Source organism: Streptomyces sp. NPDC102270 (assembly GCF_044766405.1).
Lineage (GTDB): Bacteria > Actinomycetota > Actinomycetes > Streptomycetales > Streptomycetaceae > Streptomyces.
This window is the reverse complement of record NZ_JBIWLX010000013.1, coordinates 1-57,671: the sequence shown is the minus strand read 5'-3', so window position 1 is coordinate 57,671 and position 57,671 is coordinate 1. Positions and strand designations below refer to the sequence as shown.

The 57,671-nt window shown below is 69.2% G+C and carries 42 protein-coding genes and 4 pseudogenes; 31 read left to right on the top strand and 15 right to left on the bottom strand.

Features of this window, described 5'->3' with window-relative positions; genetic code table 11:
* Positions 1–9 precede the first annotated feature (9 nt).
* Positions 10–213: pseudogene (locus ACIRP7_RS27000) on the top strand (transposase); the annotation flags it as partial.
* Between the two features lie 109 nt (positions 214–322).
* On the opposite strand, the gene ACIRP7_RS26995 reads toward ACIRP7_RS27000, so the two are convergent.
* From ACIRP7_RS26995 to ACIRP7_RS26985, 3 genes are read right to left on the bottom strand one after another with little or no spacing between them, the layout of a single operon-like run.
* Positions 323–1,015: a response regulator gene (locus ACIRP7_RS26995; protein ID WP_403664497.1), complete on the bottom strand. Its 693-nt coding sequence runs from the start codon at positions 1,013–1,015 to the stop codon at positions 323–325.
* 4 nt (positions 1,016–1,019) lie between these two features.
* Positions 1,020–2,249: a sensor histidine kinase gene (locus ACIRP7_RS26990; protein ID WP_403664495.1), complete on the bottom strand. Its 1,230-nt coding sequence runs from the start codon at positions 2,247–2,249 to the stop codon at positions 1,020–1,022.
* Between the two features lie 18 nt (positions 2,250–2,267).
* Positions 2,268–3,167 (bottom strand): lysostaphin resistance A-like protein, encoded by a 900-nt coding sequence (locus ACIRP7_RS26985; RefSeq protein ID WP_403664493.1) that lies wholly within the window; start codon positions 3,165–3,167, stop codon positions 2,268–2,270.
* A 742-nt stretch (positions 3,168–3,909) separates the two neighbouring features.
* Between ACIRP7_RS26985 and ACIRP7_RS26980 the strand changes: the two genes are divergently transcribed.
* From ACIRP7_RS26980 to ACIRP7_RS26955, 6 genes are all read left to right on the top strand, one after another.
* A complete protein-coding gene (locus ACIRP7_RS26980) occupies positions 3,910–4,854 on the top strand; it encodes a helix-turn-helix domain-containing protein (RefSeq protein ID WP_403664491.1) in 945 nt (314 codons plus the stop codon).
* Positions 4,855–4,882: 28 nt separating this feature from the next.
* The gene (locus ACIRP7_RS26975) at positions 4,883–5,320 is read left to right on the top strand and encodes an SgcJ/EcaC family oxidoreductase (RefSeq protein WP_403664489.1); all 438 of its coding nucleotides are present in this window, start codon (positions 4,883–4,885) and stop codon (positions 5,318–5,320) included.
* Positions 5,321–5,616: 296 nt separating this feature from the next.
* A complete protein-coding gene (locus ACIRP7_RS26970) occupies positions 5,617–6,288 on the top strand; it encodes a transposase family protein (protein WP_403664487.1) in 672 nt (223 codons plus the stop codon).
* Positions 6,289–6,517: 229 nt separating this feature from the next.
* Positions 6,518–7,081 (top strand): TetR/AcrR family transcriptional regulator, encoded by a 564-nt coding sequence (locus ACIRP7_RS26965; protein ID WP_403664485.1) that lies wholly within the window; start codon positions 6,518–6,520, stop codon positions 7,079–7,081.
* Between the two features lie 79 nt (positions 7,082–7,160).
* Positions 7,161–8,063, top strand: coding sequence for an SDR family NAD(P)-dependent oxidoreductase (locus ACIRP7_RS26960; RefSeq protein ID WP_403664483.1), 903 nt, complete (start codon positions 7,161–7,163; stop codon positions 8,061–8,063).
* A 135-nt stretch (positions 8,064–8,198) separates the two neighbouring features.
* Positions 8,199–9,395 (top strand): IS630 family transposase, encoded by a 1,197-nt coding sequence (locus ACIRP7_RS26955; protein WP_403664481.1) that lies wholly within the window; start codon positions 8,199–8,201, stop codon positions 9,393–9,395.
* Between the two features lie 37 nt (positions 9,396–9,432).
* Here ACIRP7_RS26955 and ACIRP7_RS26950 read toward each other — a convergent pair whose 3' ends face one another.
* The gene (locus ACIRP7_RS26950; protein ID WP_403664479.1) at positions 9,433–10,164 is read right to left on the bottom strand and encodes an SDR family oxidoreductase; all 732 of its coding nucleotides are present in this window, start codon (positions 10,162–10,164) and stop codon (positions 9,433–9,435) included.
* 70 nt (positions 10,165–10,234) lie between these two features.
* Here ACIRP7_RS26950 and ACIRP7_RS26945 point away from each other — a divergent pair, with 70 nt between their 5' ends.
* On the top strand, positions 10,235–11,095 hold the full coding sequence (locus tag ACIRP7_RS26945; protein ID WP_403664477.1) for a LysR family transcriptional regulator: 861 nt from the start codon (positions 10,235–10,237) through the stop codon (positions 11,093–11,095).
* 321 nt (positions 11,096–11,416) lie between these two features.
* Here ACIRP7_RS26945 and ACIRP7_RS26940 read toward each other — a convergent pair whose 3' ends face one another.
* From ACIRP7_RS26940 to ACIRP7_RS26930, 3 genes and pseudogenes are all read right to left on the bottom strand, one after another.
* Positions 11,417–11,596: a hypothetical protein gene (locus ACIRP7_RS26940; protein WP_403664475.1), complete on the bottom strand. Its 180-nt coding sequence runs from the start codon at positions 11,594–11,596 to the stop codon at positions 11,417–11,419.
* 73 nt (positions 11,597–11,669) lie between these two features.
* Positions 11,670–11,741 (bottom strand): annotated as a pseudogene (locus ACIRP7_RS26935) (hypothetical protein); the annotation flags it as partial.
* 159 nt (positions 11,742–11,900) lie between these two features.
* Entirely contained in the window at positions 11,901–12,803 is a 903-nt protein-coding gene (locus ACIRP7_RS26930) for a LysR family transcriptional regulator (protein ID WP_403664473.1), read from the bottom strand.
* 234 nt (positions 12,804–13,037) lie between these two features.
* On the opposite strand from ACIRP7_RS26930, the gene ACIRP7_RS26925 reads away from it, so the two are divergent.
* The 7 genes and pseudogenes from ACIRP7_RS26925 (at position 13,038) to ACIRP7_RS26895 (ending at position 23,273) form a co-directional block, all read left to right on the top strand.
* The gene (locus ACIRP7_RS26925) at positions 13,038–14,036 is read left to right on the top strand and encodes a DMT family transporter (RefSeq protein WP_403664471.1); all 999 of its coding nucleotides are present in this window, start codon (positions 13,038–13,040) and stop codon (positions 14,034–14,036) included.
* A 124-nt stretch (positions 14,037–14,160) separates the two neighbouring features.
* Positions 14,161–14,391, top strand: coding sequence for a hypothetical protein (locus tag ACIRP7_RS26920; protein ID WP_403664469.1), 231 nt, complete (start codon positions 14,161–14,163; stop codon positions 14,389–14,391).
* 157 nt (positions 14,392–14,548) lie between these two features.
* A pseudogene (locus ACIRP7_RS26915) lies at positions 14,549–15,271 on the top strand (response regulator transcription factor).
* Positions 15,268–16,797, top strand: a complete 1,530-nt coding sequence (locus ACIRP7_RS26910) for a sensor histidine kinase (protein ID WP_403664467.1) — start codon at positions 15,268–15,270, stop codon at positions 16,795–16,797. Before ACIRP7_RS26915 ends, ACIRP7_RS26910 begins: the two are co-directional and overlap by 4 nt.
* Before the next feature lie 234 nt (positions 16,798–17,031).
* Positions 17,032–17,580, top strand: a complete 549-nt coding sequence (locus tag ACIRP7_RS26905) for a DUF1062 domain-containing protein (protein ID WP_403664465.1) — start codon at positions 17,032–17,034, stop codon at positions 17,578–17,580.
* 997 nt (positions 17,581–18,577) lie between these two features.
* Positions 18,578–19,642, top strand: coding sequence for a lytic polysaccharide monooxygenase (locus ACIRP7_RS26900; RefSeq protein WP_403664463.1), 1,065 nt, complete (start codon positions 18,578–18,580; stop codon positions 19,640–19,642).
* Between the two features lie 358 nt (positions 19,643–20,000).
* Positions 20,001–23,273, top strand: coding sequence for a GH92 family glycosyl hydrolase (locus ACIRP7_RS26895; RefSeq protein WP_403664461.1), 3,273 nt, complete (start codon positions 20,001–20,003; stop codon positions 23,271–23,273).
* Here the strand turns inward: ACIRP7_RS26895 and ACIRP7_RS26890 are convergent.
* Positions 23,263–24,258 carry an acetylxylan esterase gene (locus ACIRP7_RS26890; RefSeq protein ID WP_403664459.1) on the bottom strand — a complete coding sequence of 332 codons (996 nt, stop codon included), beginning with the start codon at positions 24,256–24,258 and terminating at the stop codon, positions 23,263–23,265. The two genes, ACIRP7_RS26895 and ACIRP7_RS26890, sit on opposite strands and share 11 nt — an antisense overlap.
* A gap of 203 nt (positions 24,259–24,461) precedes the next feature.
* On the opposite strand from ACIRP7_RS26890, the gene ACIRP7_RS26885 reads away from it, so the two are divergent.
* The 6 genes from ACIRP7_RS26885 (at position 24,462) to ACIRP7_RS26860 (ending at position 32,423) form a co-directional block, all read left to right on the top strand.
* Complete coding sequence (locus ACIRP7_RS26885) at positions 24,462–25,442, top strand: ABC transporter permease (protein WP_403664457.1); 981 nt, start codon at positions 24,462–24,464, stop codon at positions 25,440–25,442.
* Complete coding sequence (locus ACIRP7_RS26880) at positions 25,436–26,308, top strand: carbohydrate ABC transporter permease (protein WP_403664455.1); 873 nt, start codon at positions 25,436–25,438, stop codon at positions 26,306–26,308. The genes ACIRP7_RS26885 and ACIRP7_RS26880 overlap by 7 nt, the downstream gene beginning before the upstream one ends.
* Positions 26,309–26,363: 55 nt before the next feature.
* Entirely contained in the window at positions 26,364–28,001 is a 1,638-nt protein-coding gene (locus ACIRP7_RS26875; RefSeq protein WP_403664964.1) for an extracellular solute-binding protein, read from the top strand.
* Positions 28,001–29,515 (top strand): xylan 1,4-beta-xylosidase, encoded by a 1,515-nt coding sequence (locus ACIRP7_RS26870; RefSeq protein WP_403664962.1) that lies wholly within the window; start codon positions 28,001–28,003, stop codon positions 29,513–29,515. The genes ACIRP7_RS26875 and ACIRP7_RS26870 overlap by 1 nt, the downstream gene beginning before the upstream one ends.
* Before the next feature lie 278 nt (positions 29,516–29,793).
* Positions 29,794–30,417, top strand: a complete 624-nt coding sequence (locus ACIRP7_RS26865; protein ID WP_403664960.1) for a hypothetical protein — start codon at positions 29,794–29,796, stop codon at positions 30,415–30,417.
* Positions 30,414–32,423 carry a beta-galactosidase gene (locus ACIRP7_RS26860; protein ID WP_403664453.1) on the top strand — a complete coding sequence of 670 codons (2,010 nt, stop codon included), beginning with the start codon at positions 30,414–30,416 and terminating at the stop codon, positions 32,421–32,423. Before ACIRP7_RS26865 ends, ACIRP7_RS26860 begins: the two co-directional genes overlap by 4 nt.
* Here the strand turns inward: ACIRP7_RS26860 and ACIRP7_RS26855 are convergent.
* Both ACIRP7_RS26855 and ACIRP7_RS26850 read right to left on the bottom strand, forming a co-directional pair.
* Positions 32,417–34,354: an alpha-glucuronidase gene (locus ACIRP7_RS26855; protein ID WP_403664451.1), complete on the bottom strand. Its 1,938-nt coding sequence runs from the start codon at positions 34,352–34,354 to the stop codon at positions 32,417–32,419. The two genes, ACIRP7_RS26860 and ACIRP7_RS26855, sit on opposite strands and share 7 nt — an antisense overlap.
* 20 nt (positions 34,355–34,374) lie before the next feature.
* Positions 34,375–38,166: a GH92 family glycosyl hydrolase gene (locus tag ACIRP7_RS26850; RefSeq protein WP_403664449.1), complete on the bottom strand. Its 3,792-nt coding sequence runs from the start codon at positions 38,164–38,166 to the stop codon at positions 34,375–34,377.
* A gap of 358 nt (positions 38,167–38,524) precedes the next feature.
* On the opposite strand from ACIRP7_RS26850, the gene ngcE reads away from it, so the two are divergent.
* The 9 genes from ngcE (at position 38,525) to ACIRP7_RS26805 (ending at position 50,623) form a co-directional block, all read left to right on the top strand.
* Positions 38,525–39,970, top strand: a complete 1,446-nt coding sequence (ngcE, locus tag ACIRP7_RS26845; RefSeq protein ID WP_403664447.1) for an N-acetylglucosamine/diacetylchitobiose ABC transporter substrate-binding protein — start codon at positions 38,525–38,527, stop codon at positions 39,968–39,970.
* Between the two features lie 67 nt (positions 39,971–40,037).
* Complete coding sequence (locus ACIRP7_RS26840) at positions 40,038–40,973, top strand: carbohydrate ABC transporter permease (RefSeq protein WP_403664445.1); 936 nt, start codon at positions 40,038–40,040, stop codon at positions 40,971–40,973.
* A gap of 17 nt (positions 40,974–40,990) precedes the next feature.
* Positions 40,991–41,914 carry a carbohydrate ABC transporter permease gene (locus ACIRP7_RS26835; protein WP_403664443.1) on the top strand — a complete coding sequence of 308 codons (924 nt, stop codon included), beginning with the start codon at positions 40,991–40,993 and terminating at the stop codon, positions 41,912–41,914.
* 184 nt (positions 41,915–42,098) lie between these two features.
* The gene (locus tag ACIRP7_RS26830; RefSeq protein ID WP_352382109.1) at positions 42,099–43,298 is read left to right on the top strand and encodes an ROK family transcriptional regulator; all 1,200 of its coding nucleotides are present in this window, start codon (positions 42,099–42,101) and stop codon (positions 43,296–43,298) included.
* A gap of 133 nt (positions 43,299–43,431) precedes the next feature.
* Complete coding sequence (locus ACIRP7_RS26825) at positions 43,432–44,523, top strand: sugar ABC transporter substrate-binding protein (RefSeq protein ID WP_403664958.1); 1,092 nt, start codon at positions 43,432–43,434, stop codon at positions 44,521–44,523.
* Positions 44,524–44,814: 291 nt separating this feature from the next.
* Positions 44,815–45,606, top strand: coding sequence for an ATP-binding cassette domain-containing protein (locus ACIRP7_RS26820; protein WP_403664440.1), 792 nt, complete (start codon positions 44,815–44,817; stop codon positions 45,604–45,606).
* Complete coding sequence (locus tag ACIRP7_RS26815; protein WP_403664438.1) at positions 45,603–46,925, top strand: sugar ABC transporter permease; 1,323 nt, start codon at positions 45,603–45,605, stop codon at positions 46,923–46,925. Before ACIRP7_RS26820 ends, ACIRP7_RS26815 begins: the two co-directional genes overlap by 4 nt.
* Positions 46,926–47,056: 131 nt before the next feature.
* Positions 47,057–48,976: a 1-deoxy-D-xylulose-5-phosphate synthase gene (gene dxs, locus ACIRP7_RS26810; RefSeq protein WP_403664436.1), complete on the top strand. Its 1,920-nt coding sequence runs from the start codon at positions 47,057–47,059 to the stop codon at positions 48,974–48,976.
* A gap of 147 nt (positions 48,977–49,123) precedes the next feature.
* A complete protein-coding gene (locus ACIRP7_RS26805) occupies positions 49,124–50,623 on the top strand; it encodes an amino acid permease (RefSeq protein ID WP_403664434.1) in 1,500 nt (499 codons plus the stop codon).
* 72 nt (positions 50,624–50,695) lie between these two features.
* Here ACIRP7_RS26805 and ACIRP7_RS26800 read toward each other — a convergent pair whose 3' ends face one another.
* Positions 50,696–51,061, bottom strand: coding sequence for an NTP pyrophosphohydrolase (locus ACIRP7_RS26800; RefSeq protein WP_393603681.1), 366 nt, complete (start codon positions 51,059–51,061; stop codon positions 50,696–50,698).
* Positions 51,062–51,131: 70 nt separating this feature from the next.
* Between ACIRP7_RS26800 and ACIRP7_RS26795 the strand changes: the two genes are divergently transcribed.
* Entirely contained in the window at positions 51,132–52,160 is a 1,029-nt protein-coding gene (locus ACIRP7_RS26795; protein WP_403664432.1) for a hypothetical protein, read from the top strand.
* Between the two features lie 318 nt (positions 52,161–52,478).
* Here the strand turns inward: ACIRP7_RS26795 and ACIRP7_RS26790 are convergent, their stop codons facing one another.
* From ACIRP7_RS26790 to ACIRP7_RS26775, 4 genes and pseudogenes are all read right to left on the bottom strand, one after another.
* Complete coding sequence (locus ACIRP7_RS26790) at positions 52,479–54,605, bottom strand: 3-hydroxyacyl-CoA dehydrogenase NAD-binding domain-containing protein (protein ID WP_403664431.1); 2,127 nt, start codon at positions 54,603–54,605, stop codon at positions 52,479–52,481.
* The gene (locus ACIRP7_RS26785; RefSeq protein WP_037720402.1) at positions 54,602–55,828 is read right to left on the bottom strand and encodes an acetyl-CoA C-acyltransferase; all 1,227 of its coding nucleotides are present in this window, start codon (positions 55,826–55,828) and stop codon (positions 54,602–54,604) included. The genes ACIRP7_RS26790 and ACIRP7_RS26785 overlap by 4 nt, the downstream gene beginning before the upstream one ends.
* 118 nt (positions 55,829–55,946) lie before the next feature.
* The gene (locus ACIRP7_RS26780; RefSeq protein WP_403664428.1) at positions 55,947–56,984 is read right to left on the bottom strand and encodes a LacI family DNA-binding transcriptional regulator; all 1,038 of its coding nucleotides are present in this window, start codon (positions 56,982–56,984) and stop codon (positions 55,947–55,949) included.
* Positions 56,981–57,671, bottom strand: a pseudogene (locus tag ACIRP7_RS26775) (hypothetical protein); the annotation flags it as partial. The pseudogene ACIRP7_RS26775 and the gene ACIRP7_RS26780, both read right to left, overlap by 4 nt.

Here is a 57,671-nt window from a genome sequence, read left to right as displayed (position 1 = left end):
ACCGGGCATCTGCCTCTCGACCTGCTGGCCTGGATGCCGATGCTCACCCTGACCGGCAGGGCCAGGCTCTGGGAACCCCGCCGCCTGCGGTTCCGCCTGTTGACCGCGGCCGGACAGCTCGGGAGCACCGGTCGTCGGCGAATCCTCCGCCTGGCCCGGCACTGGCCCTGGACCGGTCACATCACCGCAGCCCTCGACCCGTTCTTGATCATGCTCGCGCAAAGGACCGTTTGTGCGAGGACCACCCAGTGCGGCCACAACAGCCCGACCAGTCGGCGTGCGTCGTACCCACCTCGGTGTCCAGGTCGACGAGCGCGTGGGTTCAGCCGGTGGAGGACACCAGCCCGACCCGGTAGGCGAGGACGACGGCCTGGACTCGGTCGCGCAGGCCGAGTTTGGCCAGGATCCTCGACACGTAGGTCTTGACCGTCTCGGGGGTGATGAAGAGCTCCGCGGCGATCTCCGCGTTCGACAGCCCCTCAGCGATCTGCCGGAGCACCTCCAGCTCGCGCGGGGCCAGTGCTCGTACCACGTCCTCCCTGGCCGGCCGGGAAGTATCGGCCGGGCGCAGGTGTTCGGCGAAGTGGCCGATGAGCTGGCGGGTGACGGCGGGGGCCAGCAGCGCCTCGCCCCTGGCGACCGTCCGAATGCCGCTGACCAGCTCCGCCGGGGGCGCGTCCTTGAGCAGGAAGCCGCTGGCCCCGGCACGCAGCGCGTCGTAGACGTAGGCATCGACGTTGAAGGTGGTGACGACCAGCACCTTCGGCGGTGCCTCGGCGTCGGGACCGGTCAGTTGCCGGGTCGCCTGGATGCCGCCGAGCAGGGGCATCCGGATGTCCATCACCACCACGTCGGGACGCAGGCGCCCTGCGGCCTGGACCGCCTCGTGCCCGTTCTCGGCCTCTCCGACGACCTCCATGTCGGGCTGGGCGGAGAAGATGGTGACGTAGCCGGTGCGCACCAGTGCCTGGTCGTCGCAGACGAGCACACGGATCGGTGGTGGCGCATCGCTCACGGGGTCACTCCGATGCGGGCTTGGACGGAATGGTGGCGTGGACCTCAAACCCGCCTTCGGGCCGGGGTCCGGCCTCCAGTTCACCATCGACCATCCGTGCCCGTGCACGCAGCCCCGCCAGTCCACGCCCGCCCGCAGGGTCCGGCTTCCGCACGGCAGGTGCGGCCGCCGGGGAGGCGGTGGGCCCGTCGGTGGTCACTTTGATCTCGATGCGCTCCTCGCCGTGCCGGACCAGGACCCGTGTCCTCTGCCCGGCGGCGTACTTCATCGCATTGGTGAGCGCCTCTTGCACCACCCGGTACGCGGCCAGCTCCACGTCCACGGACTGTGCTCGCCGCTCGCCCTGCTCGCTGAACTCGACCGGCTGCCCCGACCTGCGGGCCTGTTCGACCAGGTCCCCGAGCCGTCCCAAGGTGGGTGCCCGGTCCGCGCGCGCCGGGTCCGCGGACGCTGACTCGCCGGTCGCCTCCAGCACGCCGAGCAGGTATCGCAGCTCTGTCAGCGCCCGACGGCCGGTGTCGCTGACGGCCGAGAGTCCCTCGCCGGCTTTGTCCGGTGCGGAGGTGAGCAGGAACTGTGCCGCGTCCGCCTGGACCACCATGGCCGTCACATGATGGGTGACCACGTCGTGCAGCTCGCTGGCGATTCGTGCCCGCTCTGCGGCCGTGGCCACTTCGGCGGTCAGTCGCCGCCGCTGCGCCTCTTCCGCCCGCCGTGTGCGCACGGTGCTCCCCACCAGCCAGAACGCGGCCAGAGTCAGATAGAACGCGAGATAGTCCGCGATGCCCTGCGGTGAGCCGAGGCGGTGCAGGACGAGGGCCAGCACGGCATAGCCCGCACTCACCACGCCCGCCAGACCATGGCGGAAGCGGACCTGGTGGGCCCCGGCCGAGTACAGGGCCAGATACAGTCCCAGACTCCCGAACGTCGTCGCGAAGCCCAGCGCCTGGTACGCGGCGAACGCGCCCGCGACGACAGCCAGACAGCCCGCGGGCCACCGCCGGCGGGCCGCCAGCGGCAGGGTCTGGGCCAGGATCAGCCCGACGCTCAGCGCGCTCGCCGGCCGCTCGGGCAGATCCCCGATCTGCCCTCCGATGTTGGACAGGGTCGGCACGAAGGCCAACAGGGCCGGCACCAGGGCGAGGACACCGTCCTTGAGGAAGGCGTCCCGCTCCTTCCACCAGTCGAGCGGCGCCCGGAGCAGCGCACGGCTCCAGGGCGCCTGAGGGGACATCACCACCGTTTCCTCCGGTCAGCCGGCCTGAGTGTGTCGTGCGGATCGACGGGGCAGCAGACGGCCGCCGCGGCGGGCGAGGACGAACATTCGGACGGCGAGCAGCACACCGATGACGACGGGCACCAGCGCCGCCTCCAGGCCGAAGCCACCGCCGGTCAGCACGGCGGAGCCATGCACGCCGACGGTGAACAGGCCCTCGGAGGCGTGCCCGGAGACCGGGATGCCGAGCAGCTGCTCGGTGGTGTTCCAGGCGAAGTGCAGACCCGCGACGAACCAGATGTTACGCCGCCACAGGAACGCGGCGCCGAGCATCACGCCCGCCTCCAAAGCGATCGCCAGCGCACTCCACGCAGTGGCTCCCGGAGCGCTCAGATGGGCCATGCCGAAGAACAGCCCGGTGATCACGATGGCGGCCCGGCTGCCCCACAACTGCTCCAGAGCCTGCAGCGCGAGACCGCGGAACAACAACTCCTCGGTGACCGCGGCGCCGATCTGCACCATGACCGCGGACCAGACGACCGCCATGAAGCCGTGGCCCGCCCAGGAGAACGAGTAGCCCCCGAACGCCGTGATCAGCAAGGCGGACACCAGAACGAAGCCCAGGCCGATCGCGCCGCCCAGCAATGCCTCCCGGCCGGCTCCCCGCCGGGCGATCTCCGGCGTCGAGCGTCGCGCGACACGGCGCATGACCAGCCAGTACACGGCCACCGCGGCCACCGCGCCCAGCACCGGAACCGGACCAGGACCCGTGGCGGTCAGGCCCGAGACCAGGCCGACGCCGACCAGGCCCGTCAGCATCCAGCCGAGCGGAGAGCGGACGATCCGGCCGAGACGACCGCCGCGAGCGTCGTGGCCGTCGGGGCCCCTGTCCGGGCCGGGGCCTCCGGCGTGCCGTGCGGTGGACGTTGTACTCATCGCGGCCTCCCCTGTAGCGGTCGCACAGGCTGCGACCTGACAACCACGCTAGGAATCCGGCGCCGTCCGCGAGTCACCCGCACATGGACAGCTCCTGTAGCTCTCGCGGGGGATGCGCACCGAAAAAGGATCAGGCATCCGAACTCGGCCTCCTTGAGGATGTCGATCAGATCGATGGTGCCTCAGCGGCGCTCGATCTCCGCCTTCGGCGCGACGAGGCTCGAAGGCTCCTCCTGCCTGCCCAGCGGCGAGACCTTGATCCACGGTTCGCCGTGCTTCTTGACGATGTCCACCCCGCCCGTGGTGCCCAACTCCAGCGCCGCTTCTGGAGGGCCTCGACGAACCTCTCCGGGTCCTGCGGCTGGCGGACCGCGTCGTAGCGCACATCGCGGTTGCCTCGAAGTCCGGCGGCAGATCATCCTCGGGGTTCCGCCACCGGTTCGCGCCCAGCACCCCCATCTCCCGCCCCGCAGTGCCACGAGCACACACGGCCCAGCGAAGCCCAGTTCGACGCGGCGATGCCGGCCCAGGACCGGAACCGGCCACACGGCAGCTGGAGCAAGCGGCGCACACCGCGGAAAGCGTAGGCCCCAGCAGTGTGACTGAGCACTTCGCGCGGCGAGTTGAGCGTTGATGGGTGCCGGTAGGGTCAGTCCATGGTCGCTGAGCAGGAACCGGGCTGGGCTTTCACTGACGTCGGCAACGACGGCGTCCGGTACTGCGTTGCGCACGCTGACGTTGTATGACCGGCGCCGACGCCTTTCTGGAGACTCTCGCGACAAGCGGCCTGCCGCCTCTGCGCGGCCGTCGGCACGTCGGCGACGACTTCCGCGCCGACGTCGTCACCCGCGACCTGGGGCCCCTGCGGCTGGTCGAGCTGGTCACCCCGGAGGGCGAGTGCTTCCGGGACGCGCGGTCCGTCCGCGCCGCCGACAGTGAACTGTGGCAGATCGAGCTGGTGACGCGAGGACGGGTGCGCGCAGAGCAGGGCGGCAGCACCGCTGTGCTCGGTCCCACCGACCTGGTCCTGGTCGACCCGGTGCGACCGGTCCGGTTCACCAGCACCGCGACCAGGCACGTGACCATGCTGGTGCCGCGGCAGTCGCTGCGGCTCGGACCGGACGAGGCGGACCGGCTGACCGGAGTGCGTATTCGCGGTGACCGCGGCCCCGGGGCTCTGGTGTCCTCGCTCGCACGGGACATGACGCGATCCCTGGACGGCTTCCGCGCCGACGAGGCGGACAGGTCGGCGGCCGCGGTGATCGAGCTGATCGCGGTTGCGCTCTCGGCTCAGCTGGGCGATTCACGTCCGGTCGCCGACGAGGTGTTGCGCAACCGGATCGTCGGCTTCATCGAGGCGAGGCTGTCCGACAGGGATCTCGCCCCGGCGAAGGTGGCCGCGGCGCACCACATGTCCGTGCGCCGCCTGCACAAGCTCTTCGAAGACCAGCCTCTGACGGTGTCGGCCCTGATTCGCCGACGGCGCCTGGAGCGGTGCCGCGCGGACCTGGCCAGAACCGACCGCACCGTCGCGGCCGTCGCCGCAAGCTGGGGGTTCGCCGATCCGGCGCACTTCAGCCGGCTGTTCAAGGCCACCTACGGGTACAACGCGGCGACGCTCATGTCCAACAGCCGTGCACAGATGGTCAATGTGCCCGCCGCCCGGCCGGCCCAGAATGGCAGCTGAGAACCGGGGAAAGCAGAAAGGCGATCACATGGAACAGTCCGTCGAAGCAATGAGTGCCATCCCGGCCCGGATGAACGAGGGCTGGAACAGCGGTAACGCCACCGCGTTCGTCGCCGATTTCGCGGATGACGCCGAGCTCGTGGACTTCGAGGGAACCATTCACAAGGGACGCCAAGCGGTCATCGCGTTCAATCAGCCGCTCTTCGACACCGTGCTGAAGGGTTCCCGGCTGGTGCGGAGCGAGGTGCCGTTCGCCCGGATCATCCGCCCGGGCTGGGGCGTGGTGCACCACCGCGTCGGCATGGTGATGCCGGGCGAGGAGGAGCCGCTGTCGAGCCGCTACTTCATGCAGATGCTCACGGTCGTGTGGCAGAACGACCGCTGGGAGGTCGCGACGCTGCAGAACGCGCGCTTGATCTCGTTGGAGACCGCGATGGCCCTGGACGCCCAAGCTGCAACTGAGTGAGGCACGATGCCCGGGCGGACGTGCGTGAGATCGACCGGGTCGGCGAAGGGACTCCCGGCGTCACCCGGTCAATCACGGTCGGCGGCGCCGTGCTGCAGGGAGCCCGTCGTGGAATCTCTCTCACCATGTGAGCGGGTGTTCAAAACCAAAGAACACGCCGAGGACGCCTGCCCGCTTGTCTACCAGTGCCGCCTGCCGCTGTCCACGCACACCGTCAACCACCTCGCCGACCTGCTACGCCGACACCTGAAGACGATCCGGTCCCGGTGCGGATCCTCCCGCCGGGGAGGATCGCGGTGATCGTCCTGGCCATACTGCGCCACGACCAGCGCCTGGCCGGCATGGCAGGCGGCAACAGCGTCTCCGAGTCCACGGTCCGCCGCTGGCGCGACGAACTCATCAAACTGCTCGCCGCCCAAGCGCCGTGCCTGGACCGCGCCCTGAAGAAGATCTCCAGGCAGGGCGGAGAAGTAGTCCTGATCGACGGCACCCTCATCCCCACCCAGCGCCGCACCGGAAAGGCTGACCGCCGCAACTACTCCGGCAAACACCGACGTCACGGCCTGCACTTCCTCGCCCTGACCGACGAGAAGGGCCGCCTGATCTGGATATCCGCCGCCCGGCCCGGCCGCACCCACGACAACACGGCCGCCCGCCACGACCACATCCTGGCCCACCTGCGCGCCGCCGGCCTCGGAGCCTTCGCCGACCTCGGCTTCCGCGGCCTGGACAACGACATCCTCGACCCCGTCATCGTCACCGGCTACGCGGCCAGCCGCACCCACAAGCTGACCCCCGGACAGAAGGAAGCCAACCGCGTCCTCGCCGTCGGACGCGCACCGGTCGAACACGGCTTCGCCCACCTCAAGAACTGGCGAATCCTCACCGAACTCCGCACCGACCCCGCCCGCGCCACCCGGCTCCTGCGAGCCCTGCTCGTCCTGACGAACCTCGAAGTCAACCGCTGACGGATGATCTTCACCGTGGACTTCCGCGCACCACCGGCATGAGCACCCCGAGCATCGGTCACACCAGCCCTTTGACCTGCTATTTCAAGTTTGCGGAGGCTCCGTGAGGCCCATGGCGGCCAACCGCTCCACTCGCGCGAGTGGCTGCACGGATGCCCACTGCGGTGCATGCCGGGGGAAGCAACTCCCCTCATTTGACTGACTGGCCACTCTCCTACATGCTGTACTCATGCCCAGGCCGAGGAGCGACGACAAACGCGCGGCGATCGTGGCTGCCGCCACACTGATCATCGCTGCTCAGGGGCTGGGGGCGACAACGGCGGCGATCGCGAAGGAGGCCGGCGTCTCGAACGGGTCGCTGTTCACCTACTTCGACACAAAAGCGGATCTCCTAAACCAGCTTTACCTGGAGCTGAAGGGGGAGATGGGGGCAGCCGCACTCGGCGGCCTGCCCGCAGCCGATGCGCGCACCCAGATGCTGCACATGTGGTCACGATGGATGGACTGGGCGACAGCCAATCCCCAGAAGCGCCGCACACTGGCGCAGCTCCAGGTCTCCGACGAGATAACGGCGTCCACCCATGAGTCCGCAAGCCGAACCATGTCAGGCATCGGGGGGATTCTGGAGCGCAGCCGGGCGAACGGCCCGATGCGCGACGCCCCGGCGACTTTGGTCTTCATGCTGTGCAATGCCCTGGCCGAGGCCACTATCGACTACATCATCGGTGACCCGGATCGCGCCGACGAGCATAAGCAGTCCGGTTTCGACGCGCTCTGGCGCATGATCGGCTGACCCGCCCCGCCTTTGGTCCACACCCTCATTTTAACGCATACCCATTAATGAGTGACTAGTCAGATGGCCAAGGAGCGTCATGCCCGACAAGGCTTACGTCATTACCGGCCCGACCTCCGGCTTCGGCCGCCGCACCGCCCTCGAACTGGCCAAGCACGGCACCGTCGTGCTGGTCGGGCGCGACGCCGCCAAGCTCAACGACGTACGCGAATGCATTGAAGGCAGAGGCGGAGAGGCCGTGACTGTCGTCTGCGACCTCTCGGACCTGACGAGCGTGCGACGCGCCGCCGCTCAGATCATCGAGCTCGACCTCCCGATCACTGGCGTGCTCAACAACGCCGGCATCTTCCCCAACCGTCCCGGCACGAACGTCCTCGGCTGGGACATCGCCTACGCGACCAACCACATCGGACCTTTCGTGTTCACGGAGACGCTCATGCCCCACCTCGGAGACGGCACCCAGGTGGTGTTCATCGTCTCCGCTGTGGAGGATCCGGAGCGCAAGCCCGCCACCATGTCCGGTTTCCGCGGCGCCCGGTACATCTCCGCCGAGGCGAGCACCCGAGGCAAGTGGAAGCCCGGCGGCTCGAAACTGCCCGGCGGAGACGCCTACGCCACATCCAAGCAGTGCAACCTGGCAACGGTGCTCGCCTTCGCCCGCGAAACACCCCGGCTGCGGTTCAACGCCATCGAGCCCGGCTTCGCCCCCGGCACGAATCTCGGCCGTGACGCTAACCTGTTCCTGCGTCTGCTGTCGAAGTACGTGCTCTCGCCTCTGGCCCCGCTCATCAAGTACTGGACCAACCCCGGCACCGCTGCTCGCCTGATCACCCGGATACTCACCGACGAGTCGGATGCCACCGGCGTCTACTACGACGAGAAAGGACGTCCAATGCGGGGTTCCACACAGGTGCGCGATCCTGCCTTCAACGCGCGGGTAGTCGCCGAGACCCGTGCGCTACTGGGGACAGTTCCCGCCTGAGGAATCCTTTCCGGATGCTCTGCGGGCGAGGGTCACGCAGTGTGCCAGTGGCTTGGCTCGGACCCTTGGTCGGGTAATTGATCTTCCGTTCGTCGCGCGGCAGGCTGCTTCCACGTTGTGATGGTGGAGGTGGTCGTGGGACGTCGTCCGGGGGTGTTCGTCCGGCCGGTGAGCATGGAGGAAGGGCGTCGGCTGCAGCGGATCAGCCGGACCGCGAAGGATGCGGTACGGCTGCGGCGAGCGATCGTGGTGATGATGTCCGCGCAGGGGCAGTCGGTTCCGGACATCACCTCGTTGATGCAGGTCAGCGCCGACTATGTGCGAGACGTCATCCACGCCTTCAACGAGCAGGGGTTCGAGGCGCTGGACCCAAAATGGAGCGGGGGTCGCCCCAGGATGATCAGCAGCCAGGTGCGTGAGCACATCTGCCTGATCGCCCGGACGTCCCCCGCCGACTGGAAGATCTCCGCGTTCTCCACCTGGAGCCTGACCAAGCTCGCCGAACACCTGGTCAAGCAGAACGTGGTCCCCGCCGTCAGCCGCGAGACACTGCGACGGATACTGCGCGAGGGCAGGGTCTCCTGGCAGACCAGCACGACCTGGAAGTCCTCGAACGACCCAGACTTCATCGCCAAGATGCACCGGATCCTGGCGCTCTACGACTCCCCGCCGACCGACGGCCAGGTGGTCTGTGTGGACGAGTTCGGGCCGCTCAACCTCATGCCCCGCAAAGGCAAGGCATGGCGCCCGCACCGCTCACCACGTGGTCTGCGGGCCACCTACAACCGCTACGACGGCGTGATGCACATACTTGCCGTCCTCGACCTGGCCACCGGCAGGATGTACTACCGCATCCGGCCCCGCAAACTGTGGTGCGAGTTCCTGTCCCTACTCAAGTCCCTGCGCATTCGCCGGCCCGGCGAGAAGCTCTACGTCGTCCTGGACAGCTTCTCCCCTCACAAGCACCCGAACGTCCGCGCGTGGGCCGCGGCGAACGACATCGAGCTGGTCTTCCTGCCGACCTACGGATCGTGGCTGAACTGGATCGAGTCCGAGTTCGCCGCCCTGCGCTACTCCGCCCTCAACGGCACCGACCAAACAGAACGCCGCCATCGGCGCCTACGTGCGCTGGCGAAATGCCCGCACCGAACCGGAGACCAGCTTTGCCCCCGACTCACCCATCCGTACCTGGACCGAGTACCCGGCCGAGGCTGCCTGACGGTCCGCTACCCTTCCGTCGGCTGTTGCCGGGGCGGTCCGGCGGGTAACCCGGGCACTGCGGCCCGTCGGGCGCCGGCGCGGTCTCCGGCTCGCCCATCCCGTCCGGGCTGACCCCACCACCCCGTCCCTCGGTTCCCTGACAGGCAGCTCACCAGGGAACCGGGCCGTGCTCGTCGAAGAAGCCGCCGGTCGGCCCGTCATCGGGCAGCGTGGCGAGCCGGACGACCACGGCCGCGCCGTCGGCCGCGGTGCGGGTGAGGCCGGGGAACGCGGTGGTGAGGTCGGTCGCACACGGCCCCGGATCGGCGGCGTTGACCAGGATGTTGCGGCTGCGCAGTTCCTTGGCGTACTGCACGGTCAGCGAGTTGAGTGCGGTCTTGGACGGGACGTACGCGGCCAACGGGGGCCGGGTTGTGAAGTAGTCCTCGGGATCGGTCATCCGGGCGATGGAGCCCAGTCCACTGCTGACATTGACGATCCGGGCGGCGGGGGAGCGGGCGAGCAGCGGCAGCATCGTGGTGGTCACGCTGATCACGCCGAACACGTTGGTCTCGAACACCTCGCGTACAGCGGGCAGTTCGACACTGCCAGGGCTCTGGGCGGCGAGGTCGCCAGAGATGCCGGCGTTGTTGACCAGGATGTCCAGCCGGCCAAAGCGCTCCTCGATCCAGCGGGCGGCGGATAGGACGCTGGCGCCGTCGGTGACGTCCAGGGTGACCGGGTACACCCGCGGGCCCAGGTCGGCTGCGGCTGCCGCACCGCGGTGCGGGTCGCGCGAGGCCAGCAGGACGTTCGTGCCGAGCGAGGCGAGCCGGGCTGCGACCTCGCGCCCGATGCCCTTGTTGGCACCGGTGACCAGGGCAGTCGTGGTTTCTGTCATGCGTTCAGCCCACCACGGGGGCGGCCGGGAGTTCCAACACCGATCAGGTACGCAGCGATACCGTGCGGGTATGGAAAGACTGGAGGTCCGCGAGCTCGTCTACTTCACCGCTGTCGCCGAAGAACTGCACTTCGGTCGGGCGGCCGCCCGGCTAGGGATGACCCAACCGCCGCTCTCCCGCGCCATTCAGCAGCTCGAACGACGGCTGGGCGTAGCCCTGTTGGAACGTGGCAGTCGCCGGGTCGCACTGACCGAGGCGGGGGCCGTCCTGCTCCGTGAGAGCCGTACGGTGCTCGACGCCGCGTCGGCCGCGGCGCGCCGCACCCGGCGGGCCGGCCGCGCCGACCCGCGTCTGGTCCTGGTCATCAAGCCGGGCGGCGACGGTGGCCTGCTGCCCGCGATCCTCGACGCCTATCAGGCTGAGCCGGGTGCGCTGCCGGTCGAGCTGGTGTGCAGCTTCGGCGAGCGTGAGATCCTCCTGCGGGAGGGCCGTGCCGACGCCGCCCTGCTTCACCGCCCCCACCCCGACCTCACCGGCCTGGACACCCAGGACCTCCTGACCGAGACTCAACTTCTCGTGATACCGAGTTCGCATCGCCTCGCGGGCCGTACCCGGGTCTGCCTGAACGACCTCGCCGGGGAGCCCCTGCCGCGCTGGCCGGGCGCATCTGAGGGTGGCTCACACGGACCCGAGGTCCACGACCTTGGGCAGCTTCTCCACCTCATCGCCTTGCGCCGCATGGTCGCCGTCCTCCCCTCCTCCATCCGCGACCAGCTCCGCGACGACCTGGTCGCTGTCCCAGTCGATGATGCCGAGCCCACCACGCTCGTCCTCGCCTGGCCCGAGCACGCCACCTCCCCAGCCCTGGCCGCCTTCGTCCGCGCGGCCGCCGCCGTGGCGGGCAAGGCGACGGGTGACGTTTCCCCATGATCTTGGACACTCGATGGTTATGCGGTGACGGCGTGTTGATGAGCAGGACCCGTACCGTCGGCTTCCCCGCCGACCTCCTTGCCGCACGGGACGGCGCCTGTACCGGGGTCCCCTCGGCGGCGTACGTGCGTACCGACTGTTCCCGCCGCCGCACCCCACCCGGTGCGACACGGCCCCGCCGACCGCGAACCCCTCGCCCTCCAGGTCGGTGACATGGGATATCTACCACCCGTGAATCGGCCGTACGGGGCTGCGACCGCGAGCCCGGCGACGTACTGCGCACGCATCGCGATGTGGCCTGGCCCGCGGCTCGGCGGGCGTTCAACGGGTCAGGGTCAGGCAGACGTTGTGGCCGCCGAAGCCGAAGGCGTTCGCGAGGGCGGCGGTGACCGGGCCGCGGCGGGGCCGTCCGGTCACGATGTCCAGGTCGATCCGCGGATCCCGGTTGTCGAGGTTGATGGTCGGCGGGACGGCCTGCTCGCGCAGGGCGAGGACGGCCACCAGGGCGCCGAGGGGCCCCGGCGGCGCCGAAGAGGCGCCCGGTCATCGCCTTCGTCGCGGTGACGGCCGGGTGATTGCCGATGGCTTCGGTGATCGCCCGGGCTTCGGTGAGGTCCCCGTGGGGTGTGGCGGTGGCGCGGGCCATGACCAGGTCGATGTCCCCCAGCGGCGAGCCCGGCGTCGGCGAGGGCCAGGCGTATGCCACGGGTCTGGCCCTCGGGGTGTCCCGCGGTCATGTGGTAGGCGTCGGAGGTGACGCCGGCCCCGGCGAGCCGGGCGTGCCGGATTTACCAGTTCGCCCGCGTCACGTCGGTGGACGCTCCTCCGCGAGCCGGGTGAGGACGGCGAGGGCCGTGGCGATCACGGGGTGCGACTCAGTGCCCGCGCGGACCAGTGCTTCTATGGTGCGCCCGGGGTCTGCCAGCGGCAGGACCGCAGTGCCGGCGGGTGGATTGTCACAGAGGAGGCCGGGGAGAATGGTCGCGGCCAGTCCGGTCGCGACGAGGGACATTCCCGAGCGGAGATCGTCGCAGTTGTGCTCGATGCGCGCAGTGAACCCGGCATTGCGGCAGGTATGCAGCAGAATTTCGCGGCAGCTGCTGGGCTCGGGCGCGGAGATCCACGCGTGGTCGCGCAGGATGCCAAGTCCCTCGCGGCCGACAGCCTCCCGCATCTGTTCGGGAACGGCGAGTACGAGGGGGTCGTGAAAGAGCTCGACGGCTGTGGTTCCGCTGGGCTGTCTGGTGCCGAGCAGGTGGTAGCGGTACGACACCGTCAGGTCCAGGCTGCGCTGCTTGAGCATAAGGACGGCGTCCTCCGGCTCGGCTTGAATGATCTTGGGCCGCAGCCCGGGGTGGAATGCCGACAGCTCCGCGACGAGGGGGACGGCGACGGAGGTCAGGGCGCTGGGAGGGCAGCCGATGCGCAACTCACCGCTGAGGTCGTCATCCAGGGCGCGTACGGCGCCTTCGGCCCGTTCCAGTGCGGCGAGCACATGCTCGCACTCCGCGGCGAGGGCGGTGCCGGCGGCCGTGAGCTGCACGCCTCTGCCCTCCCGGTACACCAGTGTGGCGTCGGCCTCAGCTTCCAGCGTCCGGAGCTGTTGTGAGATCGCCGACGGCGTGACTCCGTGAAGACCGGCGACGACGGCGACTTTTCCGTGTTCGGCCAGGTCACGCAGGATGACCAATCGCTTCACATCAATCATGAGTACATCTTAATTACATGTGTAGAAGATGTAGCTGGACTTCACTCCTTCGTCTCGTTCATCCTCGCCCCATGAACGCCATGAAGATCGCAGCGACCGACCCCGGGCATGGGGTGCACGGCACCGCACTCGACACCGGGACTCACGTCGCCGTCCCCGCCACCCGCAGCAACCGTCCACTCGGCCGGCGTCCGCGACTGGCCGTCGCGGCAGCCGCGAGAAGGGTTTGATCTCATGCGTGCCGTGCACGTCAAGATGACCGTGGCGACGGTGCTGCTCGGCTCCTATCTCGTCGCGGGCAAACTGATCCTGCGCGAGGTGCCGGTCTTCACTGCCACCTTTGTCAGGCTGGTCAGCGCTTGTCTCGTCCTGGCCGTCTACGTGGCGGTGAAGTCTCCGGACCGGGTGCGCCCGGGACGCCGGGACAGCACGGTGCTCTTCATGCAGGCCGTTCTGGGTGTCTTCCTTTTCAGTCTGTTCGCCATGTACGGGGTGAAGTTCACCGGGGGCATCGAAGCCGGCGTCATTCTGGGCATGGTGCCGATCTCCGTCAGCGTGGTCGCCCTGGTGTTTCTCGGGGAAAGTTTCTCCTCACGCAGGGCAGGAGGTATTGCCCTCGCGGTGCTGGGCGCCTTGAGCATCAATGTGATGAGCGCCCGGGCCTCAGGCGGTCCGGCAGGTTCCCATCTCGCGCTCGGCGCCCTGCTGCTGGTGTGCGCGGTCCTGTGCGAAGCCGTCTTTATGACCTTCGGCAAACTCCTGACCAGGCCTGTTCCCCCGGCCACACTGTCTCTCATCCTGTCAGTCGCCGGCGCTCTCATGTTCGCCGTACCGACCGCCCTCGAGTTCGACCGGGCCATGGTCACCAACATCTCCTGGCAGACGTGGGCATTGATGGTCTACACCGGGGTGGCTGTCAACGGAGTGGCTGCCGTTCTCATGTACGACAGCATGGACACGGTCGACACCACGGTCGCGGCCGCCTTCACAGCACTCACGCCGGTAAGCGGCGTAGTCCTGTCCGTGGTGTTCCTCGGCGAGAGCCTCCATCCCTATCACTTGGCAGGGATGGCCCTCGTGTTCATCGGTGTCTTCGTCGTCGCCAAGCAACCGGATGGCGAGGGCCGCGGAGAACAGAGCGGGCCTGGCGTCGAAGGGACAGCCACGAAAAGTCGGCCGCGGGAGGCGACCGACCTCCAGGAGGCAAGTCGGGAACGTCGCTTTCGTCGCTGACGCACGCGGAACATGGGAGTGACGTCGTGCTCCGGCAGCGGTCCGGCGTCGAGGTCGGGTAGCCGCCCGGTCGGCTCGGTGAGGCAACCCAGAACCGAGCGCTGTGAGGCGCCGGGGGCCCGGTATGGCGGACCGCTCCTTCGTACGTCTGACGCTCGAGGTCGACGGAAAGGCCCAGAGCGGTTCTTGGCGCAGCCGCTTCGTGCCGTTGGCCCCTGGCACACATCAGGTCAACGTCTACTTCCGGTACCCGTTCAAGACCCGCTGTTGCGCTGCCGGCGTCACCGTCCAGGTCACCGACGGTCAGAAAGTCACGCTGTCTCAGTACGTGCTCCGCAGCCTGATCCGCAAGTAAGTCCTTCCCGACTCCATTTCGGAGTTCCTTCGGGCTTCTGAGGGCCGCACTCCCGGTGACGGGGTGCGGCCCTTCGCCGTACCCCGTCACCGCAGGTCATCACCCACCCTCAGGTGGAACACAGGATTCCCTCAGCGGGCCGGGACACGATCGGTACATGACCAGCACCTCCGGGCCCCGAACGGGCCGTGTCCGCGTGCTCATCGTCGACGACGAGCCCGCACTCAACGAAGTGCTGTCCGTCGCCGTCACCGAGGCGGGCTGGCGCCCCTACCCGGCCCTGGACGGTCGCAGCCGCGCTGAGGAACGCACGCGACTGCGCACCGCACGCCGTCGTCCTCGACGGGATGCTGCCCGACCTGGACGGCCTCCAGGTGCTGCGCCGGCTGCGCTTCGAGAACCCGAAACTGCCCGTCCTCATGCTCACCGCCCGCGACGCCCTGGAACACCGGCTCGACGGGCTGGAGACCGGTGCCGACGACTACGTCACCAAGCCCTTCTCCCTGGAGGAGGTCGTACTGCGGCTGCGCGCACTGCTGCGCCGGGCCGGGTCCGGGCACGGACGCACCGACGACGGCGTCCATGTGCTCGGCGACCTGGTCCTGACCGAGGACACCCGCGAAGTGCGCCGCGCGGGCGAGCCGTCCGGCTCACCGCGAAGGAGTTCGACCTGCTCGGTCTGCTGCTCGGCCACCCGCGCCAGGTCCTCAGCAAGGCGCAGATCCTCGACCACGTCTGGAGCAGTTCCTTCGGCGGCGGCAATCTCGTCGAGGTCTGCATCTCCAACCTGCGCCGGAAGATCGACAGGGGACGGGCACCGATGATCCACACCGTGCGCGGGTTCGGGTACTCCATCAGGGCCGCGGAGGACGGGAGATGAGCCGGCCGCCGAGCGCGAGGACGCGCACCCGTTCCATCCGTACCCGCCTGCTCGTCCTCGTCAGCGCCACGCTGGTCGTCGTGTGTGTCGCGATGGGCCTGATCACCACGCTCTTCCAGCGCGACTATCTGATGGGCAACCTGGACGACCGGGTCCGCGACACCGCCGAACGGGCCCTGGGAGGAGCCTCGTTGCACCAGGACCTCCAGGACGATCTGACGTTCCTGGGGGAGAGCGGGCAGCCCGCCGGAATGCTCGCCGCCCGGCTGGACGAGGACGGCGCCGTCGTCTCCGCGGCCGTCGTCGTCCAGGGCGGCCCGACCCGCGGCCTCGGTACCGGCCGGCGCACCGCTCTGGCCGGCATCCGGGCGGACGGGGCGATGCACACCCGGACCGTGCCCGGCCTCGGCACCTACCGGGTCACCGTCCTCGTGGACGGAGGTGTCCGGGTCCTCGCCGGCCTGCCCATGGACGACGTCCAGGACATGATCAGTGGACTCGTGGTGATCGAGGCGGGCGTCGCCGTGGCCGGGCTCGCCGTCGCCGGCTGCGTCTGCGCGGTGGTCATACGGCGGCAACTGCGCCCCCTCGGCCGGGTCGCCGCCACCGCCGCCGAGGTCTCCCGCGCCCCGCTCGGACACGGCGAGGTCACCGGCCTGCCCCGGGTACCCGAGCGCGACACCGACCCCGACAGCGAGGCCGGCCAGGTCGGCGCCGCGCTCAACCATCTCCTCGACCACGTGGAGTCCTCCCTCGCCGAGCGGCAGCGCGGCGAGGAGCGGATGCGGCGCAGCCAGGAACACATGCGGCGCTTCCTGGCCGACGCCAGCCACGAACTGCGCACACCGCTCGCCGCGATCGCCGGATACGCCGAGCTGATGAACCGTGGCACCGACCGCATCGAACCGGTGCTGGCCTGGCGCCGGGTCTCGGCGGAGTCGGCACGGATGACGGGCCTGGTGGAGGACCTGCTCCTGCTGGCCCGCCTCGACGAGGGCCGCCCCCTCCAGTCCGCCGAGGTGGATCTGGCGGGACTGGTCGCGGAGGCGGTGTGGGACGCGCGCGCGGCGGGGAGCGGCCACGACTGGCAGCTCGAACTGAGCCTGGACACCCCGGCGTTGGTGACCGGAGACGCGGCCCGCCTGCATCAGGTGGTGGCCAACCTCCTGGCCAACGCGAGGATGCACACACCGGCCGGCACGAGGGTGACGGCAGCGGTGGAGTCCGCGGACGGACGCTGCGTGATCCGCGTCCGCGACAACGGCCCCGGCATTCCCCCGGCCCTCCTGCCCACGGTCTTCGAACGCTTCACCCGAGCAGACACCTCCCGCTCCCGAGCCGACGCCAACTCCGGTGGTTCCGGCCTGGGTCTGGCCATCGCGGCGGCGATCTCGGCGGCCCACGGAGGCCACATCCAGGTGAACAGTGTCCCGGGACGCACCGAGTTCACGATCGAGCTACCGGCGGCCATGGAGACGGCGGTGGAGGAGGAGCGGGCGGTCTCGGGCAACGGGGCGTCGGTGTAATTGCGTGGGCTGATCGTCTCTCAGGCGCTCAGCCCCTCACCCCCGTCGCATGGTCGAAAACCAGTGGAGCCGCGCCGCTGACCGCCATTACCGTGCTGCCGAACAGGGTTCCCCAGGCAAGGACGTGCCGTTGTACACCGTGTGAGACCCCCCGAGCGCTGATCGGTCGCGCGTCGCACCTGTGCGCCGCGCTGCTTTTTGCTGCGGACTTCTCACTGAAACCGGTGTACTCCTGTGCTCACCGACTGGGTGGTCATACCCACCCGCCTCCCGCTCGTCCTCCACCGTTGCCACGCGTGCGCGTCGGATCGCTTCCGGGCGAACGGCAAGTTTCGCGTCAACGCGAACCACAAGCTCATCGACGCCTGGCTCCTCGTGCTCTGCACCGTCTGCGGGGACACGGCGAAGCTCACGGTCCTGGAGCGGAGCCATGTGCGTTCCGTACGACCTGAACTGCTGGACCGGCTGCACGCCAACGACCCCGGTCTGGCAGCCGAGTTGCTCCAGGGCCCGGTCCTGCGACGCCGTAACCGCATCGCCCTGGACTGGGACGGCGCCTGGCGCCTCGACACCGGCGGAACGGGTCATCTCAGTCGCGAGGTGATCGACGTATCGGTCCGTTTCGCGGCCCGGATCCCCGTCCGCCCGGTGCGACTGATCGCCGAAGGCTGCGGCCTTTCCCGGGCCGCGGTCGAGAAACTCATCACGGAGGGCAAGCTGGTCTCCGCGGTCCGGCTGAACGCCAGACTCTCCAGCGCCTTCACCTTCACGCTCAAACGCTGAGCCCCGGGACGGGCACCTGGGGCCCGGCGCGGCCAGACCCCAGGTGCCCGTGAGGCGGGCAGGCGACCCCGGGCGCCGTGGACGCCGAGACCCCGTGATACCGAGCGGGACATCCGAGACTGCGCCCCCAAGGAGCCGTCCGCACGGCGGCCGCCGGCCATCACCCCCGATCGCATCGCCACGGGCCATTGGTCGGCGAGCAACGTGCGGCCCACCCTCGACGACCCCTTCGCCGGCTCCCCGGCCAAGGAGCGCGAGTCGACCCCTCGGCCGTCCGACGGCACCCGGCCCCCCGACCTCCCGCAGCACCGCGCTACCGCCGACCCCGGCGAACTCCGCAACCGCCTGCCCCACCAGAACGCGGCGGGTACTTACGGGGGGTGGGACCGAGCGGGTCCACCGACCCTTCTGGACCGGTACTTACAGGGGAGCCGAGACGGGGCGAGCCGACCGACTGGCCCGGGCTGGTCCTCACAGAGGAAGACGAGACGGCCGGGCCCACCGACCGGCCCTCACACAGTGAATCCGGACCGGGCGTACCCGCCGACCGGCGCCACGACGAACGACCGCAACGCCCCACGCCGCCTACGACAGCCACCCGACGCCCACCCCCGCCACAGCCCCTCCGCGACGAGTCGGCCACACTCCTGCCCGCCCCACCCCGCCGGGCACCCCGACTGACGCTCACCCGGTCTTCTCGCGAGCCGGAGCCGGAGCCGGGGGAAGCGCTCGGAGACATGCGCGGTGTCTCCCACATCGTGTCCCACGCCTCCGAACTCCAGAGCGACCCACACGCGACCGCACGTGTACACAAGGCGAAGACACCGCCAGCTGTTTACAGTCGCCCCGGTTCGCGCTACCTTCCGCAACACGTGGGGTGGGAGCGCTCCCATTCGGACGGACCGGAACCCGCCCGCCGGTCGCCCCCATCCCACGGCAGTCACAGGCAACCCCACACCCCACACGGCCCGTACCCCAAGGAACGGACTGGACTGTCATGATCCTGACAAAGTTATCGAGGGTGACACGCCCCAGAGCCCTCTTCCTGGTCCTCGTCTCCCTGCTCGCCACCATCCCCGCCCTCGGCCTCGTCCTCACGGCCGGCGGCAAGGCCGAGGCCCACGGCACCCCGATGAAGCCCGCCAGCCGCACCTTCCTGTGCTGGCAGGACGCGCTGACCGACACCGGTGAGATCAAGCCGGTCAACCCGGCCTGCCGGAACGCTCAGGCGGTCAGCGGCACCACACCGTTCTACAACTGGTTCTCCGTGCTCCGCTCGGACGGCGCCGGCCGCACCCGCGGCTTCGTGCCCGACGGCCAGCTGTGCAGCGGTGGCAACACCAACTTCACCGGTTTCAACGCCGCCCGCGACGACTGGCCGCTCACCCATCTCACCGCGGGCAAGACGGTCGACTTCTCCTACAACGCCTGGGCGGCGCACCCGGGTTGGTTCTACGTCTACGTCACCAAGGACGGCTTCGACCCCAAGAAGACCCTCACCTGGGACGACATGGAGGCCCAGCCGTTCCTCAGTGTCGACCATCCGCCGCTCAACGGCAGCCCGGGCACGGTCGAGGCCAACTACTCCTGGACGGGGCAGCTTCCGGCGAACAAGTCCGGCCGCCACATCATCTACATGGTCTGGCAGCGCTCGGACAGCGCGGAGACCTTCTACTCCTGCTCCGACGTCGTCTTCGACGGCGGCAACGGCGAGGTCACCGGCATCCACGAGCCCGGCAACCCGTCCGAGCCGGTGCCCGGTACCTGCACCGCCACCCGTAAGACCACGGGCAGTTGGAACGGCGGCTACCAGTCCGAGGTGACCGTCACGAACTCCGGCGACGTGCCGATGCTGGGCTGGATGGTCGACTGGACCCTGCCGGCCGGACAGAAGGTCGACAGTCTCTGGAACGGCAACGCCACCTACACCGGCCAGGACGTGATGGTGCACAACGCCAACTGGAACGGCTCGCTCAGTCCGGGACAGAGTGCGACGTTCGGATACGTCGTCACCGGATCCGGAGGCGACACCGCCACGACACTTCCCTGCCGGGTCGGCTGAGCCGCCGTCAGACACGCTCGGACCTTCATGCTCAGGGCGGACCCGGTGGGGCTGTGCGCCACCGGGTCCGCGAGCCGTGTCGGCACAAGGGGGGTGATGGCCGACACGGATGGTGCATGGCTTGTGACGACGCGACGCGCGACAACGTTGTCGAGTGGTCTACACCTGACTCTACCGCGCCAACGGACAACGATGTCAAATGAGTTGGGGAAATGGCTGGCCCGGCCGACCGGGCGACACCCTCGCGCGTCCCTTCCGCCGTACGCACCCTTCCGTGATACGCGTGGCGCACGTTACTGTCCCTGCGGCTTGTGCGACCTGTGGTGCGCGACCCGTCCGAAGGAGGAGGGGCCGCGTCATGCGTTTCCGTCCTACGTCCCTGCTGCTGGCGGCCGTTCTCGCGGCCACCGGCGCCACCCCCGCCCTCGCGGTGTCATCCACCTCGCCCCCCGGTCTCGTCGGCGACCCGACCGCCTACGTGGACCCGCTCATCGGCACGAAGAACGGCGGCAACGTCTTCCCCGGCGCCGTCACCCCGTTCGGCATGTTCTCCTTCAGCCCGGAGAACACCCGCGGCGACGCCACCCGCACTGCGGCTCCCGGCGGTTACCAGTACGACGCCACCCGCATCCGCGGCTTCAGCCTCACCCACATGTCCGGCACGGGCTGCGCGGGCGGCAGCGGCGACATCCCGCTCCTCCCCTTCGCCGGTGAGGTCACCTCGTCACCGGCGAGCGACACCAAGGACGCGGTGTACGCGGCCGACTTCAGCCACGCCGACGAGACCGCCGAACCCGGCCACTACAAGGTGGGCCTGGCCTCCGGCGTCACCGCCGACCTCGCGGCCACCGCCCGCACCGGCTCGGCCCGCTTCACCTACCCGGCCGACAAGCCTGCCTCGCTGCTGTTCCGTACCGCCAACTCCGAGGTGGGCTCGACCGGTTCGACGATCGAGATCGACCCGGCGACCCGGACGGTCTCCGGCTCGGTCACCTCCGGCAACTTCTGCGGCTACCTCGATCCCGAGGGACAACGCGCCTACTACACCCTGCACTTCACGGCCCACTTCGACCGCCCCTTCGCGGTCACCGGCACCTGGCAGGACGACAGGCTCGCCCCCGGGTCCCTCAATGCCTCCGGCGGAACAGGTGGGTTCTCCCAGGGCGGCCGGCCCGTCGCGGGCAAGGGGGCGGGCGGATACGTCCAGTTCGCACCCGGCACCGAACAGGTCGGCGTCAAGATCGGGATCTCGTACGTCAGCCGGGCGGGCGCCGAGGCCAACCTGGCCGCGGAGAACCCACCCAGGCGCTCCTTCGACGCGGTGCGCGACGCGGCCGGCCGCGCCTGGCGTGACCGGCTGCGGGCGATCCGTGTCGGCGGCGGCACCGACGACGAACGCACCACCTTCTACACCGCGCTCTACCACGCCCTCCTCCACCCCAACGTCATCAGCGACGCGGACGGCCGGTACCGGGGCAGCGACGACAAGGTGCACACCGTGGCGCGCGGCCACCGGGCCCAGTACGGCACCTTCTCCGGCTGGGACGTCTACCGCGGCCAGGTGCAGCTGCTGACCCTCCTCGACGCGCGCACCGGCTCGGACGTGGCGCAGTCGCTGTACGAACTGGCCCGGCAGAACGGCGGTGTCTGGGACCGCTGGTTGCACGGCGCGAGCGGCACCCACGTCATGAACGGCGACCCCTCACCCATCGCCCTGGCGGGCATCCACGCCTTCGGCGGCACCGACTTCGACCTGCGCGGCGCCCTGGACTCCCTCGTGAAGGCGGCCACGGTCCCCACCGCACAGGACCTGTCGTCGGCGGGGAAGCCGGTGCTGTCCGTCGGCCAGCGCCCCTCCCTCGACAAGTACCTGAAGCTGCACTACATGCCGTCCGTGTCCAACGCCTGGGGCGGTGCGGCCGAGACCGTGGAGATGTCCGGCGCCGACTTCGCGCTCTCCCGACTGGCGCGCGCGGTAGGGGAGAAGGACACGGCTGCCGCCTTCGCCGACAGATCCCAGTGGTGGCAGAACACCTTCAACATCGCCGCCGACCCGAGCGGCGGTTACCTCGCCAACCGCAAGGCGGACGGCAGCTGGGTCACCGGCTTCACCCCGGCCACCGGCAACGGTTTCGTCGAGGGGACCGCGGCCCAGTACACCTGGATGGTCCAGCACGACCCGGCGGGCCTGTTCGCCGCGATGGGCGGCCGCGACAAGGCTCTCGCCCGCCTGGACACCTTCTTCCACGACGACAAGGGCGACTGGGCCTTCACCGGCAACGGCGGCGAGAAGTCCGAGCTGGACAACGAGCCGTCGATCAACGTCCCGTACCTGTACGCCTACGCGGGCGCCCCCTACAAGACACAGGAGACCGTCCGCGCCGCCATGCGGCAGCTCTGGTCGACCCGGCCGGGCGGCATCCCCGGCAACGACGACCTCGGCGCGATGTCCGCCTGGTACGTCTTCTCCGCCCTCGGCATGTACCCCCAGGTGCCGTCCCGCTCCGAACTGGTCCTCGCCTCACCCCTGTTCCCGCGCATCGAGATCGACCGCCCCTTCGGCAACGACATCTCCGTCCGCGCACAGGGAGCGTCCGCCGACGCACCGTACGTCCACGCCCTGAAGGTCAACGGCCGTACCAGCCAGGCACCTTGGCTGCCGGCCTCTTTCGTGCGCGACGGCGGCCGGCTGGACTACACCCTGTCCACCGAGCCCGCCCCGGCCTGGGGAGCGGACGCGGCCCCGCCGTCCTTCCGCGAGGGTGAGCAGCCGTACCAGATCGGCGTCGGCCCGACCACGGCCACGATCGCGCCGGGCGGCAGCACGAAGGTCGGTGTCCGCGCCCTGTCCCTGAGCGGCGACGGCACGGGACCCGAGGTCCGCTTCCGCGTCGAGACACCGCGAGGCATCACGGCAACCCCCGCCGAGGGCACGGTGGCCGACGGCTCCCAGGAGATCACCCTGAGCACCACCGAGGGCGCCGCACAGGGCTTCTACGACGTCACGATCGCCGTCACCTCGGACGGCACCGCATACGAACAGCCCGTGTCCCTCACGGTGGCCGCGCCCGGCACCCTCCTCGCCGCGTACGACAACACCGGGAGTTCGGACGACACGGGCGACCACGACGAGGCCGACTACGACGGCGGCGGCTGGAGCTACTCCCGCCAGGCGCTGGAGACGGCCGGACTCACCCCGGGCGAGCGGGGCACGATCAACGGCCTGACCTTCACCTGGCCGAACTCGCCGAGCGGCCGACCCGACAACGCGACCGCATCGGGTCAGACCATCCGACTGGGCGACGCAGCAAGCGAGTTGTCCTTCCTGGGCAGCGCGGTCAACGGCAACCAGGAGAGCCGGGCCACCGTCACCTACACCGACGGCAGCACCGGCACGGCCGAACTCGCCTTCACCGACTGGACCGTCGGGGGAGGCGGCGGCACCGTCCAGTACGGCAACGAGGTCGTCGCCCGCGCCGCGTATCGCAACGTGGCGGGCGCGGACCGGGACCCGGTGGCGACGTACGTCTTCGCCACGAAGCCGTTCACGGCACCGGAGGGCAAGAAGATCGCGAGCGTGACACTGCCGCAGAACACGGACCTGCACGTCTTCACCCTGGCTACCGACTGAACTCCAACACCTCTCGCAGCCAGTCGAGTTGGTGCCGCACCTGCACCGCCTCGCCCCCCTCGTGGCCGTTGTACGGGTAGGCGTGGATCTCCTTTCGGGGGTCCACGCCGGTCAGTTCGCCGTAGCGGTTGAAGGCCGCGTACGCCCCGCTCGGCGGGCACACCGTGTCGCGCAGGCCGGTTCCGAAGTGGGCCGGGGCGGCAGCGCGCCGCGCGAAGGAGACGCCCTCCACGTACGAGAGCGTGCGGTACGCGGCCTCCTCCACGCCCCGGTGCACCGAGAGGTACGCGCCGATCTCGCCGTACGGACTGGCGTCGGTGAGGTCCAGGGCACGCCGGATCCCGCACAGGAAAGGCGCGGTGACCAGGACCGCCGCCAGATCCGGCACCAGCCCCGCGACCGCCAGCGCCAGTCCGCCGCCCTGGCTGTTGCCGACGGCCGCGACGCGGGACGCGTCCGCACCCGGAAGTGCGCGCACAGCGGCCACCGCACGCACCGCGTCCGTGATCAGCCGCCGGTAATGGTAGGCGCGCGGATCGAGCAGCCCCCGCACCGCGGGACCCGGGCCGCCCGGTGCCGAGGCGTGCGGGTCGGGGGTCGCGCCGCCGTTGCCGTACTGGTCGCCCTGGCCGCGGTTGTCCATCAGGAGATGCGCGTACCCGGCGTTCACCCAGGTCAGCCGCTCGTGGGGGAGGCCGCGGCCACGCCCGTAGCCGGCGTACTCGACAACCGTGGGCAGTGGCTCGCGCACCCCGGTGGGTCTGCTGTACCAGGCGCGTACCGGATCGCCGGCGAAGCCGCGGAAGGTCACGTCCCAGGTCTGGGTCAGCCGCAGCCCGCTCTCCGCCGGGTGCACCGACACCAACACGTCCGGCTGCGCCGCCTTCTTCAGGGTGTCACGCCAGAACTCGTCGAAATCCGGAGGTTCCTGGACATCGGGACGGTAGTGCTCCAGCTCCCTGACGGGCAGGTCGAACGCAGGCACAGAGCACCTCGCATGAGTCGGTCCATGTAGTGAAACTTGCGGAGAGGGCCGGGATGTCGCCCTCCTGTCCTACCCCACTCCTGTCCCAGGTATCTCCTGCCCGCCCCATTGACAGCGCTTTCTCCGGCACTCTAAGTTGCCGCGAAGTTACCGGTAAGCGCTCGAAAGTTTCGGTTCCGAGCCTCCGTCTGAGAGGACCGAGCATGAGCACATCCGTCAAGTCGGCCTCTCCACCGTCCAGCGTCGAGGACCCACCCGTGGCCGCCGCCCGCCCCGCGCCGCGCAGGAGTTGGCGCCGGACCCTGCGCCGCGACTGGCAGCTCTACTCGCTGGCCGTCCTGCCGCTGCTGTTCTTCCTGGTCTTCCGCTATCTGCCGATGATCGGCAACGTGATCGCGTTCCGGCGCTTCGAGCCCGGTGGCTCGATGTTCGGCGAGGACTGGGTGGGTCTGCGCTATGTGCGCATGTTCCTCGGCGACCCGACCTTCTGGCAGGTGTTCCGCAACACCCTGTGGCTCGGCGGGCTCACACTCGTGTTCTGCTTCCCGATCCCGATCGTCCTCGCCCTTCTGCTCAACGAGGTGCGCCGGCGGTCCTTGAAGCGGTTCGTGCAGTCGGTGTCGTACCTCCCGCACTTCCTGTCGATCGTGATCGTCGCCGGCCTCACGATGCAGATGCTCGCCACCGACGGTCCGGTCAACCACGCCCTGGCCTGGTTCGGCCACGACGAGATCCGCTTCATCCAGGAACCCGACTGGTTCCGCACGATCTACGTCGGCTCGGAGGTCTGGCAGACCGCAGGCTGGGGCACGATCCTCTACCTCGCCGCGCTCACCACCATCGACGAGGACCTGTACGAGGCCGCGCGCATCGACGGCGCCAACCGCTGGAAGCAGATCTGGCACGTCACCCTGCCTGGCATCCGCCCCACCATGATCACGCTGCTGATCCTCAACATCGGCACGTTCATGGCGGTCGGCTTCGAGAAGGTCCTGCTGCTCTACAACCCGCTGACGTACCCGACCGCCGACGTGATCTCGACGTACGTCTACCGGGCGGGAGTCGAGTCCAACAGCTTCAGTTACGCCGCCGCCATCGGCCTGTTCGAGGCGGTCATCGGCCTGGTCCTGATCACGACCGCCAACACGCTCTCGCGCCGCGCAGTGGGGACCAGCCTGTGGTGAAGCCGAGCCGTTCCTACCGGGTCTTCCAGGGCGTCAACGGAGTGATCCTCACCCTCGTGGTGCTCGTCACCCTGTACCCCTTCGTCAACATCGTCGCGAGGTCCTTCAGCGGGGAACGGCAGATCCGGGCCGGTGAAGTGACGCTGTGGCCCAAGGGATTCAACCTCACCACGTACCGGATCGTCTTCCAGGACTCGATGTTCTGGCGGAACTACGGCAACACCGTGTTCTACACGCTCGTGTCCACCGCCGTCGCCATGGTCCTGACCACCTGTTACGCCTACGTCCTGTCGAAGAAGCACCTCAGGGGGCGCGGACTGCTCGTCGGTATCGCCGTGTTCACGATGTTCTTCACCGGCGGTCTGATCCCGAACTACCTCCTGGTCACCCACCTCGGGCTGAAGAACAGCGTCTGGGCCATCGCGCTGCCCAACGCGATCAGCGTCTTCAACCTGCTGGTGATGAAGGCCTTCTTCGAGAGCCTGCCGACCGATCTGGAGGAGGCCGCGCAGATCGACGGCCTGAGCACCTACGGCATCCTCCTCAGGATCGTGCTGCCGCTGTCCAAGGCGGTCGTCGCGACCATGGTGCTCTTCTACACGGTGTCCTTCTGGAACTCCTGGTTCAGCGCGTTCCTCTACATGGACCACTCCGACCTGATGCCGGTCACCGTCTATCTGCGCAACCTCGTCGCCGGTGCCACCGGGGGCGGCAACGCGGGCGCCGGCACGGCGGAGCTCAGCCAGGTCGGCGCCAGCATCCAGGCGGTCACGATCGTGCTCACCGCGCTGCCGATCATCTGCGTGTACCCGTTCGTCCAGCGTTTCTTCGTCTCGGGCGTGATGCTCGGCGCGGTCAAGGGCTGACAGCCCGTCATTTCACTTACGGAACAAGGGAGTATCCGTGGAGAACACCGGACAGATGTCACGGCGTCAGATTCTGGCCGCCGCGGGATTCATCGGCCTCGCCACCCTCACCGGCTGCGGCAGCGGCGACGACGGAGGCGACTCCAAGGACCTGTCCAAGAAGCAGAACGGCGCGATGAAGGAGTATCAGGCGGGCCAGCAGTTCAAGGCCACCAAGGCGCTGTCCTTCTCCCTGCTGCACAACGACAACCCGGTCTACCCCCTCAAGAACACCTGGCTGTTCTGGAAGGAGGTCACCCAGCGCACCGGCGTCACCATCAAGCCCCTCGACGTCCCCCTGGCCGACTACGAGAAGAAGCGCAGCGTCCTCATCGGCGCGGGCGACGCGCCCTTCCTGATCCCGAAGACGTATCACCCCTCCGAGGTGGCCTTCGTCTCGTCGGGCGCCATCCTCCCGGTCAGCGACTACACGTACCTGATGCCCAACTTCCGGGACAAGGTGAAGAAGTGGCACCTGGAGCCGGAACTCGACTCCATCCGCCAGTCCGACGGCAAGTACTACCTGCTGCCCGGGCTGCACGAGAGGCCCAAGGCCGGCTACTCGCTGTCCTTCCGCACGGACATCCTCGACCGGCACGGACTGTCCCTGCCCACGACGTGGGACGAGGTGTACGACGTCCTCAAGGCGCTCAAGACGGAGTACCCGGACACATACCCGTGGACGGACCGCTGGAGCACCAACACCCCCTTCCCCTGCGGCGCGCTGTTCGGCTATCTCGGCCAGGCGTACGGCGTCCGGGCGGGCTGGGCGTACGACAACATCAGCTTCGACGCCAAGAAGCAGCAGTTCGTCTTCACGGCGACCCAGGACGGCTATCGGCAGATGATCGAGTACCTGAGAAAGATCGTCGCCGAGAAGCTGCTGGACCCCGAGAGCTTCACCCAGCAGGACGACCAGGCCGTGCAGAAGCTGCTGGCCGAGAAGTCCTATGTGATCAGCGCCAACCCGCAGGAGCTGGTCCAGAACTACCGCTACAACCTGAACAAGCAGGTCAAGGGCTCGAAGATCGAGATGGTCCCGGTTCCGCTCGGTCCGGCAGGACCGGTCCTGCTCAGCGGCATCCGGCTGGAGAACGGCGTCATGATCTCCAGCAAGGCCCTCAAGAGCGCCGACTTCGTCGCGATGATGCAGTTCGTGGACTGGCTCTGGTACTCCGACGAGGGCCAGAAGTTCTGCAAGTGGGGAGTGAAGGGCGTCACTTACACCGAGTCCGGCGGCACGTACACGCTGAAGCCCGGCATCTCGCTGATGGGCTCCGCTCCCGACGCCCCGAAGGACCTCCAGAAGGACTACGGCTTCTTCAACGGCGTGTTCACCTACGGCGGCAGCTGGGAGCTGGTGTCCTCCAACTTCAGCCCGGACGAGAAGAAGTTCCAGGACGTCATGTCCCGGCGCAAGGAACTGCCCGTCGACCCGGCCCACCCCCTGCAGTCCTTCGAGCAGGAGCAGGCGACCCTCTGGGACACCCCGCTCAAGGACCACGCCATCCAGAACACCCTCCAGTTCGTGCTCGGCAAGCGCCCGCTGTCCGAATGGGACGCGTTCATCGCCGAGTTGAAGGCGAAGAACATGCAGCAACTCGTCGACCTGCACAACACGGCGTACGAGCGTTTCCAGAAGGAGAACGGGTGATCTTCCGCGTCCCCACCGAGCCGTCCGGACCCTTCTCCGACGCCTGGCGCCACTGCGTGGGCACCGGGCGGATCGAACTCGCCCTGCGCCGCGACTACCAGGACTCCCTGAAGCTGCTCCAGCGCGAGATCGGCTTCCGGTACATCCGGGGCCACGGGCTGCTGAGCGACGGCATGGGCGTGTACCGGCCGTACGAGTGGCCCGAGGGCGTCCGGCGCGTCCGGCACTCCTTCACGTACGTCGACCAGGTCGTCGACGCCTACCTGGAGCTCGGCATCCGGCCCTTCCTCGAACTCGGCTTCATGCCGGCGGAGTTGGCGTCGGGTGAGCAGACCGTCTTCTGGTGGCACGGGAACGTCACCCCGCCCCGGTCCGAGAAGGAGTGGGCCGACCTGGTCCGGGCGACGCTCAGGCATCTCATCGACCGCTACGGCCTCGCCGAGGTGCGCACCTGGCCCGTCGAGGTGTGGAACGAGCCCAACCTGCCCGACTTCTGGGAAGGCGCGGACGAGAAGGCGTACCACCGTCTGTACGAGGTGACGGCGGGCGCGGTGAAGGACGTGGACCCGGATCTCCAGGTCGGCGGCCCCGCGATCTCCCCGGCCGCGGACGAGTGGCTGGACCGCTTCGCCGAGTTCGCCGCACAGCGCGATGTCCCGGTGGACTTCGTGTCGAAGCACGCCTACACCTCGGGCCCCGCCCAGCACGTCCCCTTCGGCACCCACCAGACCCTGGCACCGGCCCAGGACCTCCTGGACCAGTTCGCCACGCCCCGCGAACGGCTGAAGGACACCCGGCTCGCTGGACGCCCGGTCCACATCACGGAATTCAACTCCTCCTACCGCCCCGACAACCCGGTCCACGACACCGCCTTCCACGCGGCGTACCTGGCCCCGGTCCTCGCGCGCGGCGGCGATCACGTCGACTCCTTCTCGTACTGGACCTTCAGCGACATGTTCGAGGAGAACGGCCCGCCGACCGCGCTCTTCCACGGCGGCTTCGGTCTGCTCACCCACCGACAGGTGAGGAAACCGACCTACCACCTCTACGCCTTCATGGCCCGCATGGGCCCCGACCTGCTCACCCGTGGCGTCGACCACCTGGTCACCCGGCACCTCGACGGCCGGGTGACCGTCCTCGCCTGGGCGCCGGTCGACGCGAGCGGTGAGACGCCGGGGCCGTCCCGGCACCGGCTGCGCCTGTCCGTGCCGGTGCCGGGTGCGCGGGAGGCGTTCGTACGGCGGTCGGTGGTCGACGAGGAGCACGGCAACGCCCGCACGGCCTGGCAGCGGATGGGCAGCCCGCGTTCGCCCCACCCGCACCAGCTCGACGTACTCCACGAGGCCGCCGAGCCCGGCCGGCAGCACCTGCGACTGCCGGTCGAGGACGACCGGACCGAACTGGACCTGACGCTGGCCCGCCACGAGATCACGCTCGTGGAGGTGAGCCCGGTCGTGGAGGAGGCACCGGAGTGGTGGGACGAACGCCGACTGCTGGGGACGGGGCCGCAGTGAGCCGGGTGAGCCGTGTACGGGCGGCAGCCGGTCGCACCCGGGCGAGGGCACACGCCACCCCGGCCTACGCCACCCCGCCCTGTGTCACCCCGCCATACGCCACCCCGGCCGCCGCCCGACCCGGCGTCCCACCCACGGTGCGCGACGATCTCCCCGGCACTGCCCCACGCCGGCCACCCGCCGGGCGACGACCGCCGGAGAACCACGAGCTCCCCGCCCCCCACCCCACCGCCGCCCCCGCCTTCGGCACCGGCTCCCTCTCCCGCGCCGCGGCCCTCATCCACACCCTCGTCACCGTCGAGGCCCTGCTGCTCGTCGCAGCTTCCCCGGGCCTGGCGGGTCTGCTCCTGCTGGGTCCCGCCCCCGCCAACCTCCCGCTCGCCGCCGTATGCCTGCTGCCCCTCGGCCCGGCCGCGGCCGCCGCCCTGTACGCCCTCCACCACCGCGACCGCGACCTCACCGACCTCCACCCGGCCCGGTCCTACTGGCGCGGCTGGCGGCTCAACGCCGTCCCCGCCCTGCAGCTGTGGACCCCTCTGCTGGCCTGGCTCACCGTCATCGCCTTCACACTCACCCACTTCACCGCCACCGGCCTGCCCGGCTGGTGGGCCGTACTGCTCGCGGCGATCGGCGTCGGTTCCCTTCTCTGGGGTGCGCACGCGCTCGTCCTCACCGCCCTGTTCGCCTTCCGGGCGAGGGACACCGCACGCCTCGCCGGTTACTTCCTTTTCCGGCACGGGCGCGCCACCCTCGGTGCCGCCTCGCTGCTCGTCCTGTCGGCCGCCGGGACCGCCGTACTGACCGAGGCACTGCCCGCCCTGCTGGCGGCCCCGCTGCTGCTGTCCCTGCTGCACAGCAGCCGACCGGTGATCGCCGAGACCCAGGAGGACTTCACCGCATGAGCCCGTCGAGCTCCAAGGTCCCCTACGGCGGTGACTACAACCCCGAGCAGTGGCCGCAGGATGTCTGGGACGCCGACCACCGTCTGTTCACCCGGGCGGGAATCGACACCCTCACCGTCGGCGTCTTCTCCTGGTCCCTCACCCAACCCGCCGAGGACACCTACGACTTCACCGTCCTCGACCGCATCCTGGACCGGGCGGCGGCCGAGGGCCGACAGGTCTGTCTGGCCACCGGCACGGCCGCCCTGCCGCCTTGGCTCGCGCACCGGTATCCCGAGGTCAACCGCACCGACTTCGAGGGCCGCCGGCACCGCTACGGCCAGCGCCACAACTTCTGCCCCAGCTCACCGGCGTACCGCCGACTCGCCACGGCCATGGCGGAACGACTCGCCGAACGGTACGCGGACCACGCGGCGTTGCTCGCCTGGCACATCAACAACGAGTACGGCGGCGTCTGTTACTGCGACCTGTGCGCCGACGCCTTCCGGGACTGGCTGCGGAACAGATACGTCACCCTCGACGCCCTCAACGACGCCTGGTGGACGACCTTCTGGTCGCACCGCTACACCTCCTTCGAGGAGATCGAACCGCCGAGCGCCCTCACCGAGCACTGGCGGGGCCCCGACCACACCGCCTTCCAGGGCATCACGCTCGACTACTTCCGCTTCACCACCGACGCGCTGCTCGGCTGTTTCCTCGCCGAGAAGGAGGTGATCCGCACCCATGATCCGGTCACCCCCGTCACGACCAACTTCATGGGCATGTTTCGCCCCCTCGACTACCACCGCTGGGCACCCCACCTCGACTTCGTGTCCTGGGACAGCTACCCGCCCCTGGACGCCCCGCCGACCTGGGCCGCCCTGGCCCACGACCTGATGCGCGGCCTCAAGGGCGGCGCTCCCTTCTGGCTGATGGAGCAGACCCCGTCCACCACCGCCTGCCGTGACGTCAACCCCCTGCGCAGGCCGGGGGAGTTGCGCCTGGCCACCTACCAGGCGATCGCCCACGGCGCCGACGCGGCCCTCTACTTCCAGCTGCGCGCCTCCCGGGGAGCCTGCGAGAAGTACCACGGAGCGGTCATCGGCCACGCGGGCCGCGACGACACCCGGGTCTTCCGGGAAGTGGCCGCACTGGGCGAGGAGTTGGAGCTGCTCGGCAACGCGTCCCTCGGAGCCCGCACTCCCGCCCGCACCGCCCTGCTCTTCGACTGGGACAGCTGGTGGGCCCTGGAGATCTCCGACGGCCCCTCGCGCCTGGTCCGGTACCAGGAGGTGGTGCACGCCTACTACCGGGCCGCCCGCGAGGCGGGCGCGGACGTGGACGTCGTCCCGCACACCACCGACCTCACCCCGTACGACGTGGTCCTCGCCCCCGCCCTGCACATGGTCAAGGGCGACCTCGCCGCCCGCCTCGAAGCGGTGGCGGAACGCGGCGGCACGGTCCTCGCCACTTTCCTCTCCGGCCGGGTCGACGACCACGACCGCGCCTTCCTCACCGATGTGCCCGGTCCCCTCGCACCCCTGATGGGCATCCGGATCGACGAGTGGGACTCCCGTCCGCCGGAGTTCGTCCAGCCCGTCCCCGAACTGGGCTCGGAGGGACGGCTCGTCTTCGAGATCGTGCGGCCGCGGGGCGCCGAGACGGTCGCCACGTACGGCGCGGACTTCTATGCCGGCACCCCCGCGGTGACCCGCAACCACTACGGCCAGGGCGAGGGCTGGTACGTCGCCACCGCCCTCGATCAGCCGGGTGTGAACCAGGTGGTCCGCCGTGTCCTGGCCCGCCACGACCTGATCGGCCCCTACGCCAGTCACGAGGGACTGGAGGTTGCGGCCAGGACGGCCCCTGACGGAAGCCGCCTGCTGTTCCTTCTCAACCACGCTGAGGAGCCAGTCGAGTTGACGGCCCACGCCACCGCGACCGACCTGCTCACGGGAAAGCGGACGGAGGCGGGCGCCCCGCTCACTCTCGACCCGCGGGGCGTCGCCGTCCTGCGTCTTCAGTAGATGCGCCGCCCCTGCTCGTCCGGCACCCCCGACTTCCGGAAGAAGTAACTGTTGACCTGATCGCGCCATTCGCGGGCACTGCGGAGCTGTTCCTCGAACCGCTCCGTCACCCGCGCGTGGCGCGCCGGGTCCACGAGACCCGCCAGCGAGGCCCACACCTCCCGGGCCGCCTCCACCTCCGCCACGCCCTCGAAATGCGTGTCATAGATGTGCTGGATCACCGTATTGCCGCTGTGCAGCATGTGGTCGTACGACACGTGGTGGAAGAACAGCAACAGCTCGTCCGGGCAGGTCTCCGCGGACTCGTACACCTCGGCCCAGGGCTTCGCGTACTGCCCCGCGTACCCGGTCCCGCTCGCCACGCTCCGGTCGACACCGAGGCCGTCGCGGTCGGCGAAGTGGTAGGTGCCCCACGGGCTGTACTCGTACCCGTCGACGCTCGGCCCGTAGTGGTGCCCCGGCTGGACCATGAAGCCGACTCCGAGGGGCGCGGTGTACTTCTCGTACGTCCGCCATGATCCGGTCAATACTACGCGCACCCCCGCCGCCGGCCCGGCTCCGAAGGTGAGCCCGATCCATTCGTCGAGGACGCGATGCGGATCGGCTCCCGGCTCCCAGGCCAGCCGCCCGAACGTGTACAGGTTCGCCTGGGCCAGCGGATGCCCGGTCCAGAACGGGTCGTCCCCGACGTTGGACACGGCGACGAGTCCACCGCGCGCCAGCTCACCGACCGTGGAATCCCCGTTGATCCCGAAGCGCAGTACCTCGCTCCACATCGGCCCCAGCCAGCACGCGTGCCGCTGCTGCCCGGTGTACTCCTGCGTCGCCTGGAGCTCCACCGCGAGCCGCGTGCCGGGCATCGCCCCGATCAGGGGTGAGACCGGCTCCCGGACCTGGAAGTCCACCGGCCCGTGCTTGACCTGGAGGACGGCGTTGTCGGCGAACTCCCCGTCCAGCGGCACGAAATGGTCGTACGCGGCCCGCGCCCGGTCGGTCGAGCGGTCCCGCCAGTCCTGGCGGTGGTCGTAGACGAAGGCCCGCCAGTGGACCGTGCCGCCGTGCGGTTCCAGAGCGGCGGCCAGCATGTTGGCGCCGTCGGCGTGGGTGCGCCCGTACGCGAACGGGCCCGGCTGTCCCTCGGAGTCGGCCTTGACCACGAACCCGCCGAAGTCGGGGACCGCCGCGTACACCCGCGCGGCCGCCTCGGCCCACCACGCCGACACGTCCGGGTCGAGCGGATCGGCCGTCGGCAAACCGCCCAGCACCATCGGCGCGGCAAAGGTCACCGAGAGGTGGACGCCTATCCCGTACGGCCGCAACGCGTCCGCGATGTCGGCCACTTCACCGATCCGGTCGGTCAGCAGCCGTGCCTCGGTCGCGTGCACGTTGACGTTGTTGACGGCCAGGGCGTTGATCCCGCAGGACGCGAGCAGCCTTCCGTACCGCCGTACCCGCTCCCACTGCCCGCGCGCCCGCCCGTTCTCCCAGAACAGCGACCCGCCCGCGTATCCGCGCTCCACCTGGCCCATGACCGGGTGCACGGCCACGTTGTCCCAGTGGTCGAGCATCCGCAGCGCCAACTGCGGCCGGTGCTCCTCATGGTGGAGCTGCCCCTGGAACGCCGCCTCTCCGAGCCGCACGACGTGGAAGAACCCGTACAGCAACCCGCGCGCGCCGGACGCCGTGACGGTCGTACAGCCGTCACGGCGTCCGTACCCGAACCCCTCGGAGCCGTCGTCACCGTCCAGCTCCAACACCAGGTCGCCGGAACCGGGTGCACGCGAGACACTCCCGCCGAACCGCTCGCAGGCCGCAGTCACCTCCCCATGGACCGTGTCCACCAGCGGACCCGAACCACGGACCAGGGTCCGCCGGGTGCCGATCGGCCGGAACGCCCCGTCCGGCAGCCAGGCCGGATCGACACCCTGCATGAGACCCCCAACGCTCTTGCTCAGGCAAGCAGTTCGACTTCCGAGACCACCGCCTCGCCGTCGAGCACGAGACGGTACTTCCCGTACGTACCCGCGGACCTCACGGAGAACGCCCGTGTCTGCCGGTCCCATGTGAAGGCCTCACCGGAGCGCCGGTCGAGGGTCTTCCACGTGGTCCCGTCGTCCGAGCCCTGGAGCGTCCAGCCGCCCGGCGCCTTCGCATGGTCCCGGGACGATGTCACCGTGTACTGCCGGGCCTTGACCGATCCGGACACCGGCAGATCCACCGAGGTCACGGTCGCGTCCGTCGCGGAGGTGTTGTCGAACAGCGCCCCGTCACCGGCGAGCACGTCCGCACGCGGCGTCGGCACCTCGTCGTCGTGGGTGATGGACACCGGGGCCGCGTTCTTGCCCGTGCCCCACTTGGACGGCCGTGGACCCATGTCGAAGTCCAGGACGGCCCCCTTGGACAGGAGCGAGTGGGGGAGCGAAGTCGACGTCCAGGACTTCCCGTTGACCTTCAGGCCCTGCACGTACACGTTCCGCGCACTGTTCTTCGGCGCCCTGACCACCAGGTCCCGGCCGTTGTCCAGATGGACCGTGGCCTTGGTGAACAGCGGTGAGCCGACGGCGTATTCGCCGCTGCCCATCACCAGCGGGTAGAAGCCCAGCGCCGAGAAGAGGAACCAGGCCGACTGCTCGCCGTTGTCCTCGTCGCCGTGGTAGCCCTGCCCGATCTCGCTGCCGACGTACAGCCGCGACAGCACCTCACGGACGTTCCTCTGTGTCTTCCACGGCTGACCGGCCGCGTCGTACATGTAGGTGACGTGGTGGGCGACCTGGTTGGAGTGGCCGTACATGCCCATCCGGACGTCCCGCGCCTCCGTCATCTCGTGGATGACCCCGCCGTAGGAGCCGACGAACTCCGGCGAGGCCGTCTCGGGCGTCGCGAAGTACTCGTCCAGCTTCTCGGCGAGCCCGGAGCGGCCGCCGTACAGATTGGCGAGGCCCCGGCTGTCCTGCGGGGCGGTGAAGGCGTAACCCCAGCCATTGGTCTCGGTGTAGTCGTAGCCCCACACGTGCGGGTCGTAACTGGACGACGGAACACGCCAGTTACCGTCGACGTCCCGGCCCTGGAAGAACCCCGCCTTGGAGTCGAAGAGGTTCACATAGTCCCGGGCCCGGTTGAGGAAGTACTCCGACTCCTCCTTGTAGCGCTTCTCGCCGGTCTTCGCGAACAGCGCCTGTCCCATCCGCGCGATGCCGTAGTCGTTGAGGTAGCCCTCCAGCGCCCAGGACAGGCCCTCGTGGGTGTCGGTGCTGGTGTAGCCGAGGAAGGGCGAGGTCTCCATGCCCTTGCGGCCCACACCGGAGGACGGGGGCGCGACCGTGGCGTTCTTCAGGGCCGCGTCGTACGCCGACTTGGCGTCGAAGTCGACACCCTTGACGTACGCGTCCGCGAAGGCGACGTCCGAGGAGGTACCGGTCATCAGGTCCGCGTAACCGGGCGAGGACCAGCGCGAGGTCCACCCGCCGTCCTTGTACTGCTGGACGAACCCGTCGACCATCTCGCCCGCCTGAGAGGGCGTCAGCAGCGAGTACGCCGGCCAGGTGGTCCGATAGGTGTCCCAGAAGCCGTTGTTGACGTACACCTTGCCGTCGACGATCTTCGCTCCGGTGTGCGTCGGGGTGTCGGGGGAGGGCATCGGGGAGAACGGCGAGGCGTACTGGTACGTCGAACCGACCTTCTCGAAGCCGGAGTTGGGGTACAGGTACAGCCGGTACAGGCTGGAGTACAGCGTGGTGAGCTGGTCCTGTGTGGCGCCCTCCACCTCGACCTTGCCGAGCAGCCGGTCCCAGGCCCGCCGGGCACTTCCCTTCACGTCGTCGAAGGACGTGCCGTCCGGGATCTCCTGCCGCAGGTTGTCCCTGGCCTGGTCGAGGCTGATGAGGGAGGTGGCGACGCGCAGGGTGACGGTCCGGTCGGCGCCGGCGTCGAACCGCAGATAGCCCTTGACCCCGCTCGACGAGCCCTCCTGCACCGCCCGGTCGAACTCGCCGTACACGAACAGCCGGGTCGCTCCCGTCGACAGCCCGGACTTCACGTCCGAGTAGCCCGTGAAGGTCCCGCGCGCCTTGTCGAGCGTCAGCCCCGCCTGGTCCGTCACATTGTCGAAGAGCACGCTCGCGTCGTCGCCCGGGTAGCTGAAGCGCAGGACCGCCGCGTGGTCGGTGGGCGTCATCTCCGCCTTCAGCCCGTTCTCGAACCGCACGCCGTAGTAGTACGGCCGCGCTGTCTCGTTCTCGTGCCGGAAGGCCAGCTCCCGCGCCTCCCTGCCGGTGTCCGGGGTCCCGGCGGCGGCCGACGGCATCACCTGGAAGGTCTGCCGGTCGCCCATCCACGGGCTCGGCTCGTGGCTCGCGCTGAACGCCTGGATCGTCGGCAGGTTGTCGGCGTTGTTGGCGCGCGCGTAGTCGTACAGCCAGCTCAGCGAGGACGCGTTGGTCACCGGCGTCCAGAAGTTGAAGCCGTGCGGCACGGCCGTCGCCGGGAAGTCGTTGCCGCGCGAGAAGCCACCGCTGGAGTGGGTGCCGCGGGTGGTGAGCGCGTAGTCGGACGGATGCGCCTTGGGCTGCTCGGGCGCGGCCCGCTCCAGCGTCACGTCGTCCAGCCAGCCCCGGAACTTCGCCGGCCCGCTCGGGGAGTCGTACGCGACGAGGATCCGGTCGACGGTCTTCCCGGCCGCGACCGACCCGATCCGCGCGCCCACGTGGTTCCACTGGTTGACGTAGAGCGCCTTCGAGGCGCCCTGTCCCTGCGGCGACAGCGTGAATCCGTGCTGGTCACGCGCCCCGAGGTCGCTCAGGAAGGTGCCGTCGGTGAAGGCCAGGTCCAGGGAGACGTTCGTCGCGTCGTAGTCCCGGTCGCCGTCCGCCATCGCCGGGAAGATCCGGTAGGACAGCCGGGTGAGCGCGTCGACCTTCACGTCCACGTCGAAGACCTTGTTGTACGAGTACGCCCGCCCGTCCGCGGTGTGCCGTCCGGCGTAGCGCAGGGCTCTCTTTCCGGTGAATCCGGCGCCCGCCTTCGCGGTGGGCGATCCGCTCGGACCGCGGTCGACCAGCGACAGCATGTCCGGCGGCACCGGCCCCTCGCCGCCGCCCGTGGACAACTGCACATCGGCCAGCTGAAGGATGCCGGAGGCGCCGTTGTTCTTCGTGATCTCGAGCCGGAAGTGCTGGTATTCGGCCGCATCCGCGATGGCGTACGACTTTGTCCGGAACCGTTCGTCGAACGATTCGCCGGAGCGGGTGTCGAGGGTCTTCCAGTCCTTGCCGTCCGTCGAGCCCTTCAGCGTCCAGTCGCTGGGATCGCGCTCGGCGGCGTCATTGGCCGAGGTCAGCGCATAGGTGACCACCTTGAGCGGCTTGGCCAGGTCGAACTCGGCCCAGCCGGTGGACTCGAAGGCCAGCCACTTGGTGCCGGGCTCGCCGTCGACGAGGTTCTCCTTCACCTCGCCGCCGCCGGTGTTCTCGGCACTCGCCCGGACGTCCGTGACCTGGTCGGTGACATTGCCGGGGATGCCGGTGCGGTAGCCGCCGTCGACGCCGGAAGCCCGGCCGCCGTCGACGCTGCTGGTCCAGTCCGGTGCCGGTTCGCCGGCCTCGAAGGAGGAGGCGAACCCCCGGTCCGCCGGGGCCGGGGCCTCGGGCAGGGCGACCGCGGCGCCCTGCGAGCCCACCGTCACGCAAAAGGCGGCCGTGATCACGACCGCCGTACTCCGTCTGAGCCGAGTTCTGTGCCGATCCATCGGCGAGTACCCTCCCTGCACAAGGACGGACAACGTTGTCACACAATCCGTGCAAGGATCAGTAGTGGCCCAAGTGGTCAGTGATGTCAAGAGTGTTGGCTGTGGCATTCGGGGCTTATGTCGAGGATTTTTCCGGCAAGCTTCGCAGAGGGCGCCCATATTTCCGCGAGGTCTCAACTCGAAAACACCCATGGCCAACATTGCATTCGATCTTGCTACGTCGACCGGAAGTGGACTATACCTGTCGGCGATTCACCCCTTCTGAACGAACCTCTTGCACGAACCTGCTTGACCTGACCGCGGTGCCGGGGAGGATCCGGTTCACCGCCTGAGTCCTGGAGAAGGCGAGGACTTGAGCATGGGATCCACTTCCGCAGACAGCCACGGTGATGAAGGTGTCGGCCGCCGCGATCTGATCAAGCGGTCCGCCGCGCTCGGACTGGCCGCCGTTCCCGCGACCGGGTTTCTGTCCGCCTGCGCCAGCGGCGGCGGTGGCGATTCGAGTGACAACAGCACCAAGGGCACCGCCTCGAAGGACAACCCCTTCGGCGCGGCGAAGGGCAGCAAGCTCGACGTCGTGATCTTCAAGGGCGGCTACGGCGACGACTACGCCAAGGCGTGGGAAGCCGACTTCCAGAAGAAGCTCGGGATCACCTCCACCCACACCGGCACCCAGGAGATCACCGGAAAGCTCCAGCCGCGCTTCAACGCGGGCAACCCGCCGGACATCGTCGACGACTCCGGCGCCCAGCAGATCAAGCCCGACGTCCTCTACAAGAACGGTCAGCTGCTCGATCTCGCCGAGGTTCTGGACGCGCCCGCGATCGACGACCCGAGCAAGAAGGTCCGCGACCTCATCATCCCGGGGACGCTCGACGCGGGTCTTCAAGAGGGCAAGATCGTCGCCCTCAACTACATCTACACCGTCTGGGGCCTGTGGTACTCGGGCAAGCTCTTCAAGGAGAAGGGCTGGGAGGAGCCCAAGACCTGGGACGACTTCCTCGCCGTCTGTCAGGACGCCAAGAAGCAGGGCATCGGCGGCCTCGCCCACCAGGGCAAGTACCCGTACTACATCAACGTCGCCATCATGGACCTGATCGCCAAGAAGGGCGGTCTGGACGCCATGAAGGCGATCGACAACCTCGACCCGAAGGCCTTCGTCGGCTCGGACGCGGCCCAGGCCGGCGTCGAGGCGATCTACGAGGTGGTGGAGAAGGGTCTGTTGATGCCGGGCACCAACGGCCTCACCCACACCGAGTCCCAGACCCGCTGGAACCAGTACAAGGCCGCCTTCATCACCTGCGGTTCCTGGCTGGAGAACGAGCAGCTCAAGCAGACGCCGGCGGACTTCGACATGAAGTTCATGCCGATGCCGCTGCTGCCCGGCAGCGCGCTGCCCTTCGAGGCGATCCGGGCCGGCTCCGGCGAGCCCTTCATCATCCCGGCCAAGGCCAAGAACCTGGCGGGCGCGAAGGAGTTCATGCGGCACATGCTCTCCAAGGAGTGGTCGACGCTCTTCGCCAAGGAGGCCAACTCCCTCACCATCCTCAAGGACGGCGTGGACCCGAGCGTGAAGCTGCGCCCCGGCACCCAGTCCACCGTCGAGGCCTCGAAGGCGGCCGGTGACCACACCTTCCGTTACCTGTACACCGAGTGGTACAGCGAGATGGGAGCGGCGATCGAGGCCGCGTCCAACGAGCTGATGGCCAAGCGCATCCAGCCGAAGGAGTGGCTGAAGCGGGCCCAGGCCGCGGTCGACAAGCAGGCCAAGGACCCGGCCTCCAAGAAGAACCACCGGGACTGACCGCAACGCCGTTTCCCGGGCCGGAGTGCTCCGGCCCGGGAAAGGAGACCAGGGGCAGGAATCGCCAATGCGCAAAGGGCAGTACAGGTTCGTCGCGGGTTTTCTCTTCGCTCCCGTGTCGCTCTATCTGATCTTCGTGATCTGGCCCTACGTCCAGACGTTCGGCTATTCGCTGACCGACTGGAAAGGGCAGTCGCAGACGTTCAAGTTCATCGGCCTGGACAACTACAAGGCGCTGTTCCAGGACGACGTCTTCATGCAGGCGATCTGGCACAACATCCTGTTCCTGATCTTCATCCCGGTGATCACCATTCTGCTCGCCCTGTTCTTCGCGTTCATGCTGAACGCGGGAGGCCGCAGCAGGGCCGGCGGGGTGCGGGGAGTCGCCGGATCGCAGATCTACAAGGTCGTCTACTTCTTTCCCCAGGTGCTGTCGCTGGCGATCGTGGCCGTGCTGTTCAACGCGGTGTACCGCAGTGACGGCGGCGGACTCCTCAACGGAATCCTGATCAAACTCGGCCTGGTCTCCGCCGAGAATCCGATGGAATGGCTCAACGAGCCCAACCTGGTGCTGTGGATGCTGGTCATCGCCGTGGTGTGGCACGGCGTCGGCTTCTACCTCGTGCTGTTCTCGGCCGCCATGCAGTCCATTCCGAAGGACATCTACGAGGCCGCGCTCATCGACGGCGCGGGCCGCAACCAGTCCTTCTTCCGCATCACGCTGCCACTGCTGTGGGACACCGTGCAGACCGCCTGGGTCTATCTGGGCATCGTCGCGATGGACATGTTCGTGCTGGTGTCCTCGATGACCCAGAACATGGGCGCCTACGGAGGCGGCCCCGACCATCACAGCGACGTGATGTCGACGGTGATGATGCGCAACTTCCAGTACTTCGGCAAGAGCGGATACGCCTGCGCGATGGGCGTCGTCATGCTGCTGCTCACCCTGGTCCTGTCCGTGGTCATGCTGCGTGCCACCCGCCGCGACCGCGTCGAGTTCTGAGCGGGAGAGATACGACGATGAGCGCACCCATCAAGGAGACCGCCGCCGTCCCGGCACAGCGGGCCACGGACACGGCCCCGGCCCGCCCCGGCAGCGAGCGCAGCGAGGGCGTCGTCCTGAACGCCTTCTCGCACGGCTTCCTCGCGCTGTGGGCCCTGCTGATCGTGCTGCCACTGCTGTGGCTGGTGCTCAGCTCCTTCAAGACCGATGCCCAGATCGGCGGTTCGGCCTTCGGCTGGCCGCAGAACTGGTCCCTCGACGTCTTCGGACGGGCCTGGGACAAGGGCATCGGCGACTACTTCCTGAACACCGTCATCGTGCTGGTCTTCTCGGTCCCGCTGACGATGCTGCTCGGCTCCATGGCCGCCTACGTCCTGGCCCGCTACCAGTTCTGGGGCAACAGGTTCCTGTACTTCTTCTTCGTCGCGGGCGCGATGTTCCCGGTGTTCCTGGCCCTGGTCCCGCTGTTCTTCATGGTGAAGCGGCTGGACATGCTGAACACCTACCAGGGGCTGATCCTGGTGTACGTCGCCTACTCGATGCCGTTCACGGTGTTCTTCATGCACGCCTTCTTCCGGACGCTGCCGACGGCCGTCTTCGAGGCCGCGGTCCTCGACGGCGCCTCGCACACCCGGACCTTCTTCCAGGTCATGCTGCCCATGGCGAAGCCGGGACTGATCAGCGTCGGCATCTTCAACACCCTCGGCCAGTGGAACCAGTTCATCCTTCCCACGGTGTTGATGCAGCCGCAGAGCGGCGACGATCCGGAGCGCTATGTGCTGACCCAGGGCCTGATCCAGCTCCAGCAGCAGATGGGATACGCCTCGGACCTGCCCGTGCTCTTCGCCGGGGTGACCATCGCGATGATCCCCATGCTGGTGGTGTACCTGTCCTTCCAGCGCCAGGTGCAGGCGGGGCTGACTTCGGCGACCCTGAAGTAGCGCTGCGCGAGCGCACGCACGCGCACCGTCCCCGCCTTCGGTGACGGTGCGCCCACGTGTGCCCTACACCCCGGATAGTGTTCAACCTCTTGACGGGAGGCGACCCGAACGGCTCAGCTTAGAGTTCACTAGTTGGACATAGACGGGGCCTCATCGATGCGGTCCCCGCGCGCAGGAGGTCGTCGTGGAGACTCCGGGGTCGCAGTCGTCGCTGCACCGAGCCAACCTGGAGCGGGTCGTACGGGCCGTCCGGCTGGCCGGGTCCCTCACGCAGGCGGAGATCGCCCGGACCACGGGACTGTCCGCCGCGACCGTCTCCAATATCGTCCGTGAGCTCAAGGACGGCGGAACCGTCGAGGTCACGCCCACTTCGGCGGGTGGCCGGCGGGCACGCGCGGTCTCCCTGAGCGGAGACGCGGGCATCGTCATAGGGGTGGACTTCGGGCACACCCATCTGCGCGTCGCGATCGGGAACCTCGCCCATCAGGTGCTTGCCGAGGAGTCCGAGCCGCTGGACGTGGACGCCTCCTCCAGTCAGGGCTTCGACCGGGCGGAGCAGCTGGTCAGCAGGCTGATCGAGGCGACCGGGGTGGACCGCTCGAAGATCGCCGGCGTGGGCCTCGGCGTGCCCGGCCCGATCGATCTGGAATCCGGCTCGCTGGGCTCCTCCGCCATCCTGCCGGGCTGGATCGGCACCAAGCCCGCCGAGGAGCTCGGGGGGCGCCTCGGCGTGCCCGTCCACGTGGACAACGACGCCAACCTGGGCGCCCTCGGCGAGCTGGTCTGGGGCAGTGGCCGGGGGGTGCGCGACCTGGCGTACATCAAGGTCGCGAGCGGTGTGGGCGCCGGTCTGGTGATCCAGGGCAAGATCTACCGAGGCCCGGGTGGCACAGCGGGTGAAATCGGGCATATTACTCTTGATGAGTCCGGCCCCGTCTGCCGTTGCGGCAACCGCGGCTGCCTGGAGACCTTCGCGGCCGCGCGCTATGTGCTCCCGCTGCTCCAGTCCAGCCACGGCACCGATCTCACCATGGAAGGCGTTGTTCGACTCGCACGGGACGGAGACCCTGGCTGCCGTCGGGTGATCGCCGACGTCGGCCGACACATCGGCAGTGGAGTCGCCAATCTCTGCAACTTGCTGAACCCGAGCCGAGTCGTCCTGGGCGGTGATCTCGCCGAGGCCGGTGAGCTGGTGCTCGGGCCGATCAGGGAGTCCGTCGGCCGCTATGCGATCCCCAGTGCGGCACGTCAACTGAGCGTGCTTCCAGGGGCACTTGGAGGTCGCGCGGAGGTGCTCGGAGCGCTCGCCCTCGCCCTCAGCGAGATGGGTGATTCGACCCTTTTGGACAGCACGCTGCATGCAGCGGCACCTGCCTTCACTTAGAGAACGCAGGACGCCGTTGCCATCTCGTTAAGTATTTACTTCTTGACGTCGCACGTGCGGCCGAGTTGACTTCCAGCCACCTCGGCCGCAACGACGCGGCCTCGTCAGGGAGGTTTCTCAAGTGAACACGCTCATGCGTCGTGCCGCCGTGTCCGTAGCGATTTCGGCGCTCGCCGTCTCGGTCGCCGCCTGCGGCAAGGCCGGCGACAACAGCAGCGGCAGTGACAGCAGCAGCTCCGGCTCCGGCAGCAAGTCGATCGGCCTGCTCCTGCCCGACAACGTCACCGCGCGGTACGAGAAGTTCGACAAGCCGTACTTTGTGGCCAAGGTCAAGGAGCTGTGCAGCGACTGCACCGTCTCCTATGCCAACGCCGCGGCCGACCCGGCCAAGCAGGCCCAGCAGATGAGCAGCATGGTCACCAAGGGCGTCAAGGTGATCGTGGTCTCCGCGCAGGACTCGGCGGCCATCAAGTCCTCCATCGCCTCCGCGGTCAGCAAGGGCGTCAAGGTCGTCGCGTACGACCGTCTGGCCCAGGGCCCGGTCTCCGCGTACGTCTCCTTCGACAACGTCAAGGTCGGCGAGCTCCAGGGTCAGGCCCTGCTCGACGCGCTGGGCTCCAAGGCGACCCCGAAGTCCAAGGTCGTCATGATCAACGGTGACGACGCCGACCCGAACGCCGCGCAGTTCAAGGAAGGCGCGCACAAGATCCTCGACGGCAAGGTCGACATCGCCTACGAGCAGTCCGGCCTGTGGAAGGACACCGTCGCCGCGCAGAAGGTGTCCGCGGCCATCACCCAGCTGGGCGCCAAGAACATCGCGGGCGTCTACGCCGCCAACGACGGCATGGCCGGTGGTATCGCCAACACCCTCAAGGGCGCGGGCATCAGCACCATCCCGCTGACCGGTCAGGACGCCGAGCTCGCGGCCATCCAGCGGATCGTCGCCGGCACCCAGTCCGCCACGGTCTACAAGGCCTACAAGCCGGAGGCCGACACCGCCGCCGAGCTCGCGGTCAACCTGCTGCAGGGCAAGGACATCAAGTCCCTGGCCGACACCACGGTGACCAGCGGCTCCGGCGACAAGGTCCAGGCGAAGCTGCTGACCCCCGTCTCGGTGACCGTGAAGAACATCAACGACACGGTCGTCAAGGACGGTCTGTACAAGGTCACCGACATCTGCACCGCGGACTACGCCGCCGCGTGCAAGAAGGCCGGCCTTCAGTAAGAGCCGCTGAGCCCTCGGGGTGAGTCCTTCGACGGACCCGCCCCGACAGGCAGGCACAGAGCCTGTCCGGCGCCCGCACCGCCTTCATACCCCGCTGCGGGGCGGGCGCCGGACGGAAGCATGGCGAACGCAGCCGTTGCCAAGAGGCATCGGCCGCCCGCATGTTCGACTAGTAAATGCGTACCAACGGCACAACTCGTCAGTCGAGTGCTACGAGCCGAGTGCCGTGCGTACGACCCCTCCGCGCCTTACCCCAAGCGCGGCATCCCCGCCGGTCAGGCGGCGAAGGAGATGGTTCACGTGTCCGCTACGCCCGTGCTGGCGTTGCGCGGAGTCTCCAAGCGATTCGGTGCGGTGCAGGCCCTCACCGATGTCGAACTGGAGGTCCACGCCGGTGAAGTGGTCGCCCTTGTCGGCGACAACGGCGCCGGAAAGTCCACGCTGGTCAAGACGATCGCCGGTGTCCACCCCATCGATGAGGGCGTCATCGAGTGGGACGGCAACCAGGTCAGCATCAACAAGCCGCACGACGCCCAGGGACTCGGCGTCGCGACGGTCTACCAGGACCTCGCCCTGTGCGACAACCTCGATGTGGTCGGCAACCTCTACCTCGGACGCGAGCTGCTGCGCCGCGGCGTCATCGACGAGGTCACGATGGAGCAGAAGGCCCGCGAGCTGCTGAGCACGCTCTCCATCCGCATCCCGAGTGTGCGCATCCCGATCGCGAGCCTCTCCGGCGGTCAGCGCCAGGTCGTCGCCATCGCGCGCGCCCTGATCGGCGACCCCAAGGTCGTGATCCTGGACGAGCCCACCGCCGCCCTCGGTGTCGAGCAGACCGCACAGGTCCTCGACCTCGTCGAGCGGCTGCGCGAGCGCAACCTCGGCGTCATCCTCATCAGCCACAACATGGCCGACGTGAAGGCAGTCGCCGACACCGTCGCCGTGCTGCGGCTGGGCAGGAACAATGGTTCCTTCTCGGTGAAGGACACCAGTCAGGAAGAGATCATCTCCGCGATCACGGGTGCCACGGACAACGCCGTGACCCGTCGCGCGGGGCGTCGCAGCACGGAGGCCGCGAAGTGAGCGACACATCCAAGGTTTCCAAGGCGGACGCCGCGACGGAGCACCAGACCACGGTTGCCCCCGCCGACGATCCCACCGCCGCGCCGGTCTCGGTGGTCGACCCCCGGCTGCTGGTCCGCGAAGAGGGCCTCAAGGGCTACTGGACCGAGTTCACCCGCAAGGTCAAGGGCGGTGAGCTGGGCTCCCTGCCGGTCGTGATCGGCCTGATCGTCATCTGGGCGATCTTCCAGTTCAAGAACGACCGCTTCCTGAGCGCCGACAACCTCTCCAACATCAGCTACTACATGTCGGCCACCGGCATGATCGCCATCGGCCTGGTGTTCGTGCTGCTGCTCGGCGAGATCGACCTGTCGGTCGGCTCCGTCAGCGGCCTGGCCTCCACCCTGTTCGCCGTGTGGGTGGTGCAGCACGGCATGAACGCCTGGCTCGCGCTGCTCCTGGCGATTCTCGTCGGCATCGCCATCGGCGCACTGCACGGCTGGTTCTTCGCCAAGATCGGGGTGCCGGCATTCGTCGTCACTCTGGCCGGCCTCCTGGGCTGGAACGGTCTGATGCTGTGGCTGCTGGGCTCCAGCGGCACCATCAACATCCCGTCCGACTCGGGTCCGATCCACCTGCTCGGCCAGAACTCCTTCTTCATGGACCAGGCCATCATCGGCGGGTACCTGCTGGCCGGCCTCGCCGTCGTGCTGACCCTCGTCGGCAACTTCGGCGAGCAGCGGCGCCGCAAGGCCGCGGGTGTGCCCTTCCGGCCGACCGGCGAGATCCTGCTGCGCGTCGGCGCGCTCGCCGTCGCGTCCTTCGTGGCCGCGTCCGTGCTCAACAACGCCAACGGTGTCTCCAACTCGCTGGTGATCTTCCTGGCGGCGCTGGTGATCGTGGACTTCGTGCTGCGGCGTACGACGTACGGCCGCAAGGTCTTCGCGGTCGGCGGCGGCATCGAGGCGGCCCGTCGTGCCGGTATCAACGTGCCGATGGTCCGGATCACCGTCTTCGCCATCTCCGGCGGGTTCGCGGCGATCGGCGGTATGTTCTTCGCCGGTCAGACCGCGAGCGCCACGCTGTCCGCCGGCGGCGGCAACACCCTGATGCTCGCCATCGCGGCGGCCGTCATCGGCGGTACGAGCCTGTTCGGCGGCCGCGGTTCGGTGTGGTCCGCCCTCCTGGGCATGCTGGTCATCCAGTCCATCACGACCGGTCTGGACCTGCTGAACATGAACGCCTCGATCCAGTACATGATCACCGGCGGTGTTCTGCTGGGCGCGGTCGTCATCGACTCGGTGTCGCGCAGGTCTCAGAAGGCGGCGGGTCGCGGATAGCGCCTGGTCGCACCCTTCAGGTCGATCGTCTTGCCCGGCACCCACCAGGTGCCGGGCAAGATTGTTCTCGCAGAACATTAGACTCGACCCGCCCGGCAAAGCTCGATCAGCTCTAACGCAAGGAGGCACGGGTGCCGCTGCTGACCCGTATCAGGGGACCGCGCGATCTGGACCGGCTCAGCCTCGAGGAGCTGGACCAGCTGGCGGAGGAGATCAGGAGCTTCCTCGTCGGTGCGGTCTCCAAGACCGGCGGCCACCTCGGCCCCAACCTCGGTGTGGTCGAGCTGACCATCGCCCTGCACCGGGTGTTCGACTCGCCCAAGGACCGGGTCCTCTTCGACACCGGCCACCAGTCGTACGTGCACAAGCTGCTCACCGGGCGCCACGACTTCTCGAAGCTGCGCTCCAAGGGCGGGCTGTCCGGCTACCCCTCGCGCGCCGAGTCCGACCACGACGTCATCGAGAACAGCCACGCCTCGACCGTCCTCGGCTGGGCCGACGGCCTCGCGAAAGCCAACCAGGTCCTCAAGCGGGACGACCATGTCGTCGCCGTCATCGGTGACGGCGCCCTGACCGGAGGTATGGCCTGGGAGGCGCTGAACAACATCGCCGACGCCAAGGACCGTCCGCTCGTCATCGTCGTCAACGACAACGAGCGCTCCTACGCGCCGACCATCGGCGGCCTCGCCAACCACCTCGCGACCCTGCGCACCACCGACGGCTACGAGCGCTTCCTGGCCCGCGGCAAGGACCTCCTGGAGCGGACCCCCGTCGTCGGCCGGCCGCTCTACGAGACCCTGCACGGCGCCAAGAAGGGCCTCAAGGACTTCATCGCGCCCCAGGGCATGTTCGAGGACCTCGGCCTGAAGTACGTCGGCCCCATCGACGGCCACGACATTGAGGCACTGGAGTCGGCGCTGGCCCGTGCCAAGCGGTTCGGCGGCCCGGTGATCGTGCACTGCCTCACCGAGAAGGGCCGCGGCTACAAGCCCGCCGAGCAGGACGAGGCCGACCGCTTCCACGGCATCGGCCCCATCCACCCCGACACCGGCCTGCCCGTGAAGGCCTCCGCCGCCAGCTGGACCTCCGTCTTCGGCGACGAGATGGTCAAGCTCGGCCGTGAGCGCGGGGACATCGTCGCCATCACCGCGGCGATGCTCCAGCCGGTCGGATTGAAGAAGTTCGCGGACACCTACCCCGACCGCATCTACGACGTCGGCATCGCCGAGCAGCACGCGGCCGTGTCCGCGGCGGGCCTCGCGACCGGCGGCCTGCACCCGGTGTTCGCCGTCTACGCCACCTTCCTCAACCGCGCCTTCGACCAGGTCCTCATGGACGTCGCCCTGCACAAGTGCGGTGTGACCTTCGTGCTCGACCGGGCCGGTGTCACCGGCGACGACGGCGCCTCGCACAACGGCATGTGGGACATGTCGATGCTCCAGGTCGTGCCGACGCTCCGGCTCGCCGCCCCGCGCGACGCCGAGCAGCTGCGCGCCCAGCTGCGCGAGGCCGTCCAGGTCGACGATGCGCCGACCGTGCTGCGCTACTCCAAGGGCGTCGTCGGCCCCGCCGTACCCGCCGTGGGCACCGTCGGCTCCATGGACGTCCTGCGCGAGCCGGGGACGGACAGGCCCGACGTGCTCCTCGTCTCCATCGGCGCCCTCGCCCCGATGTGCCTGGAGATCGCCGGTCTGCTGGACAAGCAGGGCATCTCCACCACCGTCGTCGACCCGCGCTGGGTCAAGCCCGTCGACGAGGCCATGGCCCCGCTCGCCGAGCGGCACCGCGTGGTCGTCACCGTCGAGGACAACAGCCGCGTCGGCGGAGTCGGCTCGGCGATCGCACAGGCCCTGCGTGACGCGGGCGTCGACGTCCCGCTGCGCGACTTCGGCATCCCGCCCCGCTTCCTCGACCACGCCTCCCGCGCCGAGATCATGGCCGAGATCGGGCTGACCGCGCCCGACATCGCCCGCCAGGTCACGGGTCTCGTCTCCAAGCTGGACGGCCGGTACGACAGCGCCCCCGCCGAGGCGCAGCCCGCCCGCGACTAGCGCCTTCCCAGCTCGGCCGTACGGGCCGGTGACACCACTCCTGACAGTGGTGTCACCGGCCCGTTCGCGTGAATCCGCCCGCGCCGGGGCATACGACCTACGCCCCCTCTCGATCATGTCGGGGACGACACAGCGTGGGAGGTACCCGTGAGCAGCACCCTCTTCCGGACGAAGAAGGTCGAGCAGTCCATCCTCGACACCGAGGAGCGAGAGCACGCGCTCAAGAAGTCGTTGTCCGCGCTGGATCTGACCGTCTTCGGCGTCGGTGTCATCATCGGCACCGGCATCTTCGTCCTGACCGGCACCGTCGCCAAGAACAACGCCGGCCCGGCGGTCGCCCTGGCCTTCGTCGTGGCCGGCGTCGTCTGCGCGCTCGCCGCGCTCTGCTACGCCGAGTTCGCCTCCACCGTCCCGGTGGCCGGGTCGGCGTACACCTTCAGTTACGCCTCCCTCGGTGAACTGCCCGCCTGGATCATCGGCTGGGACCTGGTCCTGGAGTTCGCGCTGGGCACGGCGGTGGTGTCCGTCGGCTGGTCCGGCTACATCGCCTCGCTGCTGGACAACGCGGGCTGGCATCTGCCGGCGGCGCTCGGCAGCCGCGACGGGGCCCACGGCTTCGGCTTCGACATCCTCGCCGCCGCGCTCGTCCTGGTGCTCACCGGCATCCTCGTGCTCGGCACCAAGCTGTCCGCGCGCGTGACCTCGATCGTCGTCGCCATCAAGGTGACGGTCGTCCTGACCGTGATCATCGCCGGTGCCTTCTTCGTCAAGGGCGACCACTACCACCCGTTCATCCCGAAGGCGAAGGACGTGCCGGCCGGTGACAGTCTCCAGGCGCCGCTGATCCAGCTGATGTTCGGCTGGGCGCCCTCCAACTTCGGCGTGATGGGCATCTTCACCGCCGCCTCCGTCGTCTTCTTCGCCTTCATCGGCTTCGACGTCGTCGCCACGGCCGCCGAGGAGACCAGGAACCCGCAGCGCGACATGCCCCGCGGCATCCTCGGCTCCCTGATCATCTGCACGACTCTCTACGTGGCCGTGTCGATCGTCGTGACGGGCATGCAGAAGTACACGGACCTGTCCATCACGGCCCCGCTCGCGGACGCCTTCAAGGCCACCGGCCACCCCTGGTTCGCGGGCTTCATCAGCTTCGGCGCGGCGGTGGGCCTCACGACGGTGTGCATGATCCTGCTGCTGGGCCAGACCCGGGTCTTCTTCGCGATGAGCCGCGACGGACTGCTGCCCACCTTCTTCTCCCACGTCCACCCGAAGTTCAGGACCCCGCACCGTCCGACCATCCTGCTCGGCGTGATCATCGCAATCGTCGCCGGCTTCACGCCCCTGAGTGCACTCGCCGAACTGGTCAACATCGGCACCCTGTTCGCCTTCGTGGTCGTCGCCATCGGCGTGATCATCCTGCGCAGGTCCCGCCCCGACCTGCCCCGCGCCTTCCGCACGCCGTGGGTGCCGTTCATCCCGATCCTGTCGGTGGCGGCCTCCCTCTGGCTGATGCTCAACCTCCCGGCCGAGACCTGGCTGCGGTTCGCGATCTGGATGGTCATCGGCTTCGCCGTGTACTTCCTCTACGGCCGCAGCCACAGCCGCCTCGGCCGGAGCACGGCGACGACGGCCGGCAAGACGGAGTGACCCGGGAGGGTGCAGCCGGGCACGTGACTGCACCCACCTCAGGACGACACAGCGGCGTACATCGGAACGTGCTCACGGCCGAACCGTCCGCGGCCCCGCCACCTCCGCTCCCAACTCCCCGACCCGCCGCCGCAGTTCACGGTCCGCGGTGACCACCAGCACAGGCCGCTCGCCGGCCTGTGCCACCAGCTCCACCATCCGGTCGTCCCCGCTCCCCGCGGCCGACTCCACCCGAACCCCCGGCACGGACTCCACCCCCCGGGCCGCCCCCTCCACCACCAGCACGATCTCCACCGCCCCGTCCCGCCCCGGTACCCCGTCCACCGCCAGCCGGTCCCGCAACCGCTCCGCCGCCCCCCGCCGGTCCCGCCACCATCCGTCCGGCACCGACCCGACGACATTCGCGGCATCCACGACGACCAGCAGCACGTCACTCATGCCCCCAGCGTCCCACGACCGGCCCACCCGAAGACGGCGCCAACAGCCCGATTAGAGTGGACCCGTGTCAATGGTCCGTACAGTGAACGGCGACTGGCTCATCCGCGCCCGCGACGGCCGACTCGGCGTCTACGCCACCCGTGACGAAGCGGTGTGGTGCAGGGCGGAGAGCCGCCCGGGCGGCGACACCTGGCTGCCCTGGCGCAAGGTCGGCGGCGACCAGCGCCTGCACCCCGGCCTCGCCGTGGGACACGGGGCCGACGGCTACGCACACCTCGCCGCCTGGCGGCCCACCAAGGGCCAGGAGTCGGGCCTGGTCCACTCCACGCACTTCCGCGTCCACCTCGCCGCCCTCGACTGGATTGCGGTCGGCCACCCCGACAGAGCCGGCGCGCGCACCGGGACACCCGCCGTGGCCGTCGACGCGGAGGGCCGGGCCCATGTCTTCGTCCGCAACCGCGGTGACGGTGTGCACGCCCTCATCCAGAAGGAGCGCGGCGGCTGGAACGCCTGGGCCGACCTCGGGGGGACCGGCGTGCACGAGCAACTGACCGCCGTGACAGGGGAGTCGGGCCGGATCGAGCTGTACGGCACCGACCCGGCCGGTGTCCTGCGCTGGCGTCAGGTCGAGGCGGGCGCGCCTCCCGTCCCCGCCGACCCGCTGCCGGTGCGCGTCGAGCCGGGCACACTCAGCGCGCTGCCCACCTCGAAGGAGCACATCACCCTGTTCTTCGCGGACCCCGAGGGCATGCTCTACGCCTGGCGTCCGGACACCGAGCCCACCCCGCTGCTGGCGGCGGCCGGCCCCGGCCCGGCGGCCCTGCTGCGCTGCACCCTCGAGGGCCACGACTGCACGCTGCTCGCCCAGCGTTCGGCCTCCGGCCGGGTGGCCTTCGCCGCCTGTCCGACCGAGCAGGAGTCGGCGGGCCTGTGGTGGACGGAGTCCGGGCCGCAGTTGCCCGCGGGTACGGCCGTGGCCCTCGCCGAGGACGCGGACGGCCGTATTGTCGCCGCCACGGTGACCCCCGAAGGGGACCTCCGGATCGCCCGTCAGAAGGACGAGCCGGGCCTGGCACTGGCCGCCTGGCAGGAGGTCTGACGGCCCGCCGAGGACAGCCGGGCCACGGGCGTCGCAGGGGTGGTGACCGTCGCCGCGAACGGCACGGAGGCGGTCGCGCCCGCCCAGTTCCGGACCCGCGTGGCCTCGAAGAACCCGGGCTGTGCCGACGGTTCGACGCCGACGGCTCGGCGCGTCCGGCCCCGGCGAGGGTGGCGCGTGAGGGAAGCGACCTTCGAACAACTCGTCGCCCAGCCGAAGACACCGGGCCGAAGACACCGGGCCGCCGCCGGGACCGAACGCCGGAGGGCCTCCGCCCGGAAGCCCGGAGCGGAGGCCCTCTTCACAGCCGTACGACCGTTACGCCGGAACCGACGCCACGCCCGGAGCCAGGAACTTCTTGCCGTTCACGCGCTCGGAGACACCCTCGCGGTCCAGGTACGGCGTGATGCCGCCCAGGTGGAAGGGCCAGCCGGCGCCCGTGATCAGGCAGAGGTCGATGTCCTGCGCCTCGGCGACGACACCCTCGTCGAGCATGAGCCCGATCTCCTGCGCCACCGCGTCCAGGACACGCTCGCGGACCTGCTCCTCGGACAGGACGACATCGCCCTGCTTGAGCAGCGCCGCGACCTCCGGGTCCAGCTCCGGCTTCCCGGAGTCGTAGACGTAGAAGCCGCGCTTGCCCGCCTTGACGACGGCCGCGAGGTTCGGGGAGACCGTGAAGCGGTCCGGGAAGGCCCGGTTGAGGGTCTCCGAGACGTGCAGACCGATCGCGGGACCGACCAGCTCCAGGAGGACGAGAGGAGACATCGGCAGGCCCAGGGGCTCCACCGCCTTCTCCGCCACCTCGACCGGGGTGCCCTCGTCGATGACGTTCTGGATCTCGCCCATGAAGCGGGTGAGGATGCGGTTCACGACGAACGCCGGGGCGTCCTTGACCAGCACCGCGGTCTTCTTCAGCTTCTTGGCGACGGCGAAGGCGGTGGCCAGCGACGCGTCGTCGGTCTGCTCACCACGGACGATCTCCAGGAGCGGGAGGATCGCGACCGGGTTGAAGAAGTGGAAGCCCACGACCCGCTCGGGGTTCTTCAGCTTCGACGCCATCTCGGAGACCGAGAGCGAGGAGGTGTTGGTGGCGAGGATCGCGTGCGCCGGGGCGACCGCCTCGACCTCCGCGAACACCTGCTGCTTGACGCCGATCTCCTCGAACACGGCCTCGATGATGAAGTCCGCGTCGGAGAAGCCCTCCGCCTTGTCCAGCACACCCGTGACCAGGGCCTTGAGGCGGTTGGCCTTGTCCTGGTTGATACGGCCCTTGCCGAGCAGCTTCTCGATCTCGGCGTGGACATAGCCCACACCCTTGTCGACGCGCTCCTGGTCGATGTCGGTCAGCACGACCGGCACCTCCAGGCGGCGCAGGAAGAGCAGCGCGAGCTGGGAGGCCATCAGACCGGCGCCGACGACACCGACCTTGGTGACCGGGCGGGCCAGGTTCTTGTCCGGGGCGCCCGCGGGACGCTTGCCGCGCTTCTGCACCAGGTTGAACGCGTAGATGCCGGAGCGCAGTTCGCCACCCATGATCAGGTCGGCGAGGGCCTGGTCCTCGGCGTCGTAGCCCTGCTGGAGGTCGCCGTTCTTGGCGGCGGCGATGATGTCGAGGGCGCGGTAGGCGGCCGGAGCGGCCCCGTGCACCTTCGAGTCCGCGATGAAGCGGCCCTTGGCGACGGCCTGGTCCCAGGCCTCACCGCGGTCGATCGCCGGGCGGTCGATGACGATCTCGCCCTTGAGGACGGACGCCGTCCACAGCAGGGACTGCTCCAGGAAGTCCGCGCCCTCGAACAGCGCGTCGGCGATGCCCAGTTCGTAGACCTGCGCGCCCTTGAGCTGCTTGTTCTGGTTGAGCGAGTTCTCGATGATGACCGAGACGGCCTTCTCGGCGCCGATCAGGTTCGGCAGCAGGGTGCAGCCGCCCCAGCCGGGGACCAGCCCGAGGAAGACCTCGGGGAGCGAGAAGGCGGGCAGGGCCGCGGAGACCGTGCGGTAGGTGCAGTGCAGACCGACCTCGACGCCACCGCCCATCGCCGCGCCGTTGTAGTACGCGAAGGTCGGTACCGCGATGCCCGCGAGGCGCTTGAAGACTTCGTGGCCGCCCTTGCCGATGGCGAGCGCGTCCTTGTGCTCCTTGAGGAGCTCGACGCCCTTGAGGTCGGCGCCGACGGCGAAGATGAACGGCTTGCCGGTGATGCCGACGCCGACGATCTCGCCCGCCGAGGCCTCCTTCTCCACCTGGTCGATGGCGGTGTTCAGGTTCGCCAGCGAGGCAGGGCCGAAGGTGGTCGGCTTGGTGTGGTCGAAGCCGTTGTCCAGCGTGATGAGGGCGAAGCGCCCCGCGTTGAACGGCAGGTCCAGGTGGCGTACGTGCGCCTGGGTGACGACCTCGTCCGGGAACAGCTCGGCCGCACCCTTCAAAAGCTCCGTGGTGCTCACTTGCTGCCTCCGGCGTCCTTGTGGTTCGGGTTCTCCCAGATGACCGTCGCGCCCATGCCGAAGCCGACGCACATGGTGGTCAGGCCGTAGCGGACCTCGGGCTGCTCCTCGAACTGGCGGGCCAGCTGCGTCATCAGACGCACACCCGAGGAGGCCAGCGGGTGGCCGTACGCGATGGCGCCGCCGTACTGGTTGACGCGGGCGTCGTCGTCCGCGATGCCGTAGTGCTCGAGGAAGGCCAGGACCTGGACCGCGAAGGCCTCGTTGATCTCGAACAGACCGATGTCGGAGATGGACAGCCCCGCCTGCGCGAGGGCCTTCTCCGTGGCCGGGATCGGGCCGTAGCCCATGACCTCGGGCTCGACACCCGCGAAGGAGTACGAGACCAGGCGCATCTTCACCGGCAGGTCGTTCTCGCGGGCGAAGTCCTCGGAGGCGATGAGGGAGGCGGTGGCGCCGTCGTTCAGACCGGCCGCGTTACCGGCGGTGACCCGCCCGTGCACACGGAACGGCGTCTTCAGACCGGAGAGGTTCTCCAGGGTGGTGCCGGGACGCATCGGCTCGTCGGCCGTCACCAGACCCCAGCCGGTCTCGCCGGCCTCCGGGTTGGTGCGGCGCACCGAGATCGGCACCAGGTCGGCCTGGATCTTGCCGTTGGCGTACGCCTTGGCGGCCTTCTCCTGGGAGCGCACGGCGTACTCGTCGGCGCGCTGCTTGGTGATCGTCGGGTAGCGGTCGTGCAGGTTCTCCGCCGTCATGCCCATGAACAGGGCGGACTCGTCGACCAGCTTCTCGCTCACGAACCGCGGGTTCGGGTCCACGCCCTCGCCCATGGGGTGGCGGCCCATGTGCTCGACACCACCGGCGATGGCGATGTCGTACGCCCCGAAGGCCACGGAACCGGCCACCGTGGTGACGGCGGTCAGCGCACCGGCACACATGCGGTCGATGGAGTAACCGGGTACGGACTGCGGCAGACCGGCGAGGATCCCGGCGGTACGGCCGATGGTGAGCCCCTGGTCACCGATCTGCGTGGTCGCGGCGATGGCGACCTCGTCGATCTTCTTGGGGTCGAGACCCGGGTTGCGGCGCAGCAGCTCCCGGATCGCCTTCACGACGAGGTCGTCGGCACGGGTCTCGTGGTAGATGCCCTTCGGGCCCGCCTTGCCGAACGGGGTGCGGACGCCGTCGACGAAGACGACGTCCCTGACGGTACGAGGCACGATGGCTCTCCTCCAGATGCGGGATCTGCACTGCTGCGATGCGCTGAGCGCGCGCTCAGGACCCATGCTACTTATGAGTAACGTGACTGCCCAGTCCTGGGGGAGGGAGCGGCGAAGGTCACACCGCGGGAGGCGCCGTGGAGCCCCGCGGTGTCAGTACCGGAGTGGGTACGGGGTGCGAGCCGGGTCCCTCGCCGGTGATTACTCCGAACAGGGTCCGAGCCGCCTCGGCACCGAATCCGTGTACGTCGTGGCTCATCGCGGAGAGCGTGGGATGGGTGAGCCGGCACAGCTGGGAGTCGTCCCAGGCGAGCAGCGAGACATCGCGCGGGACGTGCAGGCCCATCTCCGCGGCGACCGACAGCCCGGCCACCGCCATGATGTCGTTGTCGTAGACGATCGCCGTCGGCCGGTCCGCCGGCGGGGAGGTCAGCAGGGACCGGGTGGCCCGCCCTCCGGCCTCTCCCGAGTAGTCGGTGGTCACCTGCCAGGCCCCGGCCAGCCCGAGCCCGCGCGCCGCGTCGTCGAACGCGGCCGTCCGCATCGCCGTGTGCCCCAGCGCCGCCGCACCTCCGACCCGGGCGATCCGCCGATGTCCCAGCGCCGCGAGATACCGCACGGCCTCCGTCACGGCGGTCGCGTCGTCGGTCCACACGGAGGTGAGACCGCCGGTGAGGGAGGGATGCCCTACGGCCGCCACCGGCATCCCCAGCCGCTCGGCCGCCGCGACACGCGGATCGTCCACCCGGAAGTCGACCAGGATCGACCCCCCGACCTGCCGTCCCCGCCACCACGACTCCTGGAGCCCGACCTCCTCCTCCACGTTCCGCACGAGCCGCAGCAACAGGGAGCAGTTCCGCTCGATCAGCACGCTCTCCACGCCCGACACGAACTCCATGTAGAAGGGTTCGAGCCCCAGCAGCCGCGCCGGCCGGCAGATCGCGAGCCCCACCACGTCCACCCGCGACCCGGCCAGCGTCCGTGCCGTGAGGTTCGGCGCCCAGCCCAGCTCCCGCGCGGCCCGGAAGATCCGGTCCCGGGTCGCCTCCGACAGCCCCGGCTTGTGGTTGAAGGCGAGCGACACGGCCCCCTTGGACACGCCGGCGCGCGCGGCGACGTCCTTGATGGTGACGCGCGAGGCCGGCTGGGCTGTCATCGGCCGGGCTCCAGGCAGTACAGGGCGGACCGGGCGGCATCCGCGTCAGGAGTCTCCCAGCCGCTGACCCCGATGGTCACCCGCTCCCCGGGCAACAACGTCACCAGCCCCCGGTCGGCCCGCGCCGCCGGATTCAGCCGGTCGGCCTGGAGCAACAGATCCCGCACGAGGGTGCGCGCGGTCACCGTCACGGCGCCGGGTGCCACGGACACGTCGAACTCGGGCCTGGGATAGGGGATGTCACGATCGGGAGAGGGAAAGTACAGGGCCCTGAGAGCCTCCGGCACCTGGCCGCCCGCCGAGTCCCGGCCCGCGCCCGGGGCGGCTTGCGGGTCCTGGCCCGCGCCTGCGGCGGCTTCCGGGTCCAGGCCGCCGGATTCCGCGCCCGACCCCTGACCCGCGCCCGAGCCTTGAGCCGCGCCTGCCTCCTGACTATCACCCGAGCCCTGGCCCGCGCCCGGGGCGGCTGGCGGGTCCTGGCCCGCGCCTGCGGCGGCTTCCGGGTCCAGGCCGCCGGATTCCGCGCCCGAGCCCTGAGCCGCGCCCGAGCCTTGAGCCGGGCCCGACCCCTGACCCGCCCCGGAGTCCTGGCCCGCGCCCGAGCCCTGAGCCGCGCCCGAGCCTTGAGCCGGGCCCGACCCCTGACCCGCCCCGGAGTCCTGGCCCGCGCCCGAGCCCTGAGCCGCG

Bases quoted from the DNA above. Each gene is read 5' to 3' on its own strand.
- ACIRP7_RS26990 (WP_403664495.1), bottom strand. From the start codon at position 2,249: ATGTCCCCTCAGGCGCCCTGGAGCCGTGCGCTGCTCCGGGCGCCGCTC.
- ACIRP7_RS26985 (WP_403664493.1), bottom strand. From the start codon at position 3,167: ATGAGTACAACGTCCACCGCACGGCACGCCGGAGGCCCCGGCCCGGAC.
- ACIRP7_RS26980 (WP_403664491.1), top strand. From the start codon at position 3,910: ATGACCGGCGCCGACGCCTTTCTGGAGACTCTCGCGACAAGCGGCCTG.
- ACIRP7_RS26975 (WP_403664489.1), top strand. From the start codon at position 4,883: ATGGAACAGTCCGTCGAAGCAATGAGTGCCATCCCGGCCCGGATGAAC.
- ACIRP7_RS26965 (WP_403664485.1), top strand. From the start codon at position 6,518: ATGCCCAGGCCGAGGAGCGACGACAAACGCGCGGCGATCGTGGCTGCC.
- ACIRP7_RS26960 (WP_403664483.1), top strand. From the start codon at position 7,161: ATGCCCGACAAGGCTTACGTCATTACCGGCCCGACCTCCGGCTTCGGC.
- ACIRP7_RS26950 (WP_403664479.1), bottom strand. From the start codon at position 10,164: ATGACAGAAACCACGACTGCCCTGGTCACCGGTGCCAACAAGGGCATC.
- ACIRP7_RS26945 (WP_403664477.1), top strand. From the start codon at position 10,235: ATGGAAAGACTGGAGGTCCGCGAGCTCGTCTACTTCACCGCTGTCGCC.
- ACIRP7_RS26930 (WP_403664473.1), bottom strand. From the start codon at position 12,803: ATGATTGATGTGAAGCGATTGGTCATCCTGCGTGACCTGGCCGAACAC.
- ACIRP7_RS26925 (WP_403664471.1), top strand. From the start codon at position 13,038: ATGCGTGCCGTGCACGTCAAGATGACCGTGGCGACGGTGCTGCTCGGC.
- ACIRP7_RS26920 (WP_403664469.1), top strand. From the start codon at position 14,161: ATGGCGGACCGCTCCTTCGTACGTCTGACGCTCGAGGTCGACGGAAAG.
- ACIRP7_RS26910 (WP_403664467.1), top strand. From the start codon at position 15,268: ATGAGCCGGCCGCCGAGCGCGAGGACGCGCACCCGTTCCATCCGTACC.
- ACIRP7_RS26900 (WP_403664463.1), top strand. From the start codon at position 18,578: ATGATCCTGACAAAGTTATCGAGGGTGACACGCCCCAGAGCCCTCTTC.
- ACIRP7_RS26895 (WP_403664461.1), top strand. From the start codon at position 20,001: ATGCGTTTCCGTCCTACGTCCCTGCTGCTGGCGGCCGTTCTCGCGGCC.
- ACIRP7_RS26885 (WP_403664457.1), top strand. From the start codon at position 24,462: ATGAGCACATCCGTCAAGTCGGCCTCTCCACCGTCCAGCGTCGAGGAC.
- ACIRP7_RS26875 (WP_403664964.1), top strand. From the start codon at position 26,364: ATGTCACGGCGTCAGATTCTGGCCGCCGCGGGATTCATCGGCCTCGCC.
- ACIRP7_RS26860 (WP_403664453.1), top strand. From the start codon at position 30,414: ATGAGCCCGTCGAGCTCCAAGGTCCCCTACGGCGGTGACTACAACCCC.
- ACIRP7_RS26855 (WP_403664451.1), bottom strand. From the start codon at position 34,354: ATGCAGGGTGTCGATCCGGCCTGGCTGCCGGACGGGGCGTTCCGGCCG.
- ACIRP7_RS26850 (WP_403664449.1), bottom strand. From the start codon at position 38,166: ATGGATCGGCACAGAACTCGGCTCAGACGGAGTACGGCGGTCGTGATC.
- ngcE (WP_403664447.1), top strand. From the start codon at position 38,525: ATGGGATCCACTTCCGCAGACAGCCACGGTGATGAAGGTGTCGGCCGC.
- ACIRP7_RS26840 (WP_403664445.1), top strand. From the start codon at position 40,038: ATGCGCAAAGGGCAGTACAGGTTCGTCGCGGGTTTTCTCTTCGCTCCC.
- ACIRP7_RS26835 (WP_403664443.1), top strand. From the start codon at position 40,991: ATGAGCGCACCCATCAAGGAGACCGCCGCCGTCCCGGCACAGCGGGCC.
- ACIRP7_RS26825 (WP_403664958.1), top strand. From the start codon at position 43,432: ATGCGTCGTGCCGCCGTGTCCGTAGCGATTTCGGCGCTCGCCGTCTCG.
- ACIRP7_RS26820 (WP_403664440.1), top strand. From the start codon at position 44,815: ATGGTTCACGTGTCCGCTACGCCCGTGCTGGCGTTGCGCGGAGTCTCC.
- ACIRP7_RS26800 (WP_393603681.1), bottom strand. From the start codon at position 51,061: ATGAGTGACGTGCTGCTGGTCGTCGTGGATGCCGCGAATGTCGTCGGG.
- ACIRP7_RS26795 (WP_403664432.1), top strand. From the start codon at position 51,132: ATGGTCCGTACAGTGAACGGCGACTGGCTCATCCGCGCCCGCGACGGC.
- ACIRP7_RS26780 (WP_403664428.1), bottom strand. From the start codon at position 56,984: ATGACAGCCCAGCCGGCCTCGCGCGTCACCATCAAGGACGTCGCCGCG.